Origin of the sequence: Billgrantia desiderata (genome assembly GCF_900108215.1) — a bacterium.
Lineage (GTDB): Bacteria > Pseudomonadota > Gammaproteobacteria > Pseudomonadales > Halomonadaceae > Halomonas > Halomonas desiderata.
The window spans coordinates 111,654-156,678 of record NZ_FNVC01000009.1 but is presented as its reverse complement, the minus strand read 5'-3'; the positions used below and the strand labels follow the sequence as shown (position 1 = coordinate 156,678).

The 45,025-nt window shown below is 63.4% G+C and carries 51 protein-coding genes, 4 tRNA genes and 2 rRNA genes (1 of these 57 running past the window's edge); 53 read left to right on the top strand and 4 right to left on the bottom strand.

The genetic code is table 11. The features are described from left to right. The 48 genes from C4S71_RS10775 to rplQ all read left to right on the top strand — a co-directional run. A 23S ribosomal RNA gene (locus tag C4S71_RS10775) occupies positions 1–91 on the top strand; the annotation flags it as partial. Between the two features lie 103 nt (positions 92–194). Next, positions 195–310: ribosomal RNA gene (rrf, locus tag C4S71_RS10770) — 5S ribosomal RNA — on the top strand. Positions 311–574: 264 nt separating this feature from the next. After that, on the top strand, positions 575–1,558 hold the full coding sequence (locus tag C4S71_RS10765; RefSeq protein WP_086507982.1) for a biotin--[acetyl-CoA-carboxylase] ligase: 984 nt from the start codon (positions 575–577) through the stop codon (positions 1,556–1,558). Next, on the top strand, positions 1,555–2,394 hold the full coding sequence (locus C4S71_RS10760) for a type III pantothenate kinase (RefSeq protein WP_086507983.1): 840 nt from the start codon (positions 1,555–1,557) through the stop codon (positions 2,392–2,394). The genes C4S71_RS10765 and C4S71_RS10760 overlap by 4 nt, the downstream gene beginning before the upstream one ends. A gap of 116 nt (positions 2,395–2,510) precedes the next feature. Further along, positions 2,511–2,594 (top strand) — tRNA-Tyr (locus C4S71_RS10755). 44 nt (positions 2,595–2,638) lie between these two features. Next, positions 2,639–2,712 (top strand) — tRNA-Gly (locus C4S71_RS10750). A gap of 37 nt (positions 2,713–2,749) precedes the next feature. Then, positions 2,750–2,824 (top strand) — tRNA-Thr (locus tag C4S71_RS10745). Between the two features lie 142 nt (positions 2,825–2,966). After that, positions 2,967–3,042: transfer RNA gene (locus C4S71_RS10740), tRNA-Trp, on the top strand. Positions 3,043–3,109: 67 nt separating this feature from the next. Next, positions 3,110–3,478, top strand: a complete 369-nt coding sequence (gene secE / locus C4S71_RS10735; RefSeq protein ID WP_010626454.1) for a preprotein translocase subunit SecE — start codon at positions 3,110–3,112, stop codon at positions 3,476–3,478. A gap of 8 nt (positions 3,479–3,486) precedes the next feature. Then, positions 3,487–4,020 carry a transcription termination/antitermination protein NusG gene (gene nusG, locus C4S71_RS10730; protein WP_010626455.1) on the top strand — a complete coding sequence of 178 codons (534 nt, stop codon included), beginning with the start codon at positions 3,487–3,489 and terminating at the stop codon, positions 4,018–4,020. Between the two features lie 88 nt (positions 4,021–4,108). Further along, positions 4,109–4,540 carry a 50S ribosomal protein L11 gene (gene rplK / locus C4S71_RS10725; protein ID WP_010626456.1) on the top strand — a complete coding sequence of 144 codons (432 nt, stop codon included), beginning with the start codon at positions 4,109–4,111 and terminating at the stop codon, positions 4,538–4,540. A 2-nt stretch (positions 4,541–4,542) separates the two neighbouring features. Continuing rightward, positions 4,543–5,235, top strand: coding sequence for a 50S ribosomal protein L1 (gene rplA, locus C4S71_RS10720; RefSeq protein WP_103969113.1), 693 nt, complete (start codon positions 4,543–4,545; stop codon positions 5,233–5,235). 265 nt (positions 5,236–5,500) lie between these two features. Next, the gene (gene rplJ / locus C4S71_RS10715) at positions 5,501–6,004 is read left to right on the top strand and encodes a 50S ribosomal protein L10 (RefSeq protein ID WP_086507986.1); all 504 of its coding nucleotides are present in this window, start codon (positions 5,501–5,503) and stop codon (positions 6,002–6,004) included. A gap of 86 nt (positions 6,005–6,090) precedes the next feature. Further along, the gene (rplL, locus tag C4S71_RS10710; protein WP_086507987.1) at positions 6,091–6,462 is read left to right on the top strand and encodes a 50S ribosomal protein L7/L12; all 372 of its coding nucleotides are present in this window, start codon (positions 6,091–6,093) and stop codon (positions 6,460–6,462) included. Between the two features lie 234 nt (positions 6,463–6,696). After that, positions 6,697–10,776 carry a DNA-directed RNA polymerase subunit beta gene (gene rpoB, locus C4S71_RS10705; protein ID WP_103969108.1) on the top strand — a complete coding sequence of 1,360 codons (4,080 nt, stop codon included), beginning with the start codon at positions 6,697–6,699 and terminating at the stop codon, positions 10,774–10,776. A gap of 11 nt (positions 10,777–10,787) precedes the next feature. Then, on the top strand, positions 10,788–15,008 hold the full coding sequence (rpoC, locus tag C4S71_RS10700; protein WP_103969107.1) for a DNA-directed RNA polymerase subunit beta': 4,221 nt from the start codon (positions 10,788–10,790) through the stop codon (positions 15,006–15,008). Between the two features lie 145 nt (positions 15,009–15,153). Then, positions 15,154–15,528, top strand: a complete 375-nt coding sequence (gene rpsL, locus C4S71_RS10695; protein WP_010626462.1) for a 30S ribosomal protein S12 — start codon at positions 15,154–15,156, stop codon at positions 15,526–15,528. 125 nt (positions 15,529–15,653) lie between these two features. Then, positions 15,654–16,124: a 30S ribosomal protein S7 gene (gene rpsG / locus C4S71_RS10690; RefSeq protein WP_010626463.1), complete on the top strand. Its 471-nt coding sequence runs from the start codon at positions 15,654–15,656 to the stop codon at positions 16,122–16,124. A gap of 45 nt (positions 16,125–16,169) precedes the next feature. Then, positions 16,170–18,290, top strand: coding sequence for an elongation factor G (gene fusA, locus C4S71_RS10685; protein ID WP_086507990.1), 2,121 nt, complete (start codon positions 16,170–16,172; stop codon positions 18,288–18,290). Positions 18,291–18,319: 29 nt separating this feature from the next. Beyond that, the gene (gene tuf, locus C4S71_RS10680; protein ID WP_086507991.1) at positions 18,320–19,513 is read left to right on the top strand and encodes an elongation factor Tu; all 1,194 of its coding nucleotides are present in this window, start codon (positions 18,320–18,322) and stop codon (positions 19,511–19,513) included. 164 nt (positions 19,514–19,677) lie between these two features. Further along, positions 19,678–19,989, top strand: coding sequence for a 30S ribosomal protein S10 (rpsJ, locus tag C4S71_RS10675; RefSeq protein WP_010626466.1), 312 nt, complete (start codon positions 19,678–19,680; stop codon positions 19,987–19,989). 150 nt (positions 19,990–20,139) lie between these two features. Continuing rightward, entirely contained in the window at positions 20,140–20,778 is a 639-nt protein-coding gene (rplC, locus tag C4S71_RS10670) for a 50S ribosomal protein L3 (protein ID WP_103969106.1), read from the top strand. A 14-nt stretch (positions 20,779–20,792) separates the two neighbouring features. Then, complete coding sequence (gene rplD / locus C4S71_RS10665) at positions 20,793–21,398, top strand: 50S ribosomal protein L4 (RefSeq protein WP_086507993.1); 606 nt, start codon at positions 20,793–20,795, stop codon at positions 21,396–21,398. Continuing rightward, on the top strand, positions 21,395–21,691 hold the full coding sequence (rplW, locus tag C4S71_RS10660) for a 50S ribosomal protein L23 (protein WP_010626469.1): 297 nt from the start codon (positions 21,395–21,397) through the stop codon (positions 21,689–21,691). Before rplD ends, rplW begins: the two co-directional genes overlap by 4 nt. Before the next feature lie 17 nt (positions 21,692–21,708). Beyond that, positions 21,709–22,536 (top strand): 50S ribosomal protein L2, encoded by an 828-nt coding sequence (rplB, locus tag C4S71_RS10655; RefSeq protein WP_086507994.1) that lies wholly within the window; start codon positions 21,709–21,711, stop codon positions 22,534–22,536. 22 nt (positions 22,537–22,558) lie between these two features. After that, the gene (gene rpsS / locus C4S71_RS10650) at positions 22,559–22,834 is read left to right on the top strand and encodes a 30S ribosomal protein S19 (protein ID WP_009098993.1); all 276 of its coding nucleotides are present in this window, start codon (positions 22,559–22,561) and stop codon (positions 22,832–22,834) included. A gap of 18 nt (positions 22,835–22,852) precedes the next feature. Continuing rightward, positions 22,853–23,185, top strand: coding sequence for a 50S ribosomal protein L22 (rplV, locus tag C4S71_RS10645; protein ID WP_010626471.1), 333 nt, complete (start codon positions 22,853–22,855; stop codon positions 23,183–23,185). Between the two features lie 11 nt (positions 23,186–23,196). Beyond that, positions 23,197–23,898 (top strand): 30S ribosomal protein S3, encoded by a 702-nt coding sequence (gene rpsC, locus C4S71_RS10640; RefSeq protein WP_086507995.1) that lies wholly within the window; start codon positions 23,197–23,199, stop codon positions 23,896–23,898. 15 nt (positions 23,899–23,913) lie between these two features. Further along, positions 23,914–24,327, top strand: a complete 414-nt coding sequence (rplP, locus tag C4S71_RS10635) for a 50S ribosomal protein L16 (protein WP_010626473.1) — start codon at positions 23,914–23,916, stop codon at positions 24,325–24,327. Beyond that, complete coding sequence (gene rpmC / locus C4S71_RS10630) at positions 24,327–24,518, top strand: 50S ribosomal protein L29 (RefSeq protein WP_103969105.1); 192 nt, start codon at positions 24,327–24,329, stop codon at positions 24,516–24,518. Before rplP ends, rpmC begins: the two co-directional genes overlap by 1 nt. Position 24,519: 1 nt before the next feature. After that, positions 24,520–24,780, top strand: a complete 261-nt coding sequence (rpsQ, locus tag C4S71_RS10625; protein WP_010626475.1) for a 30S ribosomal protein S17 — start codon at positions 24,520–24,522, stop codon at positions 24,778–24,780. Positions 24,781–24,819: 39 nt separating this feature from the next. Further along, the gene (gene rplN / locus C4S71_RS10620; RefSeq protein WP_010626476.1) at positions 24,820–25,191 is read left to right on the top strand and encodes a 50S ribosomal protein L14; all 372 of its coding nucleotides are present in this window, start codon (positions 24,820–24,822) and stop codon (positions 25,189–25,191) included. A gap of 14 nt (positions 25,192–25,205) precedes the next feature. Then, positions 25,206–25,523, top strand: coding sequence for a 50S ribosomal protein L24 (gene rplX / locus C4S71_RS10615; RefSeq protein ID WP_086507996.1), 318 nt, complete (start codon positions 25,206–25,208; stop codon positions 25,521–25,523). An 18-nt stretch (positions 25,524–25,541) separates the two neighbouring features. Next, on the top strand, positions 25,542–26,081 hold the full coding sequence (gene rplE / locus C4S71_RS10610; protein ID WP_010626478.1) for a 50S ribosomal protein L5: 540 nt from the start codon (positions 25,542–25,544) through the stop codon (positions 26,079–26,081). Between the two features lie 10 nt (positions 26,082–26,091). After that, a complete protein-coding gene (rpsN, locus tag C4S71_RS10605) occupies positions 26,092–26,397 on the top strand; it encodes a 30S ribosomal protein S14 (protein ID WP_010626479.1) in 306 nt (101 codons plus the stop codon). Between the two features lie 32 nt (positions 26,398–26,429). Continuing rightward, positions 26,430–26,822 (top strand): 30S ribosomal protein S8, encoded by a 393-nt coding sequence (gene rpsH / locus C4S71_RS10600; RefSeq protein WP_086507997.1) that lies wholly within the window; start codon positions 26,430–26,432, stop codon positions 26,820–26,822. A 9-nt stretch (positions 26,823–26,831) separates the two neighbouring features. Continuing rightward, the gene (gene rplF, locus C4S71_RS10595) at positions 26,832–27,362 is read left to right on the top strand and encodes a 50S ribosomal protein L6 (RefSeq protein WP_010626481.1); all 531 of its coding nucleotides are present in this window, start codon (positions 26,832–26,834) and stop codon (positions 27,360–27,362) included. Positions 27,363–27,371: 9 nt separating this feature from the next. Beyond that, positions 27,372–27,722, top strand: a complete 351-nt coding sequence (gene rplR / locus C4S71_RS10590) for a 50S ribosomal protein L18 (RefSeq protein ID WP_010626482.1) — start codon at positions 27,372–27,374, stop codon at positions 27,720–27,722. Between the two features lie 11 nt (positions 27,723–27,733). After that, positions 27,734–28,234 carry a 30S ribosomal protein S5 gene (gene rpsE, locus C4S71_RS10585; RefSeq protein WP_010626483.1) on the top strand — a complete coding sequence of 167 codons (501 nt, stop codon included), beginning with the start codon at positions 27,734–27,736 and terminating at the stop codon, positions 28,232–28,234. A 5-nt stretch (positions 28,235–28,239) separates the two neighbouring features. Next, positions 28,240–28,422: a 50S ribosomal protein L30 gene (rpmD, locus tag C4S71_RS10580; RefSeq protein WP_010626484.1), complete on the top strand. Its 183-nt coding sequence runs from the start codon at positions 28,240–28,242 to the stop codon at positions 28,420–28,422. A 3-nt stretch (positions 28,423–28,425) separates the two neighbouring features. Continuing rightward, the gene (rplO, locus tag C4S71_RS10575) at positions 28,426–28,860 is read left to right on the top strand and encodes a 50S ribosomal protein L15 (RefSeq protein WP_010626485.1); all 435 of its coding nucleotides are present in this window, start codon (positions 28,426–28,428) and stop codon (positions 28,858–28,860) included. Then, positions 28,861–30,192 (top strand): preprotein translocase subunit SecY, encoded by a 1,332-nt coding sequence (secY, locus tag C4S71_RS10570; protein WP_026037871.1) that lies wholly within the window; start codon positions 28,861–28,863, stop codon positions 30,190–30,192. Between the two features lie 50 nt (positions 30,193–30,242). Beyond that, complete coding sequence (rpmJ, locus tag C4S71_RS10565) at positions 30,243–30,356, top strand: 50S ribosomal protein L36 (RefSeq protein WP_081139244.1); 114 nt, start codon at positions 30,243–30,245, stop codon at positions 30,354–30,356. Positions 30,357–30,478: 122 nt separating this feature from the next. Next, positions 30,479–30,835, top strand: coding sequence for a 30S ribosomal protein S13 (gene rpsM, locus C4S71_RS10560; RefSeq protein ID WP_086507999.1), 357 nt, complete (start codon positions 30,479–30,481; stop codon positions 30,833–30,835). A gap of 39 nt (positions 30,836–30,874) precedes the next feature. Next, positions 30,875–31,261 carry a 30S ribosomal protein S11 gene (rpsK, locus tag C4S71_RS10555; protein ID WP_010626488.1) on the top strand — a complete coding sequence of 129 codons (387 nt, stop codon included), beginning with the start codon at positions 30,875–30,877 and terminating at the stop codon, positions 31,259–31,261. Positions 31,262–31,273: 12 nt separating this feature from the next. Next, a complete protein-coding gene (rpsD, locus tag C4S71_RS10550; RefSeq protein WP_010626489.1) occupies positions 31,274–31,894 on the top strand; it encodes a 30S ribosomal protein S4 in 621 nt (206 codons plus the stop codon). 82 nt (positions 31,895–31,976) lie between these two features. After that, the gene (locus C4S71_RS10545; protein WP_010626490.1) at positions 31,977–32,975 is read left to right on the top strand and encodes a DNA-directed RNA polymerase subunit alpha; all 999 of its coding nucleotides are present in this window, start codon (positions 31,977–31,979) and stop codon (positions 32,973–32,975) included. A gap of 39 nt (positions 32,976–33,014) precedes the next feature. Then, positions 33,015–33,410 (top strand): 50S ribosomal protein L17, encoded by a 396-nt coding sequence (rplQ, locus tag C4S71_RS10540; RefSeq protein WP_010626491.1) that lies wholly within the window; start codon positions 33,015–33,017, stop codon positions 33,408–33,410. Positions 33,411–33,506: 96 nt separating this feature from the next. On the opposite strand, the gene uvrA is transcribed toward rplQ, so the two are convergent. Next, complete coding sequence (gene uvrA / locus C4S71_RS10535; RefSeq protein ID WP_086508000.1) at positions 33,507–36,368, bottom strand: excinuclease ABC subunit UvrA; 2,862 nt, start codon at positions 36,366–36,368, stop codon at positions 33,507–33,509. Positions 36,369–36,533: 165 nt separating this feature from the next. Here uvrA and C4S71_RS10530 point away from each other — a divergent pair, with 165 nt between their 5' ends. The 4 genes from C4S71_RS10530 to C4S71_RS10515 all read left to right on the top strand — a co-directional run bounded on the left by C4S71_RS10530 (position 36,534) and on the right by C4S71_RS10515 (position 40,319). Next, positions 36,534–37,922, top strand: coding sequence for an MFS transporter (locus C4S71_RS10530; protein WP_086508001.1), 1,389 nt, complete (start codon positions 36,534–36,536; stop codon positions 37,920–37,922). A 72-nt stretch (positions 37,923–37,994) separates the two neighbouring features. Then, positions 37,995–38,639: a single-stranded DNA-binding protein gene (gene ssb / locus C4S71_RS10525; protein ID WP_086508002.1), complete on the top strand. Its 645-nt coding sequence runs from the start codon at positions 37,995–37,997 to the stop codon at positions 38,637–38,639. Between the two features lie 31 nt (positions 38,640–38,670). Beyond that, entirely contained in the window at positions 38,671–39,564 is an 894-nt protein-coding gene (locus tag C4S71_RS10520; protein WP_086508003.1) for a sugar nucleotide-binding protein, read from the top strand. Then, entirely contained in the window at positions 39,561–40,319 is a 759-nt protein-coding gene (locus C4S71_RS10515) for a lysophospholipid acyltransferase family protein (RefSeq protein ID WP_103969104.1), read from the top strand. The genes C4S71_RS10520 and C4S71_RS10515 overlap by 4 nt, the downstream gene beginning before the upstream one ends. Positions 40,320–40,421: 102 nt before the next feature. Here the strand turns inward: C4S71_RS10515 and fabB are convergent, their stop codons facing one another. Beyond that, on the bottom strand, positions 40,422–41,639 hold the full coding sequence (gene fabB / locus C4S71_RS10510) for a beta-ketoacyl-ACP synthase I (RefSeq protein ID WP_103969103.1): 1,218 nt from the start codon (positions 41,637–41,639) through the stop codon (positions 40,422–40,424). A 14-nt stretch (positions 41,640–41,653) separates the two neighbouring features. Next, the gene (fabA, locus tag C4S71_RS10505) at positions 41,654–42,169 is read right to left on the bottom strand and encodes a 3-hydroxyacyl-[acyl-carrier-protein] dehydratase FabA (RefSeq protein WP_103969102.1); all 516 of its coding nucleotides are present in this window, start codon (positions 42,167–42,169) and stop codon (positions 41,654–41,656) included. A 245-nt stretch (positions 42,170–42,414) separates the two neighbouring features. On the opposite strand from fabA, the gene C4S71_RS10500 reads away from it, so the two are divergent. Next, on the top strand, positions 42,415–44,277 hold the full coding sequence (locus C4S71_RS10500; RefSeq protein ID WP_086508007.1) for a putative bifunctional diguanylate cyclase/phosphodiesterase: 1,863 nt from the start codon (positions 42,415–42,417) through the stop codon (positions 44,275–44,277). A 27-nt stretch (positions 44,278–44,304) separates the two neighbouring features. Here C4S71_RS10500 and C4S71_RS10495 read toward each other — a convergent pair whose 3' ends face one another. Further along, positions 44,305–45,025 carry the 3' portion of an SAM-dependent methyltransferase gene (locus C4S71_RS10495; RefSeq protein ID WP_422666849.1) on the bottom strand. The gene runs 557 nt beyond the window's last position, so 721 of the gene's 1,278 nt are visible here — the last part of the coding sequence; the start codon falls outside the window, past its right edge; the stop codon is at positions 44,305–44,307.

Genomic DNA, 45,025 nt, shown 5'->3' with positions numbered 1-45,025 from the left:
CCCAGCGAGACCAGCTGGTTGATAGGTCGGGTGTGGAAGCGCTGCAAGGCGTTGAGCTAACCGATACTAATGGCCCGTGAGGCTTGACCATATAACCCCAAGGGGTTTGCGCATTGCGCACGACATTGACGGATACGCGCCTGAGCGAGAGCCGGGTCGAGACGATCGCGTCAGCATGATTCCAACCGTTTTCGCCTGACGACCATAGCGAGTGGGAACCACCTGACCCCATGCCGAACTCAGCAGTGAAACCGCTCAGCGCCGATGGTAGTGTGGGGCCTCCCCATGCGAGAGTAGGTCATCGTCAGGCACTTCTTCAGAAACCCCGGCCAACTGGTCGGGGTTTCGCCGTTTGGGGGCCTCCCACGGAGAGTAGCGGAGCGCCGCCCGGGTCGTCAGGCACTTCTTCAGAAACCCAGCTTCGAGAGAGGCTGGGTTTCGCCGTTTCAGGTCCCTCATCTAGCCAAAACCCCGAGTACGCAAGTGCTCGGGGTTTTTCTTTATCCGATCAATGCGTTTCCGCAGCAGCGGCAGTTCGCTAGAATGACTTTTTCCCCGACCAGGGCAATAGAGCATGACCATCGGTGATCTCATCCGGCTGCTGAGTGACGGCGAGTTCCACTCCGGCGAGCAGTTGGGGGAGCGGCTGGGTGTATCGCGCACCGCGGTGTGGAAGCAACTCAAGAAGCTCGAAGCAATGGATATTCCCCTCGAGGCGGTCAAGGGGCAAGGGTACCGCCTTTCCATGCCTCTGGAGTTGTTGGACGGCTCGCGGATCGTCGCGGGTTTGTCGCGCAAGGGGCGCCAGCACTTGGCTCGGCTTTTCGTCGAGGAGACGCTGCCCTCGAGCAACGAGTTCATTCGCCAGCGCTTCGCTCAAGGTGCCGGTCATGGCGAGGTTTGCCTGGTGGAACAGCAGAGCGCGGGCCGCGGCCGGCGTGGCCGGGTCTGGACGACGCCCTGGGGGCGTGCGCTCATGCTGTCGGTCGGATGGCGCTTCGAAACCGGCGTGGTGGCCCTGGAGGGGCTGAGCCTGGCGGTAGGGGTTGCACTGTCTCGCGTGCTGGAGCGCCACGGTGTATCTTCCAGGCTCAAGTGGCCGAACGATGTGCTGCTCGAGGATGCAGATGGCCACCTGGGGAAGCTGGCGGGCATTCTGGTGGAGATCAGCGGTGATGCTGCAGGGCCATGCGAGGTCGTGGTGGGCATGGGCATCAACTTCGACCTTCCGGCAAGCTTTCGCGAGAAGATCGAGCAGAGGGTGGCGGCGGTGCACGACCAGGCCTCGTCGCTATCGCGCAATCAACTGGCCGCCGAGCTGCTGGATGAGCTCATGCCGCTGCTCGCCGGGTATGAGGTGAGCGGCTTTGCTGCCTGGCAGAAGGAGTGGAACGCGAGGCATGCCTTTCAGGGCTGTCAGGTCGAGGTGCAGAGAGGGCAGCAGCGGTTCATGGCAACGGCCGAAAGCGTCGATGCCTCCGGCAATCTCTGGGTTTGCCATGAGCGTGGGCGTGAGCGCCTGGGAGGAGGTGAGATCAGCGTGCGTGGGCGTACATGATCCTAGACCTGGACATCGGCAATACGCTTTCCAAGTGGCGGCTGAAGGATGCCGACAGCAGCGAGATTCGCTCACGGGGAGCCGTCTGGACCCGTGAGGAGTGGAAGCCTGGCTCCGATATTCCCGATCTGGACGTCGTCGAGGCGGTGCGTATCTCGAGCGTTGCGCGTCAGGCGGTGCTGGAGCAGACGGTGACGTTGCTGCAGAGCCGTGTGCGTAGCGTGTACGTGGCGCGCTCGGTGCCCGAAGCCTTGGGTGTGGTGAACGGCTACGAGGAGCCCCATCGTCTGGGTGTGGATCGCTGGATGGGCGTGCTGGCCGGCTACCAGCTGGCTGGGGGCTGCTGCGCCGTGGATTGCGGCAGTGCCATTACCATCGATTTCGTGCTGCCGGGCGGGCGTCACCTTGGCGGTTATATCCTGCCGGGGCTGCGCCTGATGAAGGAGAGCCTCCAGCTTGGCACGCGCAATGTGGCCATCGATCCCGACAGCGAAGCAGAGGAGCTGCTGCTGCCGGGGCGGCGTACCGTCGAGGCCGTGAACCATGGTATCTATCTGGCCGCGGTCAGCGCCGTCAACCGTATCTACGCCGAGGTCTGCGACCGTGAAGGGATCGCCCTCCCGCTGCTGCTGACGGGCGGCGATGCGCGGGTGGTGGCGCGCGGGGTGCACTCGCCCCACGCGATATGGCCCGACATGGTCTATGGCGGGCTCGAGGCCTGCTTCCCGTTGACCGCTGCCGAGCGAGCCGGACGCATGTCGGGCGCCCCCCGTGTGCCTGCCCCTGCAGGGCTGGAAAAAATCAGAGCGGGCCTTGCATTCTCCATGCTGCTTTGACACAATGCAGCGCGTTCCGAAGCCAAGGGGTCGTCCAGGTGACGAGCTTTTCGGCAAGTAGCTGATAAATAAGCGCTTGACATGGCTTCGGTAGGCGGTAGAATGAGCCGCCATCTGGAGGGGTTCCCGAGTGGCCAAAGGGAGCAGACTGTAAATCTGCCGCGAAAGCTTCGAAGGTTCGAATCCTTCCCCCTCCACCAGATTGTTCCATCGAGGTGTGAATCTGGATGGGAAGAGTGGGTAGGCGGGCATAGTTCAATGGTAGAACCTCAGCCTTCCAAGCTGATGATGCGGGTTCGATTCCCGCTGCCCGCTCCAGGCATTCGGCGTTGGTAGGTTGAGTGCAAAAGGTTATGCTCATGTAGCTCAGGGGTAGAGCACACCCTTGGTAAGGGTGAGGTCGACGGTTCAAATCCGTCCATGAGCTCCAATACGGAAAGGCGAGCTTGGGCTCGCCTTTCTTTTCTTCACGGCGCAGGTTTGCCGGGAAGGGTTGTCAGTCGGCGGGGCATCCGCTATCATGGCGCCCGCTGTTACGTATGCGTCTGCAAGAGGGGCTGCGTAGCAGATACAGGCCAGTAGCTCAATTGGCAGAGCAGCGGTCTCCAAAACCGCAGGTTGGGGGTTCGATTCCCTCCTGGCCTGCCAACCTTCCCCAGGTTGGCTTCTTCATACGAACATGCTCGATTGCCGCACCCTGAGGAGTCTCGTTTTCATGAAACACAACGCCGAGGTGCAGGAGTCGCGCCACGACGGGCTCAAGTGGGCGGTTGTCGTCACGCTGGTGACGCTGGCTGTGGTGGGCAATACCTACTACGCCGATCAGGCGCTCCTCTATCGTGTGCTGGGTGTCGTGGTGCTCTGTCTGGGCGCTGCGGGTATTGCCCTGACGACCGCCAGGGGGCGCGATCTCGCCGAGCTGGCCAAGAACGCCAAGAAAGAGATTCAGCGTGTGGTGTGGCCGACCCGTCCCGAGACGGTGCAGACGACCGCTATCGTCCTGGTCGCCGTGCTGATCGTCGGGCTGATGCTGTGGCTGATCGACACCCTTCTTAGCTGGGCGATGTCCGGCGTCATCGGTTAGGAGTCTTCATGTCCAAGCGTTGGTACGTCGTGCACGCCTACTCCGGCTTCGAGAAGCATGTCATGCGCTCCCTCAAGGAGCGCGTGAAGATGTATGGCATGGAGGATCGCTTCGGCGAGATCCTGGTGCCGACCGAAGAGGTCGTCGAAGTGCGTGACGGCAAGCGCCGCAAGAGTGAGCGCAAGTTCTATCCCGGCTACGTGCTGGTCGAGATGGAAATGGACGACGGGACCTGGCACCTGGTCAACGAAACCCCGCGTGTGATGGGGTTCATTGGCGGTACCAAGGAGAAGCCGGCGCCGATTACCCAGAAAGAGGCCGATGCCATCCTGCGTCGCGTGAAGGACGGCAGTGACAAGCCGCGGCCCAAGACCATGTTCGAGCCGGGTCAGTCCGTGCGTGTCATCGACGGCCCCTTTGCCGATTTCAACGGCGTGGTCGAAGAGGTCAACTACGACAAGAGCCGCCTGCAGGTCAGCGTGCTGATCTTCGGTCGGGCGACGCCTGTCGAGCTCGAGTTCTCACAGGTCGAGAAGGAATGATTCTCGACCTCTGATTTGCTGTGCGGCCACTGCGGTGGCCGCTTAATCCGGGGAGCCGCAAGGCGCTACTACCCAACTGGAGTCCATCATGGCCAAGAAAGTACAGGCTTACATCAAGCTGCAGGTGGCAGCTGGTAAGGCCAATCCGAGTCCCCCCGTGGGCCCCGCGCTGGGTCAGCACGGTGTCAACATCATGGAGTTCTGCAAGGCGTTCAATGCCGCGACCCAGGACATCGAGCCGGGTCTGCCGACTCCCGTGGTGATCACCGTCTATTCCGACCGCAGCTTCACCTTCATCACCAAGACGCCGCCGGCGGCCGTCCTGCTGAAGAAGGCGGCTGGCATCAAGTCCGGCTCCGGCGAGCCGAACAAGAAGAAGGTCGGTACCGTGACCCGTGCACAGCTCGAAGAGATCGCCAAGACCAAAGAGCCGGATCTGACGGCTGCCGATCTCGACGCCGCGGTGCGTACCATTGCCGGTAGTGCCCGCAGCATGGGCCTCAACGTGGAGGGTTTGTGATCATGGCCAAGCTTTCCAAGCGTGCTCAGATGATTCGCGAGAAGGTCGATGCTTCCAAGGCTTACAGCCTGGAAGAGGCCGTGGCGCTGCTCGCCGAGCTCTCTACCGTGAAGTTCAAGGAGTCGCTGGACGTCGCCATCAATCTGGGCGTCGATCCGCGTAAATCCGACCAGGTGGTACGTGGCGCTACCGTCATGCCCAACGGAACCGGCAAGGAAGTGCGCGTTGCCGTGTTCACCCAGGGTGCCAACGCCGACGCTGCCAAGGAAGCCGGTGCCGATATCGTTGGCATGGACGATCTGGCCGAGCAGGTCAAGAAGGGCCAGCTCGATTTCGACGTGGTCATCGCCTCGCCGGACGCCATGCGTGTCGTCGGTCAGCTGGGCCAGATCCTCGGTCCGCGCGGCCTGATGCCGAACCCCAAGGTCGGCACCGTGACGCCCGACGTGGCCACCGCGGTGAAGAATGCCAAGGCCGGTCAGGTGCGTTTCCGTACCGACAAGAACGGCATCATTCACACCACCCTGGGCAAGGTCGACTTCGATGCCAACGCCATCCGGGGCAACCTGGAAGCGCTGATCGCCGACCTCAAGCGTCTCAAGCCGAGCACGTCCAAGGGTATCTATTTCAAGAAGGTCACCCTGTCCACTACCATGGGCCCGGGTCTGACCCTCGATCACTCTGCCCTCGTCTAAGGACACGGTAGAGGATAGTTGCAAGAACTTTGCGGTCCCCGAGACCCTGTCTGGCAGGGGCGAGGGGCACCGTCAAAGACCGCAGGTGCCGCCCTCTTTCGAGTGGGCGGCTTAATCTCCCCTAGGGGTGCCTGCGCAGATGGTGTGGCCGCCAGAACGCTGGTGAGCACCATCACCCAGGACTCCCTTCGGCGCTTGCGCTGAGGGGAGAGATGGTAACCACCGGAGTCCGCTTAGGCGGTTCCGGCACGAAGGAGTGATCACTGTGCCACTAGCACTCGAAGGCAAGAAGGCAATCGTTGCCGAGGTCAGTGAAGCTGCCAAGAGCGCGCTCTCCGTCGTAGTTGCCGATTCTCGTGGCGTCACGGTCGAGAAGATGACCGGTCTGCGCAAGCAGGCCCGCGAGAATGGCGTCCAGCTGCGTGTTGTTCGCAACACCCTGGCACGCCGCGCCCTTTCCGGCACTCAGTGGGAGTGCCTGAACGAGAGCTTCGTCGGTCCGACTCTGTTGGCGTTTTCCACCGAGCATCCGGGCGCTGCCGCCCGTCTGTTCAAGGATTTCGCCAAGGACGAGAAGAACTTCGAAGTCAAGGCGCTGGCCTACGAAGGCGAGCTGATCCCGGCAAGCGACATTGACCGTCTGGCAACCCTGCCGACTTATGACGAGGCCATCGCCAAGCTGATGTCCGTCATGAAGGAGGCTTCTGCCGGCAAGCTGGTTCGTACTCTGGCCGCCCTGCGCGACCAGAAGCAGGAACAGGCCGCCTGATCGGCGAACTCGTTGCTGTAGCCTGAATCGAACACTGAACAGAGCGCTCGGTGCGCCGAGGCTCCCGCAAAGTTAGGAATACCGAAATGGCACTGACCAAAGAAGACATCATCAACGCCGTCGCCGACATGTCCGTCATGGAAGTCGTCGAGCTGATCGAAGCGATGGAAGAGAAGTTCGGCGTCTCTGCCGCTGCCGCCGTTGTGGCTGGTCCGGCTGCTGGCGGTGAAGCCGCTGCCGAAGAGCAGACCGAGTTCGACCTGGTGCTGGCCAGCGCCGGCGACAAGAAGGTCAACGTGATCAAGGCCGTGCGCGAGATCACCGGTCTGGGCCTGAAGGAAGCCAAGGCTGCCGTCGACGGCGCCCCGGCTACCATCAAGGAAGCCATGCCCAAGGCAGAGGCCGAAGAGGCCAAGAAGAAGCTGGAAGAAGCCGGCGCCACCGTGGAACTCAAGTAACCCCTTGGTTTCCATGGCTTCACGCGCTGCGTAAGCTTCCACGGCTGGTGGCGGGCCCTCCCGCTGCCGGCCTTTTTCTGTTGCACTAGCGCCTTGCTGACGCAGCGTCGCTAGCAGAATCCCGACGGCGAGCTACCCCTGCGGAGCTTGCCGTCAGCGCCTGACGGGGGCGGTCTCGTCGGGCGGCGCCGACCACGCATCGGTCACCCATGGTGAACAAGCTGGGGAATACAGATGGCTTACTCATACACTGAGAAAAAACGCATCCGCAAGGATTTCGGCAAACTGCCCCAAGTGATGGATGTGCCCTACCTGCTGGCGATCCAGCTTGATTCCTACTACGACTTCCTCCAGCAGGACCGTGCGCCCGATGAGCGCCTCGAGACTGGCCTCCACGCGGCGTTCAAGTCCGTGTTCCCGATCGAGAGCTTCTCCGGTAACGCCGCGCTCGAGTACGTCAGCTATCGCTTCGGTACCCCGGCCTTCGACGTCAAGGAGTGCCAGCTGCGTGGCGTCACCTACTCCGCTCCCCTGCGGGTCAAGGTTCGCTTGATCATCTATGATCGCGATTCCTCGAACAAGGCCATCAAGGACATCAAGGAGCAGGAAGTCTACATGGGGGAGATCCCCCTGATGACCGAGAACGGCACCTTCGTGGTCAACGGCACCGAGCGGGTCATCGTCTCCCAGCTGCACCGTTCCCCGGGCGTGTTCTTCGATCATGACAAGGGCAAGAGCCACTCCTCGGGCAAGCTGCTCTATTCCGCTCGCGTGATTCCTTATCGTGGCTCCTGGCTCGACTTCGAGTTCGATCCCAAGGACAACGTCTTCGTGCGTATCGACCGTCGCCGCAAGCTGCCGGCCACGGTACTGCTGCGTGCGCTGGGCATGAGCGCCGAGGAGATCCTCGACGAGTTCTTCGACACCAGCGTCTTCCACATCGAGAAGAGTGGTTTCTCGGTGGATCTGGTGCCGTCGCGCCTGCGTGGCGAAACCGCCACCTTCGACATCAAGGATGCCGATGGCAACGTGATCGTCGAGGAAGGTCGTCGTATCACCCAGAAGCATATCCGTCAGCTGGAGAAGGCCGGCCTCGAGCGCCTCGAAGTGCCGATGGACTACCTGTACGGCAAGACCCTGGCCAAGGATCAGGTCGACGCCAACACCGGCGAGCTGATCTGCCCCTGCAACAGCGTGATCACTCCGGAGTTGCTCGAGAAGCTGGGCCAGGCCGGCATCACCAAGCTCGAGACGCTATACACCAACGATCTCGACTGCGGTCCGTTCGTCTCCGAGACCCTGCGCCTGGATACCACCAGCTCGCAGCTCGAGGCGCTGGTCGAAATCTATCGCATGATGCGCCCCGGCGAGCCGCCCACCAAGGAGGCCGCCGAGACGCTGTTCCACAATCTGTTCTTCACCGAAGACCGCTACGACCTCTCCGGCGTCGGTCGCATGAAGTTCAACCGTCGCCTGCGTCGCGAGTCCGACACTGGCTCCGGCGTGCTCGACAATCGCGACATCCTCGACGTGCTCAAGGAGCTGATCTACATCCGTAACGGCTTCGGTGAAGTCGACGATATCGATCACCTGGGCAACCGTCGTATCCGCTGCGTCGGCGAGATGGCCGAGAACCAGTTCCGCGTGGGTCTGGTGCGCGTCGAGCGTGCGGTCAAGGAACGTCTCTCCATGGCCGAGAGCGAAGGCCTGATGCCGCAGGACCTGATCAACGCCAAGCCGGTGGCGGCGGCGGTCAAGGAGTTCTTCGGTTCCAGCCAGCTGTCGCAGTTCATGGACCAGAACAACCCGCTCTCCGAGGTCACCCACAAACGCCGCGTCTCCGCGCTTGGGCCGGGCGGTCTGACCCGCGAGCGGGCCGGCTTCGAGGTGCGCGACGTTCACGCCACCCACTACGGTCGCCTGTGTCCGATCGAGACGCCGGAAGGTCCGAACATCGGCCTGATCAACTCGCTGGCCACCTACAGCCATACCAACAGCTACGGCTTCCTCGAGACACCGTACCGCAAGGTGGTGGATCGTCAGGTGACCGACGAGGTGGTGCACCTCTCGGCCATCGAGGAAGGGGATTTCATCATCGCCCAGGCCTCGGCCACCGTCGATGAGAGCGGCAAGCTGGTCGACGACCTGGTGCAGGTGCGCCACAAGGGCGAGACCACCTTCATGCGCCCCGAGCAGGTCACCCTGATGGACGTCTCGCCGCGTCAGGTGGTCTCCGTGGCCGCAGCGCTGATCCCGTTCCTCGAGCACGACGACGCCAACCGCGCTCTGATGGGCTCGAACATGCAGCGTCAGGCGGTGCCGACCCTGCGCGCCGAGAAGCCGCTGGTGGGTACCGGCATGGAGCGCTTCGTCGCCCGTGACTCCGGCGTCTGTGCCGTGGCGCGGCGCGGCGGGGTGATCGACTCGGTCGACGCCAAGCGCATCGTGGTACGCATCAACGAGGACGAGATCATCGGCGGCGAAGCCGGCGTCGACATCTACAACCTCACCAAGTACGTGCGCTCCAACCAGAACACCTGCATGAACCAGCGCCCGATCGTGCGTCCCGGCGACGTGGTCGAGCGTGGCGACATCCTGGCCGACGGTCCCTCCGTCGACATGGGCGACCTGGCCCTGGGTCAGAACATGCGCATCGCCTTCATGCCCTGGAACGGCTACAACTTCGAGGACTCGATTCTGCTCTCGGAGCGCGTGGTGCAGGAGGATCGCTTCACCACCATCCACATCCAGGAGCTGACCTGCGTCTCCCGCGACACCAAGCTGGGGCCGGAGGAGATCACCTCGGATATCCCCAACGTGGGTGAGTCGGCGCTCTCCAAGCTGGACGAGGCCGGTGTGGTCTACATCGGCGCCGAAGTCGGCCCGGGCGACATCCTGGTGGGCAAGGTCACGCCCAAGGGCGAGACCCAGCTGACTCCGGAAGAGAAGCTGCTGCGGGCGATCTTCGGTGAGAAGGCCTCCGACGTGAAGGACACCTCGCTGCGTGCCCCCACCGGCATGCGCGGTACCGTGATCGACGTGCAGGTGTTCACCCGCGACGGCGTGGAGAAGGACTCCCGGGCGCTGGCCATCGAGCAGATGCAGCTCGACGAGGTGCGCAAGGACCTGCAGGAGACCTACCGTATCGCCGAGGACGCCACCTTCGAGCGTCTCAAGCGCACGCTCTCCGGCCAGCCGGTCAATGGCGGTCCCAAGCTGAAGAAGGGCGACGTGCTCTCCGACAGCTATCTCGACGAGCTGCCGCGTCAGCAGTGGTTCAAGCTGCGTCTGCAGGACGAGTCGCTCAACGAGCTGCTGGCCCAGGCCGACGAGCAGCTGGAGAGCCGTCGCAAGGAGATGGAGGAGCGCTTCGAGGACAAGAAGCGCAAGCTGACCCAGGGCGACGACCTGGCGCCGGGCGTGCTCAAGATCGTCAAGGTCTACATGGCGGTCAAGCGTCGCATCCAGCCGGGCGACAAGATGGCCGGCCGTCACGGTAACAAGGGTGTCATCTCGGCGATCATGCCGGTGGAGGACATGCCCTTCGACGACAACGGCGTACCGGTGGACATCGTCCTCAACCCGCTGGGCGTACCGTCGCGGATGAACGTCGGTCAGATCCTCGAGACCCACCTGGGTCTGGCGGCTCACGGCCTCGGCGTCAAGATCGATGCCCTGCTGCGCGATGCACGCGCCCAGCAGGTAAGCGAGATCCGTGAGTTCCTGGGCAAGGTGTACAACTCCACCGAGGGTACGCGGATCGAGGATATCGACTCGCTCACCGACGATGAGGTGATCGCCCTGGCCAAGAACCTGCGCGGCGGCGTGCCGATGGCCTCGCCGGTGTTCGACGGCGCGGCGGAAGGCGAGATCAAGCATCTGCTGCGCCTGGCGGATCTGCCGGATTCCGGCCAGATGGCGCTGTACGACGGGCGTACCGGTGACGCCTTCGACCGCCCGGTGACAGTGGGCTATATGTACATGCTCAAGCTCAACCACCTGGTGGACGACAAGATGCACGCCCGTTCCACTGGCTCCTACTCGCTCGTCACCCAGCAGCCGCTGGGCGGCAAGGCGCAGTTCGGCGGTCAGCGTTTCGGTGAGATGGAGGTGTGGGCGCTGGAAGCCTACGGCGCCGCCTACACCCTCCAGGAGATGCTCACGGTGAAGTCCGACGACGTGGAAGGTCGCACCAAGATGTACAAGAGCATCGTCGACGGCGACCACACCATGCATGCCGGCATGCCGGAGTCCTTCAACGTACTGGTGAAGGAAATCCGTTCGCTGGGCATCGATATCGAGTTAGAGAGCTAGGAGCCGACTCCATGAAAGATTTGGTGAAAGTCCTCAAATCGCAATCACAGTCCGAAGAGTTCGACGCGATCAAGATCTCGCTCGCCTCGCCGGACATGATTCGCTCCTGGTCCTATGGCGAGGTCAAGAAGCCCGAGACCATCAACTACCGCACCTTCAAGCCGGAGCGGGACGGGCTGTTCTGCGCCAAGATCTTCGGTCCGGTGAAGGACTATGAGTGCCTGTGCGGCAAGTACAAGCGCATGAAGCACCGCGGCATCATCTGCGAGAAGTGCGGCGTCGAGGTGACCAAGGCCGCCGTGCGCCGCGAGCGCATGGGCCACATCGAGCTGGCCAGCCCCGTTGCGCACATCTGGTTCCTCAAGTCGCTGCCGTCGCGTATCGGCATGTTCCTCGACATGACCCTGCGCGACATCGAGCGGGTGCTCTATTTCGAGAGCTTCGTGGTCATCGACCCGGGCATGACCACGCTGGAGCGCGGCCAGCTGCTCAACGACGAGCAGTACTTCGAGGCTCTCGAGGAGTTCGGTGACGACTTCGACGCCCGCATGGGCGCCGAGGCCATCCAGGCGCTGCTCAAGGACATCGACCTCTCCGAGGAGGTCGACCGTCTGCGCGAGGAGATCCCGCAGACCAACTCCGAGACCAAGATCAAGAAGCTCTCCAAGCGGCTCAAGCTGCTCGAGGCCTTCCTCAACTCCGGCAACGATCCGGCGTGGATGGTCATGGAAGTGCTGCCGGTACTGCCGCCGGACCTGCGTCCGCTGGTGCCGCTGGATGGCGGTCGCTTCGCCACCTCCGACCTCAACGACCTGTACCGTCGGGTGATCAACCGTAACAACCGCCTGAAGCGGCTGCTCGACCTCAATGCGCCGGACATCATCGTGCGCAACGAGAAGCGCATGCTGCAGGAAGCGGTCGATGCGCTGCTCGACAACGGCCGTCGCGGCCGTGCCATCACCGGCTCCAACAAGCGTCCGCTGAAGTCGCTGGCCGACATGATCAAGGGCAAGCAGGGCCGTTTCCGTCAGAACCTGCTGGGCAAGCGCGTCGACTACTCCGGTCGTTCGGTCATCACCGTCGGCCCGACCCTGCGTCTGCATCAGTGCGGCCTGCCCAAGAAGATGGCGCTCGAGCTGTTCAAGCCGTTCATCTATTCCAAGCTGCAGGCCTTGGGTCACGCCTCCACCATCAAGGCCGCCAAGAAGATGGTCGAGCGCGAGCTGCCCGAGGTGTGGGACATCCTCGCCGACGTCATCCGCGAACACCCGGTGCTGCTCAACCGCGCCCCGACCCTGCACCGCCTCGGCATTCAGGCCTTCGAGCCGCTGCTGATCGAAGGCAAGGCGATCCAGCTGCACCCGCTGGTGTGTGCCGCCTACAACGCCGACTTCGACGGTGACCAGATGGCGGTGCACGTGCCGCTGACGCTGGAAGCCCAGCTCGAGGCGCGGGCGCTGATGATGGCCACCAACAACGTGCTGTCGCCGGCCAACGGTGATCCGATCATCGTGCCGTCTCAGGACGTGGTGCTGGGTCTGTACTACATGACCCGCGAGAAGATCAACGCCAAGGGCGAGGGCATGGTGTTCTCCGACCTCAAAGAGGTGGAGCGTGCCTTCGGTACCCAGAGCGTGTCGCTGCATGCCCGGGTCAAGGTGCGTCTCACCGAGGTGATCATCGACGAGGAGAGCGGCGAGCGCAGCACCGCCCGCACCCTCTATGACACCACCGTGGGTCGTGCGCTGCTGTTCCGTATCCTGCCCGACGGCGTGCCCTTCGAGCTGGTCGATCAGCCGATGAAGAAGAAGGCGATCTCCAAGCTGCTCAACGAGGTGTATCGTCGCGCCGGCCTCAAGCCGACGGTGATCTTCGCCGACCAGCTGATGTACACCGGCTTCCGCATGGCGACCTGGTCCGGCGCGTCCATCGGTGTCAACGACTTCGTCATTCCCGACGCCAAGAGCGAGATCGTCGAAGCCGCCGAGGCCGAGGTCAAGGAGATCGAAGACCAGTTCTCCTCCGGTCTCGTCACCGCCGGCGAGAAGTACAACAAGGTCATCGACATCTGGTCCAAGGCCAACGACAAGGTGGCCAAGGCGATGATGGCGGGTATCTCCAAGGAGACCGTGATCGACCGCGACGGCAACGAGGTGGAGCAGGACTCGTTCAACAGCGTGTTTATCATGGCCGACTCCGGTGCCCGGGGTAGCGCGGCTCAGATCCGTCAGCTGGCGGGCATGCGCGGCCTGATGGCCAAGCCGGACGGCTCGATCATCGAGACGCCCATCGTGGCCAACTTCCGCGAGGGTCTGAACGTACTGCAGTACTTCATCTCGACCCACGGTGCGCGGAAAGGTCTGGCGGATACCGCCCTCAAGACCGCCAACTCCGGTTACCTGACCCGTCGTCTGGTCGACGTGGCCCAGGACATGGTGATCACCGAGACCGACTGCGGCACCGAGCAGGGCCTGACCCTGCATCCGGTCATCGAGGGCGGCGACATCATCGTCTCCCTGGCCCAGCGCGTACTGGGTCGCGTGGTGGCCCAGGACGTCATCGACCCCAGCACAGAAGAAGTGCTGATCGAGAAGGGTACCCTGCTCGACGAGGCCTGGTGCGAGCGTCTCGACACCATGGGCGTCGACGAGATCGTGGTGCGCAGCGCCATCACCTGCGAATCGACCCACGGGGTCTGTTCGTCCTGTTATGGCCGCGACCTGGCTCGCGGGCATCAGGTCAACATCGGCGAGGCCGTCGGCGTCATCGCCGCCCAGTCGATCGGTGAGCCGGGTACCCAGCTGACCATGCGGACCTTCCACATCGGCGGTGCGGCATCGCGTGCCTCGGCGGTGGACAGCGTGCAGGTCAAGCACGGCGGCAAGGTGCGTCTGCACAACATGAAGTTCGTCGAGCGCACCGACGGCAAGCTGGTGGTGGTGTCCCGCTCCAGCGCCCTGGCGGTGGCCGACGAGCACGGCCGCGAGCGTGAGTACTACAAGCTGCCCTACGGTGCCGAGCTGTCGGTCAAGGATGGCGATGCGGTCGACGCCGGCCAGATGGTCGCCAAGTGGGACCCGCACACCCACCCGATCATCGCCGAGGTCGAGGGCAAGGTGCAGTACGTCGACATGGTCGAGGGCGTCACCATCCACCGCAGCGTGGACGAGATGACCGGCCTGTCGTCCATCGAGGTGATCGAGTCGGCGGCACGCCCGCAGGCCGGCCGCGACAGCCGACCGATGATCCTGCTCACCGACGAGAGCGGCGAGCCGATCAGCGTGACGGGCTCCAACACCCCGGTACAGTACCTGCTGCCCGGCAAGGCCATCGTCTCGGTCGACAACGGAGCCAAGATCGGCATCGGCGAAATCGTCGCGCGTATCCCGGTGGAGGCATCCGGCAACAAGGACATTACCGGGGGTCTGCCCCGCGTGGCCGACCTGTTCGAGGCGCGCAAGCCGAAGGAGCCGGCCATCCTCGCCGAGATCAGCGGTACGATCAGCTTCGGCAAGGAGACCAAGGGCAAGCGTCGCCTGACGATCACACCGGACGACGGTGGCGATCCGTTCGAGATGCTGATCCCGAAATGGCGCCAGATCGCGGTCTTCGAAGGCGAGACCGTGGAGAAGGGCGAGGTGATCTCCGACGGCCCGAGCAACCCCCACGACATCCTGCGCCTGCTGGGTGTGGCGGAGCTGGCCAAGTACATCACCGCCGAGATCCAGGAGGTCTATCGCCTCCAGGGCGTGGGCATCAACGACAAGCACATCGAAGTGATCGTGCGTCAGATGCTGCGCAAGGTGGAGATCACCGACTCGGGCGACTCGGAGTTCATCCCGGGCGACCAGGTCGAACTGGTGAAGGTGCTCGAGCAGAATGCGCTGCTGGAGCAGGCCGAGAAGTTCCCGGCCCGCTACCAGCGTGTGCTGTTGGGCATCACCAAGGCCAGCCTGGCCACCGAGTCGTTCATTTCCGCGGCCTCCTTCCAGGAGACCACGCGGGTGCTGACCGAGGCGGCGGTAACCGGCAAGCGCGACTATCTGCGCGGCCTCAAGGAGAACGTGGTGGTCGGTCGCCTGATTCCGGCAGGTACCGGGTTGGCCCATCACCAGGAGCGTCGCCGCAAGCGGGAAGACACCGAGCGTCTGCTCCACCCGTCGGCCTTCGACGTCGAGCAGGAGCTGGGTGCCCAGCTCACCGCCCTCGACTCGGACGACGACGAGCTGTAGGCGAGGTGGGCGTCAAGCGTCGGGAAGCTCTTGTCGCTTGACGCCTCACCCCGTTAGACCTTAGAATGCGCAGCCTTTAACAGTGGGGTGGGTGCGCCCGCGTCCGCTGAAAAGGCAAGGCAACCATTGGAGTCAGCTACACAACATGGCAACGATCAACCAGCTCGTGCGCAAGCCGCGCAAGCGCCCCGCCGCCAAGAGCGACGTGCCGGCGCTGCAGGCCTGTCCGCAGAAGCGCGGTGTCTGCACCCGCGTTTACACCACTACCCCGAAGAAGCCGAACTCGGCCCTGCGTAAGGTCTGCCGTGTGCGCCTGACCAACGGGTTCGAGGTTTCGTCCTACATCGGCGGTGAAGGCCACAACCTTCAGGAACACTCTGTCGTGCTGATCCGCGGCGGCCGTGTCAAGGACTTGCCGGGTGTGCGTTACCACACCGTGCGCGGTGCTCTCGACACCTCCGGCGTGCAGAACCGTAAGCAGGGCCGTTCCAAGTACGGTACCAAGCGTCCCAAGTCCTGATCGGGCTCGGTGCGTCAATAGAATCAATTTCGGTCTGATAAGAGTAAGGTCGGGCGTCGCGGGTTCGAGTCGAGCGTGCGGGAGTTCCGGGTTTGCCTGAAAGACCCTTCGATAGAGGGCTTGTCATGCCTAGAAGAAGAGTTGTCGCCAAGCGCGAGATCCTGCCGGATCCCAAGTTCGGAAGCGAGCGCCTGGCCAAGTTCATGAACCACCTGATGGTCAGCGGCAAGAAGTCCACAGCTGAGCGTATCGTCTACGGTGCGCTGGACACGGTTGCCGAACGTAGTAAGGAAGAGCCGCTGGAGATCTTCGATCGCGCGCTGGAAGCCATTCAGCCGATGGTCGAGGTCAAGTCCCGCCGCGTTGGCGGTGCGACCTATCAGGTGCCCGTGGAAGTTCGTCCCTCGCGTCGCCAGGCGCTGGCCATGCGCTGGCTGGTGGATGCGGCGCGCAAGCGCGGTGAGAAGACCATGGTGCAGCGCCTCGCCGGCGAAATGCTCGATGCCGCCGAAGGCAAGGGCTCCGCAGTCAAGAAGCGTGAAGACGTGCATCGCATGGCCGAGGCCAACAAGGCGTTCTCGCACTACCGTTTCTAAGCGCAGCGCCTCTCAACGCATCGCCAACCAACGGGGAGTTTCACCGTGGCACGCAAGACACCTCTCAACCGCTATCGCAACATCGGGATCTGTGCCCACGTCGACGCGGGCAAGACCACCACTACCGAGCGTGTGCTGTTCTACACCGGTCTGTCTCACAAGCTCGGTGAGGTGCACGATGGTGCGGCGACCACCGACTGGATGGAGCAGGAGCAGGAGCGCGGTATCACCATTACCTCCGCTGCTGTGACGACCTTCTGGAAGGGCATGAACCAGCAGTTCGACGAGCACCGCATCAACATCATCGACACTCCTGGGCACGTCGACTTCACCATCGAAGTCGAGCGCTCCCTGCGCGTGCTCGATGGCGCCGTCGTGGTGCTGTGCGGCAGCTCCGGCGTTCAGCCTCAGACCGAGACCGTCTGGCGCCAGGCCAACAAGTACGAAGTGCCGCGCATGGTGTTCGTCAACAAGATGGACCGCACCGGTGCCGACTTCTTCATGGTGGTCAAGCAGCTCAAGGAGCGCCTGAACGCCAACGCCGTGCCGATCCAGATCAACTGGGGCACCGAGGACGAGTTCAAGGGCGTCATCGATCTCATCGAGATGAAGGCGATCCTGTGGAACGAAGCCGACCAGGGCATGAGCTACGAGCTCGTCGACATTCCCGCCGAGCTCCAGGAGACGGCCGAGGAGTACCGCGAGCAGATGGTCGAGGCCGCTGCTGAAGCCTCTGAAGAGCTGATGGACAAGTACCTCGAAGAGGGCGAGCTCTCCACCGAGGAGATCAAGGCCGGTCTGCGTCGTCGCACGCTGGACAACGAGATCGTGCTGGTCACCTGCGGCTCCGCGTTCAAGAACAAGGGCGTGCAGGCGGTGCTCGACGCCGTGATCGAGTACATGCCGTCTCCGGCCGAGGTCAAGGCCATCGAGGGTGAGCTGGACGACAAGGACGGCACCATTGCCACGCGTGAGGCGGACGACAACGCGCCTTTCGCTGCCCTGGCGTTCAAGATCGCCACCGACCCCTTCGTCGGTACCCTGACCTTCATCCGCGTATATTCCGGCGTGGTCAACTCCGGCGACAGCGTCTACAACTCCGTCAAGGAGCGTAAGGAGCGCATCGGTCGTCTGGTTCAGATGCACGCCAACTCCCGCGAGGAGATCAAGGAAGTGCGCGCCGGCGACATCGCCGCCTGCATCGGCTTGAAGGACGTCACCACCGGTGACACCCTGTGCGATCTGGAGAACAAGATCGTTCTCGAGCGGATGGAATTCCCCGAGCCGGTCATCTCGGTTGCCGTGGAGCCGAAGTCCAAGGCCGACCAGGAGAAGATGGGCGTGGCGCTGGGCAAGCTGGCCCAGGAAGATCCGTCATTCCGCGTCAAGACCGACGAAGAGACCGGTCAGACCATCATCTCCGGCATGGGCGAGCTGCACCTCGACATCATCGTCGACCGCATGCGTCGCGAGTTCAAGGTCGAGGCCAACATCGGCAAGCCGCAGGTGGCTTACCGCGAAACCATTCGCGGCAAGGTCGAGCAGGAAGGCAAGTTCGTGCGTCAGTCCGGCGGTCGTGGCCAGTACGGTCATGTCTGGCTGCGCATCGAGCCGCTCACCGAGGCGGACAAGGAAGGCGACGAAGAAATGCACTTCAAGTTCGCCTCCGAGATCGTCGGCGGTGTGGTACCCAAGGAGTACGTGGGTGCCGTCGAGAAAGGGGCCTACGAGCAGCTGCAGAACGGTGTCATCGCGGGTTACCCGATGATTGACGTCAAGGTCACGCTGTACGATGGCTCCTACCATGACGTGGACTCGAACGAGAACGCGTTCAAGGTCGCCTCTTCCATGGCTGTCAAGGAAGGGGCCCGCAAGGCCAAGGCCGTGCTGCTGGAGCCGGTGATGAAGGTCGAAGTCGTGACTCCCGAGGATTTCATGGGTGACGTCATGGGCGACCTCAACCGTCGCCGCGGTCTGGTGCAGGGCATGGATGACTCTTCCTCCGGCAAGATCATCCGCGCGATGGTGCCTCTGGGCGAGATGTTCGGTTACGCAACCGATCTGCGTTCTCAGACCCAGGGTCGTGCGAGCTACACTATGGAGTTCGCGAAGTACGAAGAGGCGCCCTCCAGCATCGTTGAAGCCGTCATCAACCAGAAAGGCTAACCGCTAGCAAACGTAAAGAGGTTATCGAAGTGGCTAAGGAAAAATTCGAACGTTCCAAACCGCACGTCAACGTCGGCACCATCGGTCACGTCGACCACGGCAAGACCACTCTGACTGCGGCTCTGACTCGCGTTTCTGCTGAGGTCTTCGGCGGTGAATGGCGTCAGTTCGACTCCATCGACAATGCGCCGGAAGAGCGTGAGCGTGGCATCACCATCGCTACCTCGCACGTCGAGTACCAGTCCGAGGCGCGTCACTACGCCCACGTCGACTGCCCGGGGCACGCCGACTACGTCAAGAACATGATCACCGGTGCCGCTCAGATGGATGGCGCCATCCTGGTCTGTTCCGCTGCCGACGGCCCCATGCCGCAGACTCGCGAGCACATCCTGCTGTCGCGCCAGGTTGGCGTTCCGTACATCGTCGTGTTCCTGAACAAGGCCGACATGGTCGATGACGAGGAGCTGCTCGAGCTGGTCGAGATGGAAGTCCGCGAACTGCTCAACGAGTACGACTTCCCGGGCGACGACACGCCGATCATCACCGGTTCCGCCCTGATGGCGCTGAACGGTGAAGACGAGAACGGCATGGGCACCACCGCCGTTGCCAACCTGATCAAGGCCCTGGACGACTACATCCCGGAGCCGGAGCGTGCCATCGATCAGCCGTTCCTGATGCCGATCGAAGACGTATTCTCCATCTCCGGTCGCGGTACCGTGGTCACCGGTCGTATCGAGCGCGGCATCGTCAAGGCTGGCGAGGAAGTCGAGATCGTCGGTATCAGGGACACCACCAAGACCACCGTTACCGGTGTCGAGATGTTCCGCAAGCTGCTCGACGAAGGTCGTGCCGGTGAGAACGTCGGCGCCCTGCTGCGCGGCACCAAGCGTGACGAAGTCGAGCGTGGCCAGGTTCTGGCCAAGCCGGGCTCCATCAACCCGCACACCGTCTTCGAAGCCGAAGTCTACGTGCTGTCCAAGGAAGAGGGTGGTCGTCACACCCCGTTCTTCAAGGGCTACCGTCCGCAGTTCTACTTCCGTACCACTGACGTGACCGGTACCTGTGAGCTGCCGGAAGGCGTCGAGATGGTCATGCCGGGCGACAACGTCAAGATGGTCGTCACCCTGATCGCTCCGATCGCCATGGACGAAGGTCTGCGTTTCGCCATCCGTGAAGGCGGCCGTACCGTCGGCGCCGGCGTCGTGGCCAAGATCGTTCAGTAAGCCCTGGGCTGCTGACTGATCGAAGGGGGCTCCGCGAGGAGCCCCCTTTCTGCGCACCTGATGCGGAGTGTTTGACTCTCGCATCAGGCGTGCATATAATGCGCATCCTTTGAATGCGTGGGTAGGCGGCTCGCGCCGTCGACATCCATTGGAGTTTAGGGCAAATGCAGAACCAGAAGATTCGCATTCGGTTGAAGGCATTCGACCATCGCCTGATCGACCAGTCCGCCGCGGAGATCGTTGATACCGCCAAGCGTACTGGCGCCCAGGTGCGCGGTCCGATCCCGCTGCCGACCAATCGTGAGCGCTATACCGTGCTGATCTCGCCGCACGTCAACAAGGACGCGCGTGACCAGTACGAGATCCGCACTCACAAGCGTGTGCTCGATATCGTCGAGCCGACCGAAAAGACCGTCGATGCCCTGATGAAGCTCGACCTCGCCGCTGGCGTGGACGTTCAGATCAAGCTCGACTAACCACACTAGACACCCGCGGCCCAGCGCTCTTTCAAGCGAGTGAGAGCAGCAGCCGCCACGCCGTGATGGCGTCATACAACGTGCTAGTGGAATGCTCTGGAAAGGGCAGCCATAGCGGGTGATAGCCCCGTACACTAAAGGAGACTGAGAATGACTATCGGTTTGGTCGGTAGAAAGGCCGGTATGACCCGTGTCTTTACCGAAGATGGCGCTTCCGTGCCCGTAACCGTGATCGAGGTTGAACCGAATCGCGTCACCAGCGTGCGGACCGTCGAGTCCGACGGCTATGCGGCGATTCAGGTCACAACCGGCTCCCGCAAGGCCAAACACCTCACCAAGGCGCAGGCAGGTCAATACGCCAAGGCTGGTATCGAGGCCGGTCGTTCGCTGATGGAGTTCCGCCTCAATGAAGGTGAAGAGGCTCCGGAAGTGGGCGGCGAACTCACCGTATCCCTCTTTGAAGCTGGTCAGAAGGTCGACGTGACCGGCACCTCCAAGGGCAAGGGTTTCCAAGGCGCCGTCAAGCGCTGGAACTTCCGTACCCAGGATGCCACCCACGGTAACTCCCTGTCGCATCGTGCGCCGGGTTCCATCGGCATGTGTCAGACCCCGGGTCGTGTCTTCAAGGGCAAGAAGATGGCCGGTCAGATGGGCAACGTCCGCTGCACCGTCCAGAGCCTCGAAGTCGTGCGGGTCGATGCCGAGCGCAACCTGCTGCTGATCAAGGGTGCCGTGCCCGGTGCTACCGGCAGCGACGTCATCGTTCGCAGCGCCGTCAAAGCTGGCTGAAGGGGAGAGATCCGATGAATCTGAATCTTGCTGCAGGCGCAGGTACTGTCGAAGTCGCCGACGCCACCTTTGGCAAAGAATTCAACGAGGCGCTGGTTCACCAGGTCGTCACCGCCTATCTGGCCGGTGGTCGCCAGGGCACCCGTGCTCAGAAGACCCGTTCCGACGTGCGCGGCGGTGGCAAGAAGCCGTGGCGTCAGAAGGGCACCGGCCGCGCACGCGCCGGTACCATCCGTTCGCCGCTATGGCGCAGCGGTGGTGTGACCTTTGCGGCCCGTCCGCAGGACCATTCGCAGAAGGTCAACCGCAAGATGTATCGCGCCGCGATGCGTTCCATCCTGTCCGAGCTGGTACGCCAGGAGCGTCTGATCGCCATCGACGAGTTCACCGTCGATGCGCCCAAGACCAAGCAGCTGGTAGCCAAGCTCAACGAGCTGGGTCTGGAGAAGGCGCTGATCGTCACTGAGGAAGTCGACGAGAAGCTCTATCTGGCCGCCCGCAACATCCCCAACGTGGATGTGGTGGACGTGGCTGCCGCCGATCCGGTGAGCCTGATCGCCTTCGACAAGGTGCTGGTCACCGTCTCTGCTCTGCGTAAATTCGAGGAGAAGCTGGCATGAACCAGGAGCGCGTATTCAAGGTTCTGCTTGGTCCGCACGTGACCGAGAAGGCCGCTTTCGCCGCCGAGCGCAACCAGTATGTGTTCAAGGTGGCCAGCGACGCGACCAAGCCCGAAATCAAGCAGGCCGTTCAGGTGCTGTTTGGCAAGAAGGTCGACCGCGTCCAGGTGCTGAACATGAAGGGCAAGACCAAGCGCAGCGCGCACGGTCTGGGCCGCCGTCAGGGTTATCGCAAGGCTTACGTGACCCTGGCAGCTGGTGAAACGCTCGAAGACTTCACTGGCGCCGAATAAGGGCAGGAGTACGGATCATGGCAATCGTCAAGACTAAACCCACATCCGCCGGTCGTCGCCACGTCGTCAAGGTCGTCAGCGAAGACCTGCACAAGGGCAAGCCCTACGCGCCGCTGCTGGAAAAGCAGTCGCGCAGCGGCGGGCGTAACAACCACGGTCGTATCACCACCCGCCACGTGGGCGGTGGTCACCGTCAGCACTACCGGCTGATCGACTTCAAGCGCACCAAGGACGGCATTCCCGCCGTCGTCGAGCGCCTCGAGTACGATCCCAATCGCAGCGCCCACATCGCGCTGCTGAAGTACCTGGACGGCGAGCGTCGCTACATCATCGCGCCCAAGGGCGTGGCGGCCGGCGACAAGCTCGAGTCCGGCGTGAATGCAGCGATCAAGAAGGGTAACACCCTTCCGCTGCGTAACATCCCGCTGGGTTCCACCGTTCACTGCATTGAGCTCAAGCCCGGCAAGGGCGCCCAGATCGCTCGCAGTGCCGGTACCAGCGCCCAGCTGGTCGCCCGTGAAGGCAGCTATGCCACCCTGCGTCTGCGCTCCGGCGAGATGCGTAAGGTGCTGGCCGACTGCCGTGCGACCCTGGGTGAAGTGAGCAACTCTGAGCACAGCCTGCGTCAACTTGGCAAGGCCGGTGCAAAGCGCTGGAGAGGCGTGCGTCCGACCGTTCGCGGTGTCGCGATGAACCCGGTGGACCACCCGCACGGTGGCGGTGAAGGCCGCACCAGCGGTGGTCGTCATCCGGTTACGCCGTGGGGTGTGCCCACCAAGGGCCACAAGACCCGCAAGAACAAGCGCACTGACGCGCTGATCGTTCGCCGCCGCAAGGCCAAGTAACAGACACTAAGAGGTAACGGCTGTGCCACGTTCACTGAAGAAAGGTCCTTTTATCGACCTTCATCTGCTGAAGAAGGTTGAGGCTGCAGTGGAGAAGAACGACCGTAAACCGATCAAGACCTGGTCGCGTCGTTCCATGATCCTGCCGAACATGGTCGGGCTCACCATTGCTGTCCATAACGGTCGCCAACACGTCCCGGTGCACGTCTCCGAGGAAATGGTTGGCCACAAGCTGGGCGAATTCGCTGCCACCCGCACCTATCGCGGTCATGCGGCGGACAAGAAAGCCAAACGGTAAGCCAGAGAGGATTGAGAGATGGAAGTCACAGCTAAGCTGCGTGGCGCTCGTTTATCCGCCCAGAAGGCCCGTTTGGTGGCTGACCAGGTGCGCGGTAAGCCTGTCGCCGAGGCGCTCGACCTGCTGACCTTCTCACCGAAGAAGGCTGCCAAGCTGGTCAAGAAGGTGCTGCAGTCCGCCATCGCGAATGCGGAAGAAAACAACGGCATGGATATCGACGAGCTGCGTGTCTCGACCATCTGCGTCGATGAGGGCATGACGCTCAAGCGCATCAAGCCGCGGGCCAAGGGTCGCGCGGATCGCATCCTGAAGCGCACGTGCCACATCACCGTCAAGGTAGCCGAGAAGTAGGAGTCGACCAGATGGGTCAGAAAGTCAATCCGACAGGTATTCGGCTGGGTATCGTCAAGGATCACACCTCGGTGTGGTACGCCGAGCGCGGTGCTTATGCCGACAAGCTGAACAACGACCTCGAAGTGCGTCGCTTCCTCGAGGAGCGTCTGAAGAACGCTTCCGTGAGCAAGATCACTATCGAGCGTCCGGCCAACAACGCCCGTATCACCATTCACACTGCCCGTCCGGGCATCGTGATCGGCAAGAAGGGCGAGGACGTCGACAAGCTGCGTCGCGACGTCACTGCGATGATGGGCGTGCCCGTGCACGTCAACATCGAAGAGGTCCGCAAGCCGGAACTCGACGCCAAGCTCGTCGCGCAGAACATCGCCGGCCAGCTCGAGCGTCGCGTCATGTTCCGTCGTGCCATGAAGCGTTCCGTGCAGAACGCCATGCGCCTGGGTGCGGGTGGTATCAAGGTGATGCTGTCAGGTCGCCTGGGTGGTGCCGAGATCGCGCGTACCGAGTGGTACCGCGAAGGTCGCGTGCCGCTTCACACCCTGCGTGCGGACATCGATTACGCCACCTACGAAGCGAAAACCACCTACGGCATCATCGGTGTCAAGGTTTGGGTCTTCAAGGGTGAAATCCTCGGGGGCATCGAAGAGGTCCGCGCCAAGGCCAAGCAACAGCCGCAGGCCGCGCCCTCCAAGAAGAAAGGTTCCAGGTAAGGGGAGAGCGAATCGATGTTACAGCCCAAGCGCATGAAATTCCGCAAGATGATGAAAGGCCGCAACCGTGGCCTGGCGCATCGCGGAAGCAAGATCAGCTTCGGGGAATACGGCCTCAAGGCTACCGGTCGCGGCCGCATCACTGCGCGCCAGATCGAAGCCGGCCGTCGTGCGATCACCCGTCACGTCAAGCGTGGCGGCAAGATCTGGATCCGCGTCTTCCCTGACAAGCCGATTTCCAAGAAGCCACTCGAAGTCCGTATGGGTAAGGGTAAGGGCTCCGTCGAGTACTGGGTCGCACAGATCCAGCCGGGCCGGGTCCTGTATGAAATCGAAGGCGTGTCCGAGGAGCTGGCCCGTGAGGCCTTCACCCTGGCCGCTCAGAAGATGCCCGTGTCCACCACCTTTGTGAAACGGACGGTGATGTGATGAAAGCCCAGGAAATTCGTGAAAAGTCAGTCGAGCAGCTCAAGGAGCAGCTCTTCGAACTCCTCCGCGAGCAGTTCAACCTGCGCATGCAGAAGGCCACCGGCCAGCTCAGCCAGACTCATCTGCTCAAGCAGGTTCGTCGGGATATCGCCCGGGTGAAGACTGTGCTCAACGAGAAGGCAGGTGACTGAGATGGCCGAAGAAAAGAAAGCCCGTACGCTCACCGGCAAGGTGGTGAGCGACAAGATGGACAAGTCCATCGTCGTCATGATCGAGCGCCGCGAGCGGCATCCGATCTATGGCAAGTACGTCAAGCGCTCCACCAAACTGCACGCCCATGACGAGGCGAACCAGGCCAAGGCCGGCGACACGGTATCCATCCAGGAATGCCGTCCGCTGTCCAAGAAGAAGGCCTGGACGCTGGTCGAGGTGATCGAGCAGGCCAGGGGCTGAGCTCGGCGAGAGCAGTCAGATTAGGTTTGGAGAAAACCGATGATTCAGACTCAGACAATGCTGGATGTCGCCGACAACAGCGGAGCGCGCCGGGTGCAGTGCATCAAGGTGCTGGGCGGTTCGCACCGCCGCTACGCGCGGGTCGGTGACATCATCAAGGTCACGGTGAAGGAAGCCATTCCGCGTGGCAAGGTCAAGAAAGGCCAGGTCCTCAAGGCGGTGGTGGTTCGTACCCGCAGCGGCGTTCGTCGTTCCGACGGCTCGCTGATCCGCTTCGATGGAAATGCGGCAGTTCTGTTGAACAACACCAACGAACAGCCGATCGGCACCCGTATCTTCGGGCCGGTGACTCGTGAGCTTCGTACCGAGAAGTTCATGAAGATCATTTCCCTGGCGCCCGAAGTGCTGTAAGGAGCGAAGCGGACATGCAAAAGATCAAACGTGACGATGAAGTGATCGTCATCGCCGGCAAGGACAAGGGCAAGCGCGGCACCGTCAAGCGCGTCCTCAAGGACGAACGCTTCGTCGTGTCCGGTGTGAACATGATCAAGCGTCACACCAAGCCCAACCCTATGGCGGGCAATCAGGGCGGTATCGTCGAGCGCGAGGCTCCGATTCACGCGTCCAACGTGGCGATCTTCAACTCGGAGACCGGTAAGGCGGATCGCGTCGGCTTCCAGGTTAAGGAAGACGGTACCAAGGTACGTATCTACAAGTCGACGCAGACGCAGATCGACGCCTAACGCGAGTCGGGTAGCAAAATGGCGAACTTGAAAGAACGTTATCAGAACGAGGTGGTGGCTCAGCTCAAAGAGCAGTTCAGCTACGCCAACGTGATGCAGGTGCCGCGGATCACCAAGGTGACCCTCAACATGGGCATCGGTGACGCGACCAGCGACAAGAAGCTGATCGAGAATGCCATCGGCGACCTGGAGAAGCTCTCCGGTCAGAAGCCGTTGGTGACCAAGGCACGCAAGTCCATCGCGGGCTTCAAGGTGCGCGAAGGTTGGCCGATCGGCATCAAGGTGACCCTGCGCTCCGAGCGCATGTGGGAATTCCTCGATCGTCTGGTCAACATCGCGATCCCCCGCGTACGTGACTTCCGTGGTCTCAACCCGAAGTCCTTCGACGGTCGCGGCAACTACTCCATGGGTGTGCGTGAGCAGATCATCTTCCCGGAGATCGAATATGATAAGATCGACCGGATTCGTGGTCTGGATGTCACCATCACCACTACTGCCAACACCGACGAGGAAGGTCGTGCGCTGCTGAGCGCGCTGAACTTCCCGTTCAAGAAATAAGGGTGGGATCATGGCAAAGAAGAGCATGATTGAACGCGAGCTCAAGCGCACCAAGCTGGTCGAGAAGTATGCGGCCCGCCGTGCCGAGCTCAAGGCGATCATCCAGAGCGTGAATTCTTCCGACGAAGAGCGCTTCGAGGCGACGCTGAAACTGCAGCAGTTGCCGCGCGACTCCAGCCCGGTACGTCAGCGTAACCGCTGCCGCATCACTGGTCGCCCGCACGGCTACTACAACAAGTTCGGCCTCGGCCGTAACAAGCTGCGTGAAGCCGCCATGCGTGGCGAGGTCCCTGGACTGAAGAAGTCCAGCTGGTAAGCCGCCACGGAAACATCAGGAGCGCAACGTAAATGAGCATGCAAGATACTCTGGCGGATATGTTCACCCGTATCCGCAATGCGCAGATGGCCACCAAGGAGACGGTCACCATGCCGTCCTCCAAGCTCAAGGTCGAGGTGGCCCGCGTATTGAAGGAAGAGGGCTATATCAACGACTTCGCGGTCGCTGAAGGTACCAAGCCCGAGCTGACCGTGACCCTCAAGTACTTCGAGGGCAAGCCGGTCATCGAGCACCTGCAGCGGGTGTCCAAGCCGTCCCTGCGCCAGTACAAGGGCAAGAACGCACTGCCCAAGGTGGCGGATGGCATGGGTGTGGCGATCGTCACCACCTCCCAGGGCGTGATGACCGACCGTGCCGCTCGTCAGGCGGGCGTCGGTGGCGAAGTCATCTGCACCGTATTCTAGGAGTCTGGAATGTCCCGCGTAGCCAAATATCCGGTTAAAGTGCCCGCCGGCGTCGACGTCAAACTCGACGGCGACCAGCTGACCGCCAAGGGTGGTCAGGGCACGCTGTCGCTGACCGTTCACCCGGACGTGGTCATCGCTCAGGAAGAGGGTCAGCTGACCTTCAAGCCGAGCGAGAGCGCCAAGTCCTGGGCCATGGTCGGTACCACACGAGCTCTGGTCCAGAACCTGGTCACCGGCGTCTCCGAGGGCTTTACCAAGACCCTCGAAATCGTTGGCGTCGGCTATCGTGCCCAGGCAAGTGGCCAGACGCTGAATCTGTCACTGGGCTTCTCTCACCCGGTCGAGTACTCCCTGCCCAAGGGTGTTACGGCGGAAACGCCGAAGAACACCGTCATCGTGCTGAAGAGCGCGGACAAGCAGATGCTCGGTCAGGTGGCTGCGGAGATCCGCGCCTTCCGTCCGCCCGAGCCCTACAAGGGCAAGGGTGTGCGCTACGCCGACGAGCAGGTGCGTCGCAAAGAAGCCAAGAAGAAGTAAGGCAGGGTTATGAACGCGAAGAAAGAATCTCGTCTCCGTCGTGCCCGCCGCGCTCGTGCCAAGATGCGCGAGCTGGGCGTGTTTCGCCTGTGCGTCAACCGTACCCCGCGTCACATCTATGCGCAGATCATCTCGCCGGATGGTGGCAAGGTGCTGGCCAGCGCTTCCACGCTGGACAAGGACCTGCGTGCGGGTGCGACCGGTAACGCTGACGCCGCCGCCAAGGTGGGTGCGCTGATTGCCGAACGTGCCAAGCAGGCTGGCATCACCCAGGTGGCCTTCGATCGTGCCGGTTACAAGTACCACGGCCGCGTCAAGGCCCTGGCCGACGCCGCACGTGAAGGCGGCCTGGAATTCTAAAGGGTTTTACGATGGCGAAGAACGAACAGAACACCGGCGACCTGCAGGAAAAGCTCGTGCAGGTCAACCGTGTCGCCAAGGTGGTCAAGGGTGGCCGTATTTTCGGCTTCACCGCGCTGACCGTCGTTGGCGACGGCAATGGTCGTGTCGGCTTCGGTCGTGGCAAGGCGCGTGAAGTGCCGGTCGCGATCCAGAAGGCCATGGACCAGGCGCGCCGCAACATGGTCAAGGTGAGCCTCAAGGGCCACACCCTGCAGTACCCGGTCAAGGCCCGTCACGGCGCCTCCAAGGTGTACATGCAGCCGGCCTCCGAAGGTACCGGGATCATCGCCGGCGGCGCCATGCGCTCCGTGCTCGAGCTGGCCGGCGTCCATGACGTCCTGGCCAAGTGCTACGGCTCCACCAATCCGGTCAACGTGGTGCGCGCGACCGTCAAGGGTCTCGCCTCCATGCAGTCGCCGGAAGACATCGCCGCCAAGCGCGGTCTGTCTGTCGAAGCGATCACGGGGTAACTACCATGGCAGCCACACTCAAGGTAACCCAGATCCGTAGCACCATCGGCACCCTGCCCAAGCACAAGGCCACCATGAAGGGCCTGGGCCTGCGCCGCATCGGTCATACGGTCGAGCTGGAAGACACCCCTGCCGTGCGCGGCATGATCCACAAGGTCAACTACCTTGTGCGGGTAGAGGGAGAGTAATCCATGAAACTCAACACGCTGAGCCCGGCACCGGGCTCCAAGCACGCCGAGAAGCGCGTCGGCCGTGGTATCGGTTCCGGTCTGGGCAAGACCGGCGGCCGTGGCCACAAGGGTCAGAAGTCGCGCAGTGGCGGCACCGTGAAGCCCGGCTTCGAGGGCGGCCAGATGCCGCTGCAGCGGCGCCTGCCCAAGTTCGGCTTCACCTCCATGAAGTCGCTGGTCTCCGAAGAGGTGCGCCTGAGCGAACTGGCCAAGGTCGAGGGTGACGAAGTCACTCTGGAGACCCTGAAGCAGGCCAACGTTCTCAAGGACGCCACTCTGCACGCGAAGATCATTCTTTCCGGCGACGTCAACAAGGCGGTCACCGTTCGCGGCGTCAAGGTCACCAAGGGTGCCCGTGCCGCGATCGAAGCTGCCGGCGGCAAGGTAGAGGACTAAATGGCCAAGTCAGGAAACATGCCGGCGATGGGCAGCGGTCTGAGTGAACTGTGGGCGCGTCTGCGCTTCGTGCTCCTCGCCATCGTGGTGTACCGTATCGGTGCCCATATTCCCGTTCCCGGTATCAATCCTGACCAGCTTGCTGCCTTGTTCAGGGAGCAGCAGGGCACCATCCTGGGCATGTTCAACATGTTCTCGGGTGGCGCCCTGGAGCGCATGAGCATCATGGCGCTGGGCATCATGCCCTACATCTCCGCGTCGATCATCATGCAGCTGCTGACCGCCGTCTCGCCCCACCTCGAGCAGTTGAAGAAGGAGGGCGAGGCCGGTCGCCGCAAGATCAGCCAGTACACCCGCTACGGTACCGTGCTGCTGGCGTTCGTCCAGGCCACCGGCATGTCGGTGGGCCTGGCCAGCCAGGGCATCGCCTACAGCGCTGACTTCAGCTTCTATTTCACTGCCATCGTCACCTTCGTGTCGGGTGCAGTGTTCCTGATGTGGCTGGGCGAGCAGATCACCGAAAAGGGTATCGGCAACGGTATCTCGCTGCTGATCTTCGCCGGTATCGTCGCTGGCCTGCCGGGTGCGGTAGGGCAGGCGTTCGAGCTGGCCCGCAACGAAGGCGCGTGGAACGTGCTGCCGCTGCTGGCCCTCTCCGTGCTGGGCGTGGCGACCGTGGCCTTCGTGGTCTTCATCGAACGCGGCCAGCGCCGTATCACGGTGAACTATCCGCGGCGCCAGGTCGGCAACAAGATGTATGCCGGGCAGAGCAGCTATCTGCCGCTGAAGGTGAACATGGCGGGCGTGATTCCGCCGATCTTCGCTTCCAGCATCCTGCTGTTCCCTGCCTCCATCGGCCAGTGGGTCGGAGCGGGCGACGGCATGGAGTGGTTGCAGCGTGCTTCCCAGGCCCTGGGCCCGGGGCAGCCGCTCTACATCTTGCTTTTCGGCGCGGCGGTGATATTCTTCTGCTTCTTTTACACAGCACTGGTCTTCAATCCCAAGGATGTCGCTGACAACCTCAAGAAGTCAGGGGCCTTCCTCCCGGGTATTCGTCCTGGTGAGCAGACCGCTCGCTATGTCGACAAGGTCATGACCCGTCTGACCCTGTGCGGCGCCCTGTACATCACTGCGGTTTCCCTGATGCCCCAGTTCCTGATCGTGGCGTGGAACGTGCCGTTCTTCTTCGGCGGTACCGCGCTGTTGATCATCGTGGTGGTCATCATGGACTTCATGGCCCAGGTGCAGTCGCATCTCATGTCGCACCAGTACGAGTCGGTGATGAAGAAGTCCAACCTGAAAGGCTATGGCAGCGGCGGCATCATGCGCTGAGTGGCGCTGCCGGTGACAAGGCGCGCCGCGCCGATTTTGGAGAAGGAACGATGAAAGTTCGAGCTTCCGTCAAGAAGATGTGCCGTAACTGCAAGATCATTCGGCGCAATGGCGCGGTTCGCGTCATCTGTGTCGAGCCGCGGCACAAGCAGCGCCAGGGTTGATTCTGGCGTTTGTGGATAAGTGGTGCCGGCATGCCCCTTGCCCTGAGAAGGGTAAAGGGGTATGCTGTTGCGCCTTTTGTAGTAACTAATCGAGCAAGCCGCTCAAATTTCGGAGAAAGCTGATGGCCCGTATTGCAGGCGTCAATATCCCGGACAACAAGCATGCGGCGATCTCGCTGACCTATATCTTCGGGATTGGCCGTACGCGCGCGCAGGACATCTGCGCCGCTGCCGGCATCGCGCCGACCACCAAGATCCAGGACCTCTCTTCTGAAGAAGTGGATGCCCTGCGTACCGAGGTTGGCAAGTACACCGTGGAAGGTGACCTTCGTCGTGATGTGACGCTGAACATCAAGCGTCTCATGGACCTGGGTTGCTATCGTGGTCTGCGTCATCGTCGTAGTCTTCCGCTGCGTGGTCAGCGGACCAAGACTAACGCGCGCACCCGCAAGGGCCCGCGTAAGCCGATCCGCAAGTAACACGCACGTTCTGGCGTAAAGACAGGAATAGACATCAACATGGCTAACCCGCGTAGCAACCGTAAAAAGGTTAAAAAGCAGGTAGTGGACGCCGTTGCGCACATCCATGCCTCTTTTAACAACACGATCGTGACGATCACAGACCGCCAGGGCAATGCTCTCTCCTGGGCAACTGCCGGTGGTTCGGGTTTTCGTGGTTCTCGCAAGAGCACCCCGTTCGCTGCTCAAGTGGCAAGCGAACGTGCAGCGACCGCTGCAGCCGAGTATGGTGTGAAAAACGTCGACGTGCTGGTCAAGGGCCCCGGTCCTGGCCGTGAATCCGCCGTGCGCGCTCTGAGCGCCGCCGGCTTCCGCGTGCAGAGCATCACTGACGCGACGCCCATTCCCCACAATGGCTGCCGTCCGCCGAAGAAACGCCGCGTTTAAGGAGACAGATTCATGGCTCGTTATATTGGACCGAAGTGCAAACTGTCTCGTCGTGAAGGCACCGACCTCTTCCTCAAGAGCGGTGTGACTCCCTTCGAGAAGAAGTGCAAATCCGAGCAGATTCCGGGTGTGCACGGCCAGCGCCGTCAGCGTCTTTCCGACTACGGCTTGCAGCTTCGCGAGAAGCAGAAAGTGCGTCGTATCTACGGCGTACTCGAAAAGCAGTTCCGCAGCTACTACAAGGAGGCCGCCCGTCGCTCCGGCGCCACCGGCGAAGTCCTGCTGCAGCTGCTCGAATCCCGACTGGACAACGTCGTCTACCGCATGGGCTTCGGCTCCACTCGTTCCGAGGCACGCCAGCTGGTGAGCCACAAGGCGATCGCGGTCAACGGCCGCACCGTCAACGTGGCTTCCTATCAGGTCAAGCCCGGTGACGTGGTTTCCGTTCGCGAGAAGGCGAAGAACCAGGCGCGCATCCAGAGTGCTCTCTCCATCGCTGCCAATCGTGGCGACGTCGCCTGGATCGAGGTCGACGCGAAGAAGATGGAAGGCACCTTCAAGGCTATCCCGGAGCGCGGCGATCTGTCGGCCGACATCAACGAAAACCTGATCGTCGAGCTGTACTCGAAGTAAGCGTCGCTGACCGCGTCGCGCCGGCCCTTCGGGGCCGGCAGCGAGTACCGAGTAACCGTTAGGCAGCCTCAAAGGTGTAGTTATGCAGCGTTCAGTGACAGAGTTTCTCCGTCCGCGCGATATCAAGGTCGAAGAGATCAGCGCGCATCACGCGAAGATCGTGCTCGAGCCGTTCGAGCGTGGCTTTGGCCATACCCTGGGCAATGCGCTGCGTCGCATCCTGCTCTCGTCCATGCCCGGCTGCGCCGTGGTGGAAGTCGAGATCGCGGGTGTCGAGCATGAGTACAGCGCGATCGAGGGTGTTCAGGAAGATGTCATCGAGATTCTCCTGAACCTCAAGGACGTGGCCATCCGCATGCACAGTCGCGACGAGGCAGTGCTCTCGCTGAACAAGCAGGGCCCGGCCGTGGTGACCGCGGGCGACATCGTCCTCGATCACGACGTCGAGATCGTCAATCCGGAGCACGTCATCGCTCACGTCAACGAGGGTGCCGAGCTCAAGATGCAGCTCAAGATCGCTCGTGGCCGTGGCTATGAGCCGGCGGATGCCCGTGTCGGCGCCGACGACGAGTCGCGTGCCATCGGCCGCCTGCAGCTGGATGCCACCTTCAGCCCCGTGCGTCGCGTCTCGTACGCCGTCGATGCCGCGCGTGTCGAGCAGCGTACCGATCTGGACAAGCTGATCATCGACCTGGAAACCGACGGCACCCTGGATCCGGAAGAGGCCATCCGTCGCAGCGCCACCATCCTGCAGGAGCAGCTGGCAGCGTTCGTCGACCTGGAAGCCGACAAGGAGCAGGAGATCGAGGAGGAAGAGGATCACGTCGATCCGATCCTGCTGCGCCCCGTAGACGATCTCGAGTTGACCGTCCGCAGTGCCAACTGCCTGAAGGCCGAGAACATCTACTACATCGGCGACTTGATTCAGCGCACCGAAGTCGAGCTGCTCAAGACGCCGAACCTCGGCAAGAAGTCTTTGAACGAAATCAAGGACGTGTTGGCTGCTCGCGGTCTTTCCCTCGGCATGCGGCTGGAGAACTGGCCGCCGGCGAGCCTGAAGGACGACAAGGCCTCTGCGTGAGCGTCGACTCGAGTCCCAGTTTGGTAAGGAATTGCAACCATGCGTCATCGTAAGAGTGGTCGTCATCTAAATCGCACCAGCTCGCATCGTCAGGCCATGTTCAAGAACATGAGCGTGTCGCTGATCGAGCACGAAGTGATCAAGACAACCCTGCCCAAGGCCAAGGAGCTGCGTCGCGTCATCGAGCCGCTGATCACCCTGGCCAAGCAGGACAGCGTCGCCAACCGTCGTCTGGCCTTCAGCCGCACCCGCTCCAAGGAAGCGGTCGGCAAGCTCTTCAACGAGCTGGGTCCGCGTTACGCCGAGCGTCCGGGCGGTTACGTCCGTATCCTCAAGTGCGGTTTCCGCACCGGCGACAACGCCCCCATGGCCTTCGTCGAACTCGTCGACCGTCCGGTCGTCGAGGAGGTCGAGGAAGCCGCCGCCGAGGAGTGATCCCCGGCAGCGGGCCCGGCCCGGCAGCGCTGTAGCGGTAGCAACGAAAAACCCGGCTTCTCACGAAGCCGGGTTTTTTTGTGGCAGGCAGCGGCGCTATTTGGCTGCAGCCAGCTCGGCCTGCTGGCTCCTGGCTCGCTCCAGCAGCGGCTTGAGGAAGCGCCCGGTGTGCGAGACTTCCATCTCGGCGACCTGCTCCGGGGTGCCCTCGGCGATGATGCGCCCGCCGCCGGAGCCGCCCTCGGGGCCGAGATCGACGATCCAGTCGGCAGTCTTGATCACATCGAGGTTGTGCTCGATCACCACGATGGTGTTGCCGTGGTCGCGCAGGCGGTGGAGCACGGCGAGCAGCTGGCGAATGTCCTCGAAGTGCAGCCCGGTGGTGGGTTCGTCGAGGATGTAGAGCGTCTTGCCGGTGTCGCGTTTGGCCAGCTCGCGGGCCAGCTTGACGCGCTGGGCCTCGCCGCCGGAGAGGGTGGTGGCGCTCTGCCCCAGGCGGATGTAGGAGAGCCCCACGTCGAGCAGCGTCTGCAGGCGGCGGGCGATGGCCGGCACCGGGCTGAAGAATTCCAGCGCTTCCTCCACGGTCATCTCGAGCACCTCGTCGATGCTCTTGCCCTTGTAGGCGATCTCCAGCGTCTCGCGGTTGTAGCGCTTGCCCTTGCACACGTCGCAGGGCACGTAGATGTCGGGCAGGAAGTGCATCTCGACCTTGATCATGCCCTCGCCCTGGCACGCCTCGCAGCGCCCGCCCTTGACGTTGAATGAGAAGCGCCCAGGCTTGTAGCCGCGTGAGCGCGCCTCCTGGGTGCCGGCGAAGAGCTCGCGGATCGGCGTGAAGATGCCGGTGTAGGTGGCCGGGTTGGAGCGCGGCGTACGACCGATGGGGCTCTGGTCGATGTCGATCACCTTGTCGAGCTGATCGAGCCCTTCGATGTGCTCGTAGGGCGCCGGGGTCAGCGTGGTGGCGTGATTGAGCTCGCGGGCGGCAATCGGCATCAGCGTGGAGTTGATCAGCGTCGACTTGCCCGAGCCGGAGACCCCGGTGACGCAGATGAACAGCCCCAGCGGCAGGGTCAGTTCGACGTTGCGCAGGTTGTTGCCGTGGGCGCCGGTCAGCCGCAGCTGCTTCTCCGGGTTGCCGGGGATGCGCCACTTGGGCACCTCGATGCGGCGCTTGCCCGACAGGTACTGGCCGGTGAGCGAGTGGTCGCTGGCCATCACCGCTTCCGGCGTGCCCTGGGCGACGATGCGCCCGCCGTGAACGCCGGCACCGGGGCCGATGTCGAGCACGTGGTCGGCGGCACGGATGGCGTCCTCGTCGTGTTCCACCACGATCACGGTGTTGCCCAGGTCGCGCAGATGGATCAGCGTCTTGAGCAGGCGGTCGTTGTCACGCTGGTGCAGGCCGATGGAGGGCTCGTCGAGGATGTACATCACACCCACCAGGCCGGCGCCGATCTGGCTCGCCAGGCGAATGCGCTGAGCCTCGCCGCCGGAGAGGGTCTCGGCGCTGCGCTCCAGGTTGAGGTAGTCGAGGCCGACGTTGACCAGGAACTCGAGTCGGGCGTGGATCTCGTTGATCACCTTCTGGGCGATCTCGCCCTTGCGCCCCGGCAGGGTCAGGCGCTGGAAGTAGTCCCAGGCCTCGCCGATGGGCAGCTGCACGATCTGCGGCAGGGTATGCTCGTCGACGAAGACGTGGCGGGATTCCTTGCGCAGGCGTGAGCCATGACAGCTGGGGCAGGGGCGGTCGGCGATGTAGCGCGCCAGCTCCTCACGTACCATGCTCGATTCGGTTTCGCGGTAGCGCCGCTGCATGTTGGGCAGTACGCCCTCGAAGGGGTGCTCGCGGGTCACGCGGCGGCCGCGGTCGTTGACGTAGCTGAAGGCGATCTCGTCGTCGCCGCTGCCGTAGAGCACGATGTCCTTCTCGTGGCGGGCCAGGTCCTGCCATGGCGTCTCGAGGGTGAAGCGGTAGTGCTCGGCGACCGCCTGCAGCTGGCTGAAGTAGTAGACGCTGCGCCGGTCCCAGCCCTTGATCACACCTTCGGCCAGGGACAGCTCCGGGTGGCTGATCAGCTTGTCGGGGTCGAACACCTGCTGCACGCCCAGGCCGTCGCAGGTGGGGCAGGCGCCGGCCGGGTTGTTGAACGAGAACATGCGCGGTTCGAGCTCGGCGATGGCGTAGCCGCACACCGGGCAGGCGAAGCGCGCCGAGAAGGTGATGTCCTCGGCCTCGCCATCCATGAAGTGCACCACGGCGATGCCGTCGGCCAGGTTGAGCGCGGTCTCGAACGACTCCGCCAGGCGCTGCTGGAGCCCCTCGCGCACCTTGATGCGATCCACCACCACGCTGATGTCGTGCTTCTTGTTCTTGTCCAGCGGCGCGATGTCGTCGAGCTCCAGCGCCTGGCCGTCGACCATCACCCGGACGAAGCCCTGAGCGCGCAGCTCGGCGAGCAGCTGTAGATGCTCGCCCTTGCGGCCCTTGACCACCGGGGCCAGCAGCATCAGCTTGCTGCCCTCGGGCAGGGCCAGCACCTGATCGACCATCTGCGAGATGGTGCTGGCCTCGAGGTCCTCACCGTGTTCGGGACAGCGAGGCGTGCCGGCACGAGCGAACAGCAGGCGCAGGTAGTCGTAGATCTCGGTGATGGTGCCGACCGTGGAGCGCGGGTTGTGGGAGGTGGACTTCTGCTCGATGGAGATCGCCGGCGACAGCCCCTCGATGTGATCGACGTCGGGCTTCTCCATCATCGACAGGAACTGTCGGGCGTAGGTGGAGAGCGACTCCACGTAGCGCCGTTGGCCCTCGGCGTAGAGCGTGTCGAAGGCCAGCGACGACTTGCCCGAACCCGAAAGCCCGGTGACCACGATCAGGCTGTCGCGGGGCAGCTCGACGTCGATCTGCTTGAGGTTGTGGGTGCGTGCACCCCTGACCACGATCCTGTCCATTCCCACCTCATGGTGCGCTGGCAAAACCTCGATTATACGCCTGCGACGCAATGCGCGCCAAAGCGCCGCTGGTCGGAACGTTTCCTGTGCGGGCCGGAATCGTTAGAATAGTCGGCTCATCTTGAGGGCTGCGGCCCGCCTACCCATGGAATCGTCTGACTCCCTATGCGCAAGCTCTCTGGACTGCTGCTAGCCTCCGAACGGCGAGCCATCACCGGCCTGGCCAGCCTGTATGCCACGCGCATGTTGGGGCTGTTCATGGTACTGCCGGTTCTGGCGCTGTACGCCGACGAGCTGGTCGGTGCCACGCCGCTGCTGGTGGGGCTGGCGCTGGGCGCGTACGGCTTGACCCAGGCGCTGCTGCAGATCCCCTTCGGCCTGCTCTCCGACCGCCTGGGCCGCAAGCCGGTGATCGCGGCCGGGCTGCTGCTGTTCGTGATCGGCAGCGTGGTGGCGGCCAATGCCGATACCATCGGCGGGGTGATCCTGGGGCGCTGCCTACAGGGCAGCGGGGCGGTGGCGGCGGCGATCATGGCGCTGCTGGCCGATCAGACCCGCGAGCAGGTGCGCACCGCGGCCATGGCCACCATCGGTCTCTCCATCGGCGTGGCGTTTGCCGTGGCCATGGTGCTGGGCCCCTGGCTGGCCGCGACGTTCGGCCTCTCGTCGGTGTTCTGGTTCACTGCCCTGCTGGCCGCATTGGGGCTGGTGGTATTGTGGAAACTGGTGCCCCCGGCGCCACGTCGGCTGCGCCATCGCGATGTGGGCATCGATCGCCGTCAGCTGGCCACCATGCTCACTCGCGCCGATCTGTGGCGGCTGGACCTGTCGATCTTTGCCCTGCACCTGGTGTTGATGGCGATTTTCGTTGCCGTACCCTTTCGTCTGGTCGAGGCGGGCATCGAGGCCGAGCGTCATGGCCTGACCTATCTCGGTATCATGGCGCTGGCCTTCGTCGGCATGGTGCCGCTGGTGGTCGTCGCCGAGAAGCGTCAGCGCATGCGCGGCATGAGTCTGGCGGCGATCGCCGCGATCTGTACAAGTCTGGTCGGGCTGGCCGCTTTCGCCACTGGCTGGTCGCTGTTCGCCTGGCTGCTGCTGTTCTTCGTCGCGTTCAATCTGCTGGAGGCGATGCTGCCTTCGATGTTGAGCAAGCTGGCGCCGGCCGGGGCCAAGGGCACGGCGATGGGCGTCTATTCCACCAGCCAGTTCCTGGGCGCCTTCTGCGGCGGCGTGCTGGGGGGCTTTCTGGCTCAGCAGTGGGGACTGTCAGCGGTGTTCGCCGGCAGCGCCGCGCTGGTCGGCATCTGGTGGCTGCTGATGCTGGGCATGCCCGCCGTGCCGCATCTGTCCAGCGAGGTGGTGGCCCTAGACGACGACCAGCACGGCGATGCCCTCGACACGCTGATGGCGAGTTTCGCCGAGGTGGCCGGCGTTGAGGACGTGATGGTCGTTCCCGAGGAGCGAGTGGCGTATCTTAAGGTAGATCGGCGTCGCCTCGACGAGGATGCCCTGGCGCGCCTGATCCGTTCGAGTCGCAACCGGGGCGGCTAGTCTGCCGCTTGGGCGTAGCTCCGGTCGGCCGTTTCATTACAATGCACATTCATTTGATAGAGGGAGTCCAGCATGGCCCGTGGCGTCAACAAGGTCATACTCATCGGCAACCTGGGGCAGGATCCCGAGGTGCGTTTCATGCCGTCCGGCAGTCCCGTCGCCAACCTGCGCGTCGCCACTACCGACACTTGGACCGACAAGCAGAGCGGCCAGCGCCAGGAGCGCACCGAGTGGCACTCGGTGGTGCTGTTCAACCGCCTGGCCGAGATCGCCCAGCAGTATCTGAAGAAGGGCTCTCGGGTCTATCTCGAGGGGCGTCTGCAGACGCGCAAGTGGCAGGGGCAGGACGGTCAGGATCGCTATACCACCGAGATCGTCTGCAACGACATGCAGATGCTCGATACCCGTAGCGGCGACTTCGGCGGCCAGGCGGGTGCCGGCATGCCGCAGCAGCAGGCTGGCTACGGGGCGCCTCAGGGCGCACCCATGCAGCAGCAGGGTGGCTATGGTGCTCCGCCGCCTGCTCAAGGTGCCGGCTTCGGCGGCGCCCCCCAACAGGGCGGCTATGGCGGTGGCCAACCCCAGCAGCAGCGCCCGGTGCAGGGCGGCCAGCCTCAGCAGGGCGGTCAGCCTCAGCAGGGCGGCCAGAAGCAGAACAACTACGGTGCGCCCGATCCCGGCAGCTTCGACGATTTCGACGACGAGATCCCGTTCTGACGCTGCTCGTCCCAGGCTGCCGGAGGCTATCGTGAAGCTGTTGGTACTGGATGCCGGCCACTGCCTCAACCTGGCGTTGGCCAGGCTGGCGCATCGGCGTAGTGACACCGAACTCGTCATCAGGCCCGGTTTGAACATCGATGCCGCGCTGCTGCGTGAGGTGGCGCCGGCTGCGGTGATCATTCCGCCGCTCTCGGCGCCGATGGAGATCGAGCCGGCCGCCGTGGTGGCGCATGGCGAGGGGGTGGACGCCTGCCTGGCAGCGTGCCGCGAGACCGATACGCCGCTGGTCTGGTGCGTCTCCGACCAGCTCTACCAGGACGGCTTCGAAACGCCCATCGACGAGCACGTGATTCCGGCGCCCCGCGACGAGAGCCTGCGTCGTCTGATCGCCATCGGCGACCGCATCCGTGCCGGCCATCCGCGCCATCTGATCGTGCGGCTGGGCCCGCTGTTCGCCCTGGAGGGCGGGCATGCCTGGCTCAGCGGGGTGATCGACAGCCTGGTTACCGGGGAAGAGGTGCGCGCGGCGCAGGATGTGGTCTTCTGTCCCACCGCCGCCGACGCCGTGGCCATGGCCCTGGTCGGCATGCTGCATCAGCTGGCCTGCGGCTCGAACGCCTGGGGTGCCTACCACCTGGCAGGCACGGAGCCGGTCAGCGCCTACACCTTCACCACTATGGTGCGCACCCAGCTTTCGACCCGGCTCGAGGGCCTGGGCGAGCAGATCGAGCTGGGCGAGGTCAAGCCGCTCAAGCATCACCATGACCAGCCGCTGCGCCGGGTGCTGAACTGTCGACGGGTGCTGGAGGCGTTCGGCGTGCACCAGAAGCCCTGGCGTCTGGAGGTGGGGCGTCTGCTCGACGAGTGGTGCCAGGCGCGCCGCACCAGCCGGCTCGATGAAGAGGGCGGCACGACCTCATGAATGTGTTGCGCAGCCTGCTGTTCTATTTCGGCTATTTTTTCGCCATCCTGGTCTGTGGCGTGCTGTTCCTGCCCATTGCACCGCTGCTGGGGCTGTCGGCACGCTATCGCCTGCTCAATCTCTACAACCATTTCATCACCGCCTGGTTCCGCTGGACCTGCGGCGTGACCTATCGGGTCCGCGGCAGAGAGCGGCTGCCGGCCGGGCCCTGCGTGATCCTGGCCAATCACCAGTGCGAGTGGGAAACCCTCTTCCTGCAGATCCTCAAGCCGCCGGTGTGCACGGTGCTCAAGCAGGAGCTGCTGCGTATCCCGATCTTCGGCTGGGGGCTCAGGCTGCTGCACCCCATCGGACTCGATCGCTCGAAGCCGGCGCGGGCCATGCGCCAGGTGTTGAGCCAGGGGGTGGCGCGCCTGCAGGAGGGGCTTTCGGTGTTGATCTTTCCCGAGGGCACTCGGGTGGATCCGGGCCAGCGCCGGCGGTACAACAAGAGCGGTGCCGTCATCGCCTGTCGTGCCGGTGTGCCGGTGGTGCCGGTGGCGCACAATGCCGGCGAGCGCTGGCCGGGGCGTCAGTGGGTGAAGAATCCGGGAGTGCTCAACGTGGTGGTGGGCGAGCCCATCGCGACCGAAGGGCGAACGCCCGAGGAAGTGCTGGTGGAAGTCGAGGCCTGGATCGAGGCGCGCCTGGCCGAGATTTCCGAAGTGCCGCGCCCGGCTGATGCCAAGCCAGCCGTGGGAGCCGGTATCGGCTGACCCATGCTGTTGGCCGGCTGACGTATGATGCAAGAGGCCATATGACGCAAAAGGCGCCCTGCGAGGGGCGCCTTTTGCGTTGGCGTGGGTCGTCTGCCTGGATCAGTCGCGGTAGCGCTGCAGTACCAGGCAGGCATTGGTGCCGCCGAAGCCGAAGCTGTTGGAGAGCACGCGATCCACACTGACGCCGTCGCGCAGACGGGTCACGATATCGAAGCCGGCCGCCTGATCGTCGAGCTCTTCCACGTTCGCCGAGGCGGCAATGAAGCCGTGCTCCATCATCAGCAGGGAATAGATGGTCTCCTGCACGCCGGTGGCACCCAGGGAGTGGCCGGTCAACGACTTGGTGGAGCTCATGGGCGGGGTGGAGTCGCCAAAGACCTCGCGAATGGCCTTGAGTTCGGCCACATCGCCCACCGGCGTCGAGGTGCCGTGGGTATTGATGTAGTCGATGGCGCCGTCGACGCCGGCCATGGCCTGACGCATGCAGCGTACCGCGCCCTCGCCGGAAGGGGCGACCATGTCGTGGCCGTCGGAGGTAGCACCGTAGCCGACCAGCTCGGCGTAGATCTTGGCCCCGCGTGCCTTGGCGTGTTCGAGTTCCTCGAGCACCAGCATGCCGCCGCCGCCGGCGATGACGAAGCCGTCGCGGGCCTTGTCATAGGGGCGCGAGGCCTTTTCCGGTGTGTCGTTGTATTGGGTCGAGAGCGCGCCCATGGCGTCGAACAGGCACGACAGCGTCCAGTGCTCCTCCTCGCCGCCGCCGGCGAAGACGATGTCCTGCTTGCCCAGTTGGATCTGCTCCATGGCGTTGCCGATGCAGTGGGCCGAGGTGGCGCAGGCGGAGGAGATCGAGTAGTTGACCCCCTTGATCTTGAACGGCGTGGCGAGACACGCCGAGACGGTGCTGCCCATGGTACGGGTGACCCGGTAGGGGCCGACCCGGCGCAGGCCCTTCTCGCGCATGACGTCGGCCGCTTCGACCTGGTTGGCGCTCGAGGCGCCGCCTGAGCCGGCGATGAGTCCTGTGCGCTCGTTCGATACCTGCTCGGGGGAGAGCCCGGCGTCCTCGATGGCCTGTGCCATGCTGACATAGGCGTAGGCCGCGGCATCACCCATGAAGCGGCGTAGCTTGCGGTCGATCAGGGCGTCGAGATCGATGTCCACGACCCCGGCGACATGGCTGCGAAAGCCAAGTTCAGCGTACTCCTCCTTGAAGCGAATGCCCGAGCGCCCATTCCGGAGCGCCTCGACGACCGCCTGCGGGTCGTTGCCCAGGCAGGATACGATGCCCAGGCCGGTGACTACCACTCGTCGCATGGAAGCCTCCTGTATCAGAAATTCGCGGTAGAGGTGAACAGACCGACGCGCAGATCGGTGGCCTGGTAGATATCGCGGCCATCGACCGACACGGTGCCATCGGCGATGCCGAGAATAAGACGCCGGGTGATGATGCGCTTGATGTCGATCTTGTAGGTGACCTTCTTGGCGTCGGGCAGGATCTGGCCGGTGAACTTCACCTCCCCACAGCCCAAGGCGCGGCCGCGTCCGGGATTGCCCAACCAGCCCAGGTAGAAGCCGACCAGTTGCCACATGGCATCGAGCCCCAGGCAGCCAGGCATGACCGGGTCGCCGGGAAAATGGCAGTCGAAGAACCACAGGTCGGGATGGATATCCAGCTCGGCGATCAGCTCGCCCTTGCCGAAGTCACCACCGTCCTCGTAGATGCGGGTGATGCGATCGAGCATCAACATGTTGGGCGCCGGCAGCTGGGCGTTGCCGGGGCCGAAAAGCTCGCCGCGGCTACATGCCAGCAGTTCTTCGCGTTCGAAAGAGTGTTGCTTGGTCACTGAGTCGTTCCGAGTCACAGTTGTAATGGGCCTTTCCGCATGCAGTGCAGCGGCGGCTTGGCGCAGAGCCGACCCGCCCGGGCGGCCCTGCCTAGTCTACTGGCCGTGGCCCTCGATTGCACGTCAGGCATGACGCGACCTTCACCACGGATTAAAGTGTCGGCGTCAAGTGTCGATACTGAATGCAGGGTCGATGCATTGCATGGGCGCACTTTACTCTCACCACCGTCATTGCGGGATCACACATGCGGCCATCCTCCGCCTTCAATCGACCGCTGCTCTGGGCTGCCATGGTAGCGCTGCCGGCCTGCATCTGGCTGCCCGACCCCGGTTTGCGGACGGTGGCGGTCGGTATCGTGGCTACCGGTCTGTGGGTGGCTTGGCGTCAGATCAAGCGCGATCGCCAGCACGCCGACCTGATGCAGCAGGCGCTGATGCTTTCCGAAGAGGGCGTGCAGATCACCGATGCCGACAATCGCATCCTCGCCGTCAATCCCGCCTTTACCCGGATCACCGGCTTCACCGAAGACGAGATTCGCGGGCTCAATGCCGCCAGCCTGGCGGCGGCGCGTCATGATGCGGCCTTCTTCAAGCGTTTCTGGCAGACCCTGCACAGCAAGGGGCGCTGGGAGGGTGAAATCTGGAATCGGCGCAAGCAGGGGGACGAATTCCCCGAGTGGCTGCGGGTCAAGGCGGTGACCGACGGCCGCGGTCGCATCACTCATTATGTCGGTACCTTTACCGACATCTCGGTGCACAAGGCCCGTGAGCAGGACCTGCGGCGCATCGGCTTCGAGGATCCCCTCACCGGGCTACCCAACCGCCGCCGCCTGCACGACCTGATGACCTCGCGTCTGCGCCATCTGCGCGCCGGCGAAAGCCTCGACATGGCGATCATCGACATCGACGGTTTCAAGTCGGTCAACGACAGCCTGGGCGTGGAGCAGGGCGACCGCTTGCTGGCCCGCTTCGGCCAGCGTCTGGCGCACCATGTAGCGGGCGGTGTCGTGGGGCGTCTGGGCGGCGACGAATTCCTGGCCATTCGCACCACCACCTTCGACGATCACGACAATTGGATCGCCGGCCTGCGTGACCACCTGGGAGAGCCGTTCGAGGTCGGCAGCAAGACCCTGCGTCTGGGACTCTCCATCGGCAGCTGTCGAGCACCGGAGGATGGCAAGGAGTCCGGCGTGCTGTTTCAGCGCCTGGAGTCGGCGCTCTATTCCGCCAAGCGCCATGGGCGCAACGTCAGTCGGCGCTTTCGTCCGGCCCTCGACGTGCAGGACTCACCGCAGATGGCGCTGGTCTACAGCCTGCGCGACGCCCTGGCCAACGGCGAACAGCTCGAGCTCCACTACCAGACCCAGCATCGCGTGATGGACGGGGCCGTGGTCGGCATGGAGGCGCTGCTGCGCTGGCGGCACCCGGAGCACGGCATGGTCTCGCCCGGCGACTTCATCCCGTTGGCCGAACGCCACGGGCTGATGGGGCCGCTGGGCAACTGGGTGATCGACGAGGCGCTGGCGCAAATGGCGCGCTGGCGCGAGATGGGGCTCCCGCAGCTGCCGGTATGGATCAATATCTCGGCGATCCAGATGTTTCAGGGCGAACTGGAAGCGGCACTCGCCTCTGGCCTGGCCCGGCATGGCATCGAGCCCGCCCAACTGGGGCTGGAGCTCACGGAGTCGGTGCTGCTCGACGAGCGCGCCGGCGACATCGTGCCGCGGCTGGAAGCGCTGCGCGCCAAGGGGCATCGCATCGCCATCGACGACTTCGGTATGGGCTATTCATCGCTGAGCTATCTGAAGAACCTGCCGCTGGACAAGCTCAAGCTCGATCGCGCCTTCATCCACTCGCTGCCCGACGATCCCGCCGATGCCGCCATCGTCAGCGCGGTGCTGGCCATGGCGCGTGGTCTGGCACTCGACGTGGTGGCCGAGGGCGTGGAAACCCGCGGGCAGCTCGACTTTCTGCAGCGGGCCGGCTGCCGCCTGGTGCAGGGGTATCTCTACTCCCGGCCGGGGCCGGCGGAGGTGATCGAGGCCCAGTGGCAGGCGCTCAAGACCGATTCGGCGGGGCTGATGCTACGCGCCGAGCCCACTGCATAGCGCCGAGCTAGCTGCATGGCGCTGGGCTCACTTCAGGGTGCCATGCCAGGACCACGCCGTGGGGCGCGCGCCGGGTTTGGCCAGCAGCAGCTGGCTGGTGCCGATGGTACGTTCGGTGAACCCCGCTTCGCAGTAGCACAGGTAGTAGCGCCACAGGCGAATGAAGCGCTCGTCGTAGCCCAGCCGCTGCACGGTATCCAGGTTGGCGTCGAAGCGGTGACGCCACTCGCGCAGCGTGCGGGCGTAGTGGGAGCCGATCTCCTGCAGGGCCACCAAGTTGAGCGAGGTGCGCCGGGTCAGGCCGTCGAGTATGGCGCGGTGCGAAGGAAGAAAGCCGCCGGGGAAGACGTGGCGCTTGATGAAGTCCACCTCCCGCCTGGCCGCCTCGTAGCGCTGGTCGCGAATGGTGATGGCCTGCAGCATGGCCATGCCGTCGTCCGCCAGCAGTCGATCCAGCGTGGCCAGGTAGGTGTCCAGGTACTGATGGCCGACGGCCTCGATCATCTCCACCGAGATCAGGCGGTCATAGCGGCCTTCGAGTTCGCGGTAGTCCCGTTGCAGCACCTCGACCCGGGACTCCAGGCCCGCTTCGCGCACGCGCTGCCGCGCATGCCGATATTGCTCGCCGGAAATGGTCGTGGTGGTGACCCGGCAGCCGCGGGTCAGAGCGGCATGGATGGCCAGGCCGCCCCAGCCGGTGCCGATCTCCAGCAGATGATGCTGCGGCTGCACGTCGAGTTGGGTCAGC

Coding starts and splice junctions, on each gene's coding strand:
- C4S71_RS10765 (WP_086507982.1), top strand. CDS start 575: ATGACCATCGGTGATCTCATCCGGCTGCTGAGTGACGGCGAGTTCCAC.
- C4S71_RS10760 (WP_086507983.1), top strand. CDS start 1,555: ATGATCCTAGACCTGGACATCGGCAATACGCTTTCCAAGTGGCGGCTG.
- secE (WP_010626454.1), top strand. CDS start 3,110: ATGAAACACAACGCCGAGGTGCAGGAGTCGCGCCACGACGGGCTCAAG.
- nusG (WP_010626455.1), top strand. CDS start 3,487: ATGTCCAAGCGTTGGTACGTCGTGCACGCCTACTCCGGCTTCGAGAAG.
- rplK (WP_010626456.1), top strand. CDS start 4,109: ATGGCCAAGAAAGTACAGGCTTACATCAAGCTGCAGGTGGCAGCTGGT.
- rplA (WP_103969113.1), top strand. CDS start 4,543: ATGGCCAAGCTTTCCAAGCGTGCTCAGATGATTCGCGAGAAGGTCGAT.
- rplL (WP_086507987.1), top strand. CDS start 6,091: ATGGCACTGACCAAAGAAGACATCATCAACGCCGTCGCCGACATGTCC.
- rpoB (WP_103969108.1), top strand. CDS start 6,697: ATGGCTTACTCATACACTGAGAAAAAACGCATCCGCAAGGATTTCGGC.
- rpoC (WP_103969107.1), top strand. CDS start 10,788: ATGAAAGATTTGGTGAAAGTCCTCAAATCGCAATCACAGTCCGAAGAG.
- rpsL (WP_010626462.1), top strand. CDS start 15,154: ATGGCAACGATCAACCAGCTCGTGCGCAAGCCGCGCAAGCGCCCCGCC.
- rpsG (WP_010626463.1), top strand. CDS start 15,654: ATGCCTAGAAGAAGAGTTGTCGCCAAGCGCGAGATCCTGCCGGATCCC.
- rpsJ (WP_010626466.1), top strand. CDS start 19,678: ATGCAGAACCAGAAGATTCGCATTCGGTTGAAGGCATTCGACCATCGC.
- rplC (WP_103969106.1), top strand. CDS start 20,140: ATGACTATCGGTTTGGTCGGTAGAAAGGCCGGTATGACCCGTGTCTTT.
- rplD (WP_086507993.1), top strand. CDS start 20,793: ATGAATCTGAATCTTGCTGCAGGCGCAGGTACTGTCGAAGTCGCCGAC.
- rplW (WP_010626469.1), top strand. CDS start 21,395: ATGAACCAGGAGCGCGTATTCAAGGTTCTGCTTGGTCCGCACGTGACC.
- rplB (WP_086507994.1), top strand. CDS start 21,709: ATGGCAATCGTCAAGACTAAACCCACATCCGCCGGTCGTCGCCACGTC.
- rplV (WP_010626471.1), top strand. CDS start 22,853: ATGGAAGTCACAGCTAAGCTGCGTGGCGCTCGTTTATCCGCCCAGAAG.
- rpsC (WP_086507995.1), top strand. CDS start 23,197: ATGGGTCAGAAAGTCAATCCGACAGGTATTCGGCTGGGTATCGTCAAG.
- rplP (WP_010626473.1), top strand. CDS start 23,914: ATGTTACAGCCCAAGCGCATGAAATTCCGCAAGATGATGAAAGGCCGC.
- rpmC (WP_103969105.1), top strand. CDS start 24,327: ATGAAAGCCCAGGAAATTCGTGAAAAGTCAGTCGAGCAGCTCAAGGAG.
- rpsQ (WP_010626475.1), top strand. CDS start 24,520: ATGGCCGAAGAAAAGAAAGCCCGTACGCTCACCGGCAAGGTGGTGAGC.
- rplN (WP_010626476.1), top strand. CDS start 24,820: ATGATTCAGACTCAGACAATGCTGGATGTCGCCGACAACAGCGGAGCG.
- rplX (WP_086507996.1), top strand. CDS start 25,206: ATGCAAAAGATCAAACGTGACGATGAAGTGATCGTCATCGCCGGCAAG.
- rplE (WP_010626478.1), top strand. CDS start 25,542: ATGGCGAACTTGAAAGAACGTTATCAGAACGAGGTGGTGGCTCAGCTC.
- rpsN (WP_010626479.1), top strand. CDS start 26,092: ATGGCAAAGAAGAGCATGATTGAACGCGAGCTCAAGCGCACCAAGCTG.
- rpsH (WP_086507997.1), top strand. CDS start 26,430: ATGAGCATGCAAGATACTCTGGCGGATATGTTCACCCGTATCCGCAAT.
- rplF (WP_010626481.1), top strand. CDS start 26,832: ATGTCCCGCGTAGCCAAATATCCGGTTAAAGTGCCCGCCGGCGTCGAC.
- rplR (WP_010626482.1), top strand. CDS start 27,372: ATGAACGCGAAGAAAGAATCTCGTCTCCGTCGTGCCCGCCGCGCTCGT.
- rpsE (WP_010626483.1), top strand. CDS start 27,734: ATGGCGAAGAACGAACAGAACACCGGCGACCTGCAGGAAAAGCTCGTG.
- rpmD (WP_010626484.1), top strand. CDS start 28,240: ATGGCAGCCACACTCAAGGTAACCCAGATCCGTAGCACCATCGGCACC.
- rplO (WP_010626485.1), top strand. CDS start 28,426: ATGAAACTCAACACGCTGAGCCCGGCACCGGGCTCCAAGCACGCCGAG.
- secY (WP_026037871.1), top strand. CDS start 28,861: ATGGCCAAGTCAGGAAACATGCCGGCGATGGGCAGCGGTCTGAGTGAA.
- rpmJ (WP_081139244.1), top strand. CDS start 30,243: ATGAAAGTTCGAGCTTCCGTCAAGAAGATGTGCCGTAACTGCAAGATC.
- rpsM (WP_086507999.1), top strand. CDS start 30,479: ATGGCCCGTATTGCAGGCGTCAATATCCCGGACAACAAGCATGCGGCG.
- rpsK (WP_010626488.1), top strand. CDS start 30,875: ATGGCTAACCCGCGTAGCAACCGTAAAAAGGTTAAAAAGCAGGTAGTG.
- rpsD (WP_010626489.1), top strand. CDS start 31,274: ATGGCTCGTTATATTGGACCGAAGTGCAAACTGTCTCGTCGTGAAGGC.
- C4S71_RS10545 (WP_010626490.1), top strand. CDS start 31,977: ATGCAGCGTTCAGTGACAGAGTTTCTCCGTCCGCGCGATATCAAGGTC.
- rplQ (WP_010626491.1), top strand. CDS start 33,015: ATGCGTCATCGTAAGAGTGGTCGTCATCTAAATCGCACCAGCTCGCAT.
- uvrA (WP_086508000.1), bottom strand. CDS start 36,368: ATGGACAGGATCGTGGTCAGGGGTGCACGCACCCACAACCTCAAGCAG.
- C4S71_RS10530 (WP_086508001.1), top strand. CDS start 36,534: ATGCGCAAGCTCTCTGGACTGCTGCTAGCCTCCGAACGGCGAGCCATC.
- ssb (WP_086508002.1), top strand. CDS start 37,995: ATGGCCCGTGGCGTCAACAAGGTCATACTCATCGGCAACCTGGGGCAG.
- C4S71_RS10515 (WP_103969104.1), top strand. CDS start 39,561: ATGAATGTGTTGCGCAGCCTGCTGTTCTATTTCGGCTATTTTTTCGCC.
- fabB (WP_103969103.1), bottom strand. CDS start 41,639: ATGCGACGAGTGGTAGTCACCGGCCTGGGCATCGTATCCTGCCTGGGC.
- C4S71_RS10500 (WP_086508007.1), top strand. CDS start 42,415: ATGCGGCCATCCTCCGCCTTCAATCGACCGCTGCTCTGGGCTGCCATG.